Origin of the sequence: Legionella worsleiensis, assembly GCF_001467535.1 — a bacterium.
Taxonomy (GTDB): Bacteria; Pseudomonadota; Gammaproteobacteria; order Legionellales; family Legionellaceae; genus Legionella; species Legionella worsleiensis.
In genome coordinates, this window is record NZ_LNZC01000011.1 from 57,672 (window position 1) to 98,853 (window position 41,182).

Consider the following 41,182-nt stretch of genomic DNA (forward strand, 5'->3'; position numbering starts at 1 on the left):
GCGACCCCTGCCTCCCGAAGGCAGTGCTCTACCAGACTGAGCTACACTCCGATGGTGTTCGATTAATAACTTCGTTCCAAAGCAAAATTGGCTAAATCAATTAGTGCGTTTTTGTATTTCGAATCGTCAAGAACAGACAAACAAGACAAAGCCTTGTCCACCTCCTCGGCTGCGACTTTTTTGGTATGGGCTATTGCATCGGTCTGTTCAATGGCTAGAAGAATATCAGGCAAATGTTCCAGACTGCCCATTTGCAAACTACGTTTTATTTGCTCTTGTTGCGTTGGTGTGCCGTGCTGTAATGCGTGAATCAAGGGAAGCGTTGCTTTACCATCGGCTAAGTCATCACCAATATTTTTACCCAGCGTGGCAACATCAGAACAATAATCCAGTGCATCATCAATCAGCTGAAAGGCATTACCCAGGTGTAATCCATAAGCGTAGAGACTGTTTTGTACTGCAACAGGTGCCTCACCTAAAATGGGCCCTATACACGCAGCAGCAGCAAACAGCAGGGCGGTTTTAGACTGAATCACATCAAAATAATCTTCCATGCTCAATGAGGGATTATGTCTATTAGCAAGTTGCTTCACCTCGCCACAGCTAATCTGGTGTGATGTGTTGGCAAAAAGATTTAAAACAGCAGAAATACCTACCTCGACCATTAACTGTACGGATTGGGTGAATAAATAATCACCAACCAGCACACTGGCTTTACTGCCCCAAATACTGTTTGCGGTTTGTCGTCCTCTTCTTAAGGTAGATTCATCAACTACATCATCATGTAGCAAAGTGGCTGTATGGAAAAATTCAACCATGGCGGCCAGAGAAATATGAGCTGTACCTTTATAGCCGCAAGCATTGCTGGCTAATAATACCAGTAGGGGGCGTAATCTCTTGCCACCACTTTCGACGATATGATGGGACAAATCATGAATTAAAACAATTTGTGATTGGATTTTATCTATAATCAGGTTATTAACCGCATCAAAATCTTCACTAACCAAGGCGCGTATACGGTCAATAGTCATTCTTTATCCCCTACCAATTAATCAATGAATCCTAAGGGGGGATATGGTAATTGTCAAGTGGAAGAGGGCTTGAGCAGGGTAAACGCATCTAAATTATGAACATAAATCTCCACCATTTTGCCTACGTCCTGCGCTTTATGCGCAGGATCCATGCGATCTTCGTGCAGGCAAAGATCTGGATTCTGCGCATAAAGCGCAGAACGTAGGCGTCTTGGTCTTAGATAATACGTTTAGATGCGTTTACCCTGAGGGCTTGAGCTGTTCTGTTCTAATTGGTCTCACTGGTCTTGTTTGTTGCATTGGGAACGCATTTTCTTATTCTGATACATGTTGTTGTCAGCCAGATTAAGTAAGCGTTCTGCATTAGTAGCCTCATCAGGGAAATTGGCCGTACCTATGCTGATAGAGCAAGTTAAATGATGATGTTTAATGCAAAAAGGTTGAGTAAATTCCTGATTGACCCGTTTGATTATGGTGTCGACTAGTGTTTCGTTTGATTTATAGCGGATAATAGCGGTAAATTCATCACCGCCCAAGCGAGCAATGAAGTCTTGTTCCCTAAAGCAATTTTTTAGTCTTTTACCTACCTGTAACAGTAAAATATCCCCTGTGTCATGACCGTATTTATCGTTAATTTTTTTAAATTCATCCAAATCCATAAAAAATAAAGTTACTGAGTCTTGAGTTGCAAGAGCTGCATCCAGAATATTTTGCAAATGGGTATTAAAATAGGGACGATTGGGTAAATTGGTCAAAGAATCATGATTTGAAAGGTAATGGAATTTTTGCTTATCAGAATGCAGTAAAAAATTTTGTTCTTTTAAAACAGTTTCATAGTGTTTATTTTCTTTTAATAAGTTATACAACACGGTACTGATGAGCAGGAAAATAAACACATGATTGCTCATTTCAACATAAGGCAGATATTCCGGGGGTATTTGGTATATGGGAGAGGTGAACTGATAAAGAAACATTGAGGCTATTGCAGCAGATAACATGCTGTAAAGAATTAAACCTTCCAATCCTAATGTTGTGGCCGCAAGTAGAGGTGGTAAGTAAAACCAGCCAAAATTAGAGCTTGATACCCCTCCTATAAACAGATTTCCGATAGTAATGACCAGTAGACACAAGATGTTTATGATGTGACTGCATAGTGTGATACTCCACTTTTTTTTCAACAACACCCAATTACCTGCAGTAATCAAACAGGCACAAAATAACAAACAGGCAATAGCCCAAAAGTGAAGGTATAGATTGAGTGCAGTGAAGTTGACGCCAATAATCAGGAGTTCAATGGTAATCGCAGTTAACAGGCGGTATTTCCTATCCTGCTCGCTGGGAAGAGGAAGTTTGGCTCTTTGCGTGTTCCTCCTCTTTTTATTTGAACCCATTGACAGACCTCAGATGAATTGTAGCAAATTATATCCTGTTAACTGTATTATAGAGCATTATTTGAACATAATGGAGAGGCGCAGGCTTAAGAACAAGCGGATTATTTCATTTATGATCCGCTTGGCATTCTGACTCAACCTGTTATACATTGAAACGAAAGTGCATCACATCGCCATCACATACGATGTATTCTTTGCCCTCAAGGCGTAATTTGCCCGCTTCTTTGGCTCCTTGTTCGCCTCGGCATTTAATGAATTCTTCATATGCAATAACCTCAGCTCGAATAAAGCCTTTTTCAAAATCGGTATGAATGACGCCAGCTGCCTGAGGGGCGGTAGCTCCCTTATGAACGGTCCATGCTCTGACTTCTTTTACTCCTGCGGTAAAATAAGTTTGTAGGCCTAACAGATCATATCCTGCTCTGATCACCTTATTCAATCCCGGTTCGGTTAATCCCAAATCAGCCATAAATTCTTTGCGATCACTGTCATCCAAATCGACAAGTTCGGCTTCCGTTGCAGCGCATAAAGCGACAATTTGCGCTTTTTCCTGAGCAGCAAGCTGTTGAACTTTTTCCAGCAACGGGTTGTTTTCGTAACCATTGTCGTCTACGTTGGCTATATAAAGAACCGGTTTTGCCGTCAGCAAAAACAGCCGGCGGGTAATGAGTTCTTCTTCACTATTGAGGCCTAAGGTTCTGACCGGATTTCCCTCATCAAGATGTGCTTTGATTTTTTCGAGGGTTTTCATTTCGAAAATGGCTTCTTTGTTGCCGCTTCTACTGTTTTTTCCTGCCTTGAGCATGGCTTTTTCTACCGTTTCCATATCGGCTAAAGCCAGTTCCGTGTTTATCACTTCTATGTCGTTAAGCGGATCAACTCGTCCTTCAACGTGAATGACATCTGAATGTTCAAAACAGCGGACTACGTGAGCAATTGCGTCTGTTTCACGAATATTGGCCAGAAATTGGTTGCCAAGTCCTTCACCACTGGAAGCTCCTTTAACCAGGCCAGCAATATCAACAAATTGCATGGTTGCCGGGATAGCCTGTTGCGGCTTGACAATTTCACTTAATGCATCCAAGCGAGGATCGGGTACCGTTACTATGCCTACATTAGGTTCTATAGTGCAAAATGGGTAGTTAGCTGCCTCTATACCGGCTTTGGTTAGCGCATTGAACAGAGTTGATTTTCCCACGTTAGGTAGTCCAACAATACCGCATTTAAATCCCATGTGTGTTTCCTCTTGGCTAATATTCTAAGTTAAAGCTGCAATCGTCAGCATTGAACGGTTTTCTTTAGAATTAAGTGTTTAACTGATTCATTGCTCTGGCTATATCTCCAGACAATACCAAAGGCATAACGCCTATGCCTCTATCTACAGCATCGTAAATTTGTTGCCTTTCATGAGCTGATGGCTTACCAAGTACAAATTGATGTACCAAATCTTTGTGGCCGGGATGACCAATGCCTATTCGTAATCGATGAAACTCACTGCTTCCTAACTGAGCAATAATATCTCTTAAACCATTGTGGCCGCCATGACCGCCACCTGTCTTTATTTTAATCCGGCCGGGAGGTAAATCCAGCTCGTCATGGACTACCATGATTTCATTGGGTTGTATTCGATAAAATTGGCTGACTGCTCTGGTTGGCAAACCGCTATGGTTCATAAAAGTTAACGGTAAGACCAGTTTACACTGATGATGATTAAGCTCCAGATCAGCAATTTCAGCCTGCATTTTTTTATCAGATTTGTAGGATGTGCTATGTCTTTGTGCCAGTGAAGTCACTAACCAACCACCTGCATTATGTCTCGTTTGCTCGTAGGCCGATCCCGGATTGCGCAAACCAATGATGAGTTTAATGGTCATATGGTGTTAATTCTCAGTGGGTGTAACGTATTAACCGTGTAGTTTGAAACGTGTTGTATCCAGGCGAACTTGCAGATAAGCAGTATGGATTTCAACCGATTATCTGCAAGACATTATCCCAGAGTAAAATTACTCTGCGCTTTTTTCATCATTTGTGGTCGGTACAGCAGAAGCAGGAACAGATGACTCTTCTTCAACTGCCGCAACTTTAGGTGCATGAATGCTTACAACAGGCGAATCATGACTGCCATCGGCCACATCAACAGTCAATTGAACCCCTTTGGGCAGGTGCAGATTTGACAAATGCACAACATCATTCATACCCACATCAGTCATATCGACTTCAATAAATTCTGGCAGATCTTTTGCCTGGCAACGAATTTCAACCTGAGTCATAGAGTGGTTGATGATGCCACCCGCTTTAACGCCAGCAGATTTTTGTTCGTTGGTAAAATGCAGAGGAACAAGTTTTACCAGAACGTCTTTGCCAGATACACGTTGTAAATCCATGTGCATTACAATAGGCTTGTAAGGATGGCGTTGCAATGCTTTCAAAATCACGTGCTCGACTTTACCGTCAACAGAAATATCAAAAACACTGGAGTAAATACTTTCGGTTTCCAAGGCTTTAACTACTTTATTATGCAGAAAGTGGATTGATTTTGGTTGTTTATCACCGCCATAAATTACAGCGGGAACTTTATTTTCAAGACGACGTAGGCGGCGGCTCGCACCTTTCCCCATATCCGTTCTTGATTCGGCTTCTAAAAGAATTGTTGACATTATATACTCCAATAAAATTAAGGGTCCCTATTTATTCCGCGACCAGAACAAATACCCGGATACCGTAAAATAACCAGTAAGCAAACCGGGAAAGGGTGAAGAAGTATACAATATTTTAAAATGAACTTGAAGTCATAGCCATAATTTAATAGAATGTGGCACTTTGTTGAAATTGTCATAGCCAATCAGGCGAGTTGGAGAAAGTTTATGTATGCGGTAATCAAGACAGGCGGTAAGCAATATACCGTAAAAGAAGGCGACGTTCTGAAAATTGAAATGCTGCCTGAAGATGTTGGCAATGAGATCAACTTTTCAGAAGTATTGATGTTGGCAGATGGCGACAATGTCATTTGCGGCACTCCATTTGTTGCCAAGGCAGTTGTGAAGGCAGAAGTTCTGGATCACGGTCGTCATAAAAAAGTAAAAATCATTAAGTTCCGTCGTCGTAAGCACCACATGAAGCAAATGGGGCATAGACAATATTATTCGCAAGTTAAAATTACTGCGATAAGCAAGTAAGAGGGGATAGCAATGGCTCATAAGAAAGCAGGTGGTAGTACTCGTAATGGCCGCGACTCGAATCCAAAGTTTCTTGGTGTAAAGCGTTTCGGTGGTCAATTTGTAAATGCGGGTGAAATAATTGTAAGACAGCGTGGTACTCGTTTCCATCCAGGAACTGGTGTTGGTTGTGGTCGTGATCATACCTTATACGCTTTGGTTTCCGGATTGGTACATTTTGCCGTTAAGGGTGAGAAAAATCGCAAGTACGTTACCATAGTTGCTGAACAGCAAGAAGAAGCTGCAAACTAGTTTATTAATGCCGGGTTTAATAAGTACATCCTTGATGTATAAACCGCATTTATAAACAACATTACAATAGCATGTTTTTCGTTGAAAATAGTCTCAAAAATACTCAGTAAACAAGATTATTTTCATGCAATTAATAACCCCGGTAACGGGGTTTTTTTTTAGGTTTAAGGTTAGTCATGAGATTCGTCGATGAAGCAATTATTAAGGTAGACGCCGGTAATGGTGGCAATGGTTGCGTCAGTTTCAGGCGTGAAAAATTTATTCCTCGTGGTGGTCCCGATGGTGGTGATGGCGGTGATGGCGGGAGTATTTATTTTGAGGCAAGCATTGATTTAAATACCCTGGTTGATTTTCGTTATATGCGTCATTATAAAGCTGAAAATGGCCAACAAGGTATGGGCAGTAACTGCAGTGGAAAAAAAGGCGCTGATCTGGTTATCAAAGTTCCTGTTGGCACTTTGGTTTATGATGTCGATACAGGAGAATTGCTGGGTGATATCAATAAACCGGGCGAACCAGTCCTTATTGCCCAGGGCGGATTTCATGGATTGGGTAATACACGCTATAAAAGCAGTGTGAATCGTTCTCCCAGACAGTCGAGTCCCGGAAGCCCTGGCGAGAGCCGGCATTTACGTCTGGAATTACGAGTTTTGGCTGATGTGGGTTTATTGGGTCTGCCTAACGCAGGGAAATCAACTTTAATTCGTGCGGTTTCCAGCTCAAAGGCAAAAGTCGCAGATTATCCTTTTACAACCTTGCATCCGGGTTTGGGCGTTGTGAGCGTCTCCTCGCATAAGAGCTTTGTCATGGCGGATATTCCTGGTCTTATTGAGGGAGCAGCAGCTGGTGCCGGGTTAGGTCATCGTTTTTTAAAACATTTGTCACGTACTTGTGTTTTATTGCATGTTATTGATGTCGCTCCGCTTGACGGCAGTGATCCGGTTGCTTCTGCTAAGGCCATTATCAATGAGTTGGGAGAGTACAATCCTGATCTGTTGAATAAACCTCGCTGGCTGGTACTCAATAAAATGGATATGTTGCCTGATGAGGCCAGCAGACAGGAACGAGTCGAGACCATTGTTAAAGGCCTCGACTGGAAAGGTAGAGTATTTGCTATTTCAGCAATCAGCGGCCAGGGCACGCAACAGCTGTGCTACTCACTGATGCAATTGATTGATGAGATGAAAGAGTCTGAAGCTTAACCATTCTGCGGCATAATAGACGACCAAAGAGCTGCGATAGGCTATTTGGTGCGTCTCTCCTCCTTCCTGAATTTGATTACTGTAATTAATAGTTAATTGGGTTGCGCCTTTAGGGGGCTGCTGTAACCAGTATTCCTCCAGACCTTTCAGATGAAAATGTAATTTTGTAGCTTTAAGATCATGAAAGTGAATCAAGTGCTGGGTACCCGGTTTCACTAATAGCGTTTGCAACAGACCCTGGGTTGCCTCATCTATAATGGTTATGGGTTCATTATTTTTAATGATCAACTCTCTTAAATTGTCCGAGGCTTTTCTGTCTACATCGGCAATAATATGAGGCGATAGAATGGGATCAACAATGGCTTTAACCTGTTCTACCCGATCACTGGTACATCTTACTTTAAATTCAATATAGGGTACATCGAGACGATAGCCCGTTTGGCAGTCAACAGATGCCAAAGCATTTTCCAGGGTTTGCGCAATTTCGCTTTCCGCTAATCCAAAAATTCGCCATTTAATAATGTGTTTTTTACTGCGTTGCATTTTTAGAAGGTTGGGAAGTGCGTGATTTGTGAACATTGGTAAACATTCACGAGGAGGGCCGGGGAGTAAGATAAAGATGCGGTTATTCCATTGGTAATAACACCCTACGGCACTTCCATTGGGATTAGGCAGTATTTGGGCTTGTGGTGGAAAAAGGCATTGTTGCAGATTGCCTTCATTGATGACGACTTGCGCCGCCTGTAAGCGATCTTTGATGTGCTGCAAGGCCTCTTCGTGCTGCACCAAATCATCACCTGTAAATCGTGCCAAAGCAAACCGAGTCAGATCGTCTGTGGTTGGCCCAAGTCCACCGATTAAAATAATGACTTCATGCTGTTGGGTTAAAAACTCCAGACAGCTGATAATGTCTTTTTCTTTATCACTACAGGTCATTTGCAATCCCAGTGATAATCCCTCAGAGCTAAGAATATGCGCAATATCACGGCTGTTGGTGTTAAGGGTATCACCGTGAACGAGTTCATCTCCCGTAGCTAAAATAGCAATAGTCATTTGATATTCCTGTAAAAAACGGATAAGCAGAATTCTATAGCAGAATTAAAAAAATAAGTACTTTTATTCTGAAGGGATACAGATGAACTTTAATCGACTTTTAGTTCATTTGATGATCATAGTGCTTGAACGGTGTTCTTTTATGGTTTAGTATCGCAATCTTTATTCCTTTTGAGCTTTGAAGCCATCATGCATTTACATCAATTTCTTTATTTATTTCTGGTTGATATAGCACAGTTAAACTGTGGACGTGATTACAGGTCTTATGTGGCTTCAGAACCAGGATATGGCGCTGCTCAATTAAATGCTTATATTACCGCCTTTAATGACAGTCGTGATGGAAAAATAACCCATCAGCTCTTAAAAAAAATTAATTTTGAGGCCATGGCATTTGACGAAACAGTGGGTAGGGGGGGATATAAAAAAAATTGTAATAACTTTTGTATTGCTCCTGAGTTGATGAGCGGACCAACACGTTCGTATGGTGTTCTAACTTATTCTGCCGATCTTAAAGGTATAGGCGAGTTCATTCGCTATTGGATATTGAATAATCCTGAGTCCATTCATTCCCTCAGTTTTGGCGGAAGAGCAGAGACAGATGCTGTTCCAATCTATATTATTAAGCATAGTGCAGAACAACCAGAAAAGCTATGCTGGATTAAATTGTATAATGGGAGAGAAACAAGACTTTTTCTGGATTTTGAATCATCAATGCACCAAGTGGGCTTGCTTTATAATGATTTTGCCTATCAAATGATTATAGACAGTGGTTTTAATATAGAAGACGGGGATTTGGCAGATACTGTTCATCATCAAATGGACAGGATTATCAATGAATTTGAAGCCGATATGCGCAATGCGGTGACAAACGAGGACAAATTAGTCTGCATAGTAAAGCATGTTCAGCATATTGCCCAGTTGCATCCTTTTACTGATGGAAATATCAGAACCTGTTCTATTTTATTGAACAAACTGCTCAGGGATTACGGTATGCCTTTGACTCTGTTGCTTGATCCCAATCGCCTGGATTGTTGCTCTGTTTCCAGTGTGGTACACATGGTCAAATTAGGCCAGATTTATTACCAACAATTACTCAACTGCGCTGAAGGAAATCTGATTTTCAAAACAGATGAACGGTTATCCAAATTAAAAGAAATTATATGTGCGCCACAGCGTCTTTTTGATATTCAAGACGAGCAGTTACTTGCCGATTTTATTCGTTTTGTGGTTAAAGGTGCTCCACTCATGCTTTCTGCTGCGGGAGATAACCCCCATCATCTGTTTTTTGAGTCAATCTCAGCAAATACTCGAGAGCTTGCTGAGCAATTGCGTGCCGTTATCAATGATAATCCCCAATTTGCACTGATACAACAAGCTTTCGATGAAGGTAAATCAGGTTTGGGTTTTCGTCGTGCCTGTGCTCTTGGGACTTATGAAATGGTTGAACGTATCCTGTCATTTAAGGATAAAATTGCATTAGACTTGAATGAGCCGTCTACTAATGGTAATACAGGACTTGATTGGTTGGCGTATAATAAAAATTGCGATGCTGAGGATAAAGCCCGTATTGAAACGCTTTTACTCAATCATGGCTGTCGAAAAAAAGCAGAGTCATACGCAATGTATTAGAGAATTAATGAGTCAGGCAATAAAAAAAACTGGTGCTGGTAAAAAGGATGATTTGTCGTCATGATACGAATAGTTAACCTGGGTGTATTGTTGCATCACCAGAGCAACAGGCTTTGCAGGATAACATTTTGGGTAGAATTGAAATGTAAATGAGTGAAGGAGAGGTTATGGGGTTTGAAAGTCGTTATGTGGCACATGTTCCCAATGCTCAGGGTATAGTCAGCTATTCAGCAGAAGAAAACAGAGTCTGGACTGCATTATTTGAACGACAAATGAAGTTATTACCTGGCAGAGCTTGTGATGAGTTTATCGCAGGATTGAATACTCTGGGAATTACCGCAAAGGAAATTCCTCAACTTCCAGAAGTAAGTAAAAAATTAAAAGAACAAACAGGGTGGCAGGTGGCTCCGGTGGCCGCTTTAATTTCCGCCCGCGAATTTTTTGAGCTTTTATCCAATAAATTCTTTCCCGCAGCCACGTTTATTCGTTGTGCAGAAGAATTGGATTATGTGCAGGAACCTGATATTTTTCATGAGTTATTTGGGCACTGTCCTATGCTAACTGATGCGGTTTACGCCGAGTTTATTCATGATTATGCGTGTAAGGTTTTAACCTTCCCCGAGGCAGACTGGCCCTTATTGCAACGAATGTTCTGGTTTACCGTAGAGTTTGGTTTGATTAATACGGCACAAGGTTTGAGAGCTTATGGCGGTGGAATATTATCGTCTATCAGTGAAACGGCTTATAGTGTGGAGAGCGATATTCCCTTGCGGGCATTGTTTGATCCTGTTGCTGTTTTTCGTATGCCTTACCGGATAGACAGGTTACAGCCGGTGTATTTTGTTATAAATGATTATGAGACTTTGTACCGGTTTGTTTCTTCCGATATAAGTCAATACATAGTTAAAGCACGACAGCTTGGAGAGTATCCTCCATTTTTTGATGTGGATCCTGATAATCCCAGCATCCATATCCTGGCGTGTTAGTGACAATATAAGTTGTCTTTTGGCTCATTGTACGGTGACTAACATGCGGCTTTAAGATGGCTAAATAGGCTGTTAATGGCCAATATACCCACGAGTTCCCTGTTTTTCATAGGCCACCCAAGTGAATAGGAGGCCTATGTATTGTAATGATAGAAGAGTCTTGCTAACATCGACCAACACACTTTGTTCATTGACTGGTGAGTCAAGGAGCATCATTTGATTAAAGTATTAATTGTTGATGACCATGCATTGGTTCGAATGGGTATTCGACGATTGCTTGAAGACATGTCGGATGTAGACGTAGTTGCCGATGCAGAGAGCGGTGAGCAAGCTTTGGCATTTGTCAAAACGCACAATCCTGATGTCGTTCTTTTAGATATGAAAATGCCTGGAATCGATGGTTGGGAAGTTACCCGTCGTTTAAAAAAATCAAATCCACATATCAAGGTGATTGCGGTTACCGCAATGTGCCCCGATCCCCTGCCTACCCGTGTGTTACAGTTAGGTGCTATGGGCTATTTGACCAAAGAGTCAGGCGCAGAAGAGATGGCTGCTGCAATTCGTAAAGTGGCTAAAGGCGAAAAATATCTTAGTGCCGAGATTGCTCAGAAGATGGCCATTAACAGTCTTCAGGATGCCCAGGGTTCTCCTTTTGATATGTTGTCGGAGCGGGAGATGCAAGTCATGCTCATGATTACCAGCGGTATGAATGTCCAGGATATTGCCGACAGGTTGTTTTTGAGCAGCAAAACGATAAACGGTTATCGTTATCGTATGTTTGAAAAACTAGGAATAAAAAACGATGTAGAGCTCACTTATTTAGCCATGAAACATCGCGTGATTGAACACCCTAATGACATCATTCAAGACGATTAATGTGATGAACTGCGATTCGTCGGGTTATAAACAGTCCTGATTCGTTCCAGAATAGATTATGATGCGATATAATTACCTCTTTGTTTGCAGTTTATGAATATTGGTCAAACTCCAGCTGAATTATCAGCCTTTCTTGCTAAATTACCCAGTGACCCGGGAATTTATCGCATGCTTGATGAAGCGGGTACTGTTTTATACGTGGGTAAGGCCGCCAATCTTAAAAAAAGAGTCAGCAGCTATTTTAACAAACACAACACCGGGGCAAAAACCCGCTCTCTGGTTAGCCAAATTGCCTCTATTGAACTGTCCGTAACCAGAACGGAAACAGAAGCATTGCTTTTGGAAAGCAATCTGATCAAAGCGTTAAGACCCAAGTACAACATATTGTTGCGTGATGATAAGTCTTATCCCTACATCCATATTTCAAAACACCCGGAATTTCCACGTATTGAAAGTTACAGGAGTAAAAAAAAACCGGTATCAGGTCATTTTTTTGGCCCCTACCCCAATAGTGCAGCGGTAAAAGATACCATTCTGACCATCCAAAAAGTATTCAAAATTCGCAATTGTCGGGACAGTTATTTTAATGCCCGTTCTCGCCCATGTTTGCAATATCAGATAAAACGCTGTACTGCTCCCTGCGTGGGGTATATTAGCCCTCAGGAGTATCGCCAATCCATAGACGATGCCATGCGTTTTTTACAGGGTAAATGTCAAATCATTTTGGATGAATTAACTGAGCGCATGCAAGGTGCTGTAGACGAACTTAATTTTGAAGCGGCAGCTGTATTTCGTGATCAGATTAAAAATTTACGTTTGGTTCAGGAGCAACAGGCTGTAGTTCAGCTTAAAGGCGATGCTGATGTTATTGCCATTGAGGTGCAACCAGGTTTTGCATGCATTCAATGCGTTACGATACGAGAGGGACAGGTGCTGGCCAGCCGCAGTTTTTTTCCTTCAGTTCCTATGAGCGGCCTGCAAGAGGAGTTGGATGGTGACGATTTGTGGCAGCAAACTTTTGCTGCGTTTGTTGCTTTTTATTATCTCGATTCCGGTGACAGAATACCTGCCCTGATTATTACTAATAAAGCGCTGCAGGACCATCATTCCCTGGAAGAAGCGCTTTCTGAACAGCGTGGCAAAGGATGCACCATCCAAATTAACCCTAGGGGTAGTAAGTCCCGATGGATGGATTTTGCTGTGAATAATTTGCGAATATCAACAGCAGAATACTTAAGTCAACACGCAACCACCCGAGCCAGATACCATGCCTTGGAGCAGTTGTTGTCTTTACAAAAGCCTATAAAGCGCATGGAATGCTTTGATATCAGTCACACGCAAGGAGAGGCGACTGTAGCCTCTTGCGTGGTTTTTGATGAGGATGGTCCATGCACTAAAGACTACCGAAGATTTAACATCGAAGGGATTACTCCTGGTGATGATTATGCTGCCATGGAGCAAGCCGTTACCCGCCGATTTAAACGCCTTATCGAGGCGCAATCTCTGCCTGATGTATTAATCATCGATGGAGGTAAGGGACAAGTTGCTGTAGTTAAGCGGGTGTTGGCCTCTTTACTGGTGAGTGGCGTGATTATTCTCGGTGTTGCCAAGGGGCCATCTCGGAAAGCCGGTTGGGAAAAATTGATTTTAGTCAATGAAGACCGGGAGTTTACTTTACCTGAAGATTCAAAGGCGCTGCATCTTTTGCAACACATCCGAGATGAGGCGCATCGTTTTGCAATTACTGCTCATCGTAAGAGAAGACAGAAAGCCCGCCTTGATTCGACCCTTGAGAGTATTGAGGGTGTCGGCGCCAAAAGAAGACAGGCTTTATTGCAGCGCTTTGGTGGCTTAAAGGAATTGTCTAAAGCATCCGTAGAAGAAATAAATAAAGTTCCGGGCATTAGCGCCCATTTGGCACAGCGAATTCATCAATATTTTCACGGTTAATCGGGGTGTTTGGGATATTCAGTTGACGTTTTTCTGTGGGTAATGGACTAAAGAAATTAAGCATGGTGCCTATGATGTGTCCAAATATCGTATCCGAATCAGTAAAGCGTTTTACCTGGCTTACGGGTTCATCTACTGAAATTAAAATTTTATCCACATACGTTTGGCAGTCATTAATGCCTGCCTCGTACCGTTGATAAAACCTGAAAAGGTTCCTTAAACTCAGTTCATACTGTTGGGATAATATTTTATGCATGGTCAGCATTCTGAGCAGTTGTTCACCTGTTGTTGTTCTGGATTCACGTTGAGAGATTTCGGTTATAGCATCGGAAGGCATTCCCAGTTCGATTAGTTTAGGTTTATCAAAAATATTATTGATGGTAAATTTAATAAAACTGTGATGTCCCAGAGAACCCTTAAATCTGGCGCTAAAAAATTCAGCCTCTATCCCCAGTATTTCATAGGTTTGTTGGGTCTGCAAAAATTGGCTAAATTGTTCCTGATTACCGAAAAAATAATCGTTGAGAATCTCTTGTTTTATTTCACTTAAGTAATCATGTTGCAGCGATTCAAAGAGCGATTCAAAAGATGTTGCGAGTTTTCGGACCGTATGTCGAATAAGCCGGGTTTCACTTTCTTTTAGCAGGGTATGAGGAACACGGCGACCCATGATAAATCCGACAAAAAAACCGGTGAAACCGCCCATGAAAAAACCCGTTGGTAATTGTAACTCGACGATATCCTTTAATACCAGGGTGATTGAGCCCACAATACCACCCAAAACTCCGGCAAAAAATCCAATGATGTATCCACCAAAATCCAGTAGCGCTTGCTTGGTTTTATACATGATGCCACTAGCGCCTATTTCTTTGATTAAGGCGTTGTAATGCGTCAAAATTTGTTTGACGTGCTCTAATCGCTTGTCTTGGGGAAGTTGGGTATTTTTTATCTGGTTTATATGGCTAATGATTAAGATTAATCGGCGTGCGACAGGTTCAAGCCTATCAGCAGGGCGATTGGATTGTGCCAGATTCACCAGGAGAGGTAATAAATAATATTTGCCTTCAAACTCCTGGCAGTTATCGATTAGTTGCTTTAATTCTTCATACGTTGCGATATGTAATGGCACGCAATCACTCCTTAACTAGCTTATGATTATATTTATTAATCTATTGTGAATTGACGTTCTTCTGTTTGACTTGTTGGAGCGTGGTGATCTGATTTTTTGTTTTGCTTAAAAAAACTAAGTCCTTGTTCGTGAATGGGCTTTAGTTTATTTTCAGTTGATGATGCAGCAGGCAAAGAAGAATCAGAATGTGGATTTGATTTTTTTTTGATTGTTATGGCTCTGTTGGTAGTCAGGCCAAATACAATCGCTTTCGTGCAGTTTTGCTTAAGAGTTTCGATGAGGTGTTGGGTATGGTTAGAAAAGAGGCCGGCATACACGGATTTCTTATTTGCCTTAATTGTGTTTAAAGCGGTTTTGAATTGATTGGTGTCGAAATGATCGTGCTTAAAACAGGCTGAAATCTGTTGTAACGCCTCTATTTTATTTAATTTTCTTTGCGAAAAAAACAGCCCCCAAAAACCCGTTGAACGGGATTGCAGTTGTTTGATATGTTCCTCTATAGACTTTTTAGCGGTGTCTAGTATTTCTGGCAATTCGTGTTGCAGTGTTCTTTTTTGATTTTGCAAAATTTCGCCACGTGTCTTTTGCAGTTGCGCTCCTGTTTCCAACCAGGAGGAATCATTTAATGTTCCATCCTCTGTACCTAAAAAAGTCATCATTCCCCAAAGGCTTGTGCTCATTGGAATAGAATTCAGTGATTGAAATGCTTTTTTTAAACCGTAATGGTTAAAAGAGTAGGGCTGAACTGTGTGATTAAAATCGTTGGAATGAAAGACATAGTTGTTGAAAAGAAATTTTGCTATTGCTATGGGGCCTGTAGTGCACACGACTATAGATTTTAAGTACAGAGTGCGTTCTTTTTTCATAAGATAATCCAACAATTGGCTGTCGGTTTTTTGGAGAGCTGCGTTGATTTCTTTGTATTCATTTCTAAAAAAGAACCATTTAAAAAATCCAATCTGGCTTTTTAATTCGTTTCTTAATCGGAGCAATACCGATTCACGTGTTTCCTGATCTGATATTTTGTTGAAGTTAATGAATTGCTCTGAATCGTTCATTATTTCATTGATGTATTGTCTTAATTGTCTTGAGGAGGGTTCTTTTCCTCCTGAAAATATGTTTTTAGAGCGAGCGATGTAGATGGACTCGGAGCGATTTTTCATAAAATTGATGAAATATTTATTCAAAAAGCTATTTTTACCAAATTCCTCTGCGGTTTTTTCTATAAAATCAGTGGTGTAATGTCTTAATACATCAATCATTCCTTGTTGAATTTTGTTGATGTCATTCTGAGCGGCCAGGGGATCTGCTATGGCAATATAATCATTGTTTGACAATATGATGTCTTTGTTTCTGATCCGTAAACTGCCAATATTTAATAATAGCGGTGCTTGAACATCCATTTTTTTGGGGAGTTTTGCTGTATCCACTGGAACATCAAAATCAGTATACGTTCCTCGGGTATAAACAGGTGACAGCCATCTTAGGATATCGCTGGCTAAAGCTGGGTTTCCCCCTTCATTGAAATGCGTAATTTCATCTCGATAAAGTTCATAAAGGGTATGTTCATGTTCAGAATTAAGGTTAGTGGCAAATTGATGCGCATCAACAGGAGTTATGCGGTGTTCGGCACAAAAGAGGTTTAAGCTGTTGATGGCCTGCTCATTGAGTAAGGACGAATCGTAAACCAGACTAATTGAATCAGCGGGATTATTTTCACGCATGGTAATTAAGCGCATCTGATTTTCTGTATTCATAAAATTGTCGGGTTTCATGCTGAGCCAGATTTTGACGTGTGCATGAGGATCGTATTGATAAATTTTGTGCGTAACATCCGTCATAATCAACATCCTCATTCTTATAATTAGGGTACATTTATTAAGTTTATTTAGTGTGCCTATACTACTTCAGCAACCTTAATGAATTATTAAATGAAAAAAAATGAGGCATCAGATAAGAATGGGATTTGTGCACTCATAGCCTGAAGTAAAATCAGGAGTAATACCATAATTTGCCGGGTAATACGAGAAATTGCCGGTGTAGTTTTTGGGTTATTAAAATGAGGTTATTTGTGGGTGGTTAACTTATTGTGGATGTATTTTTGCAGTTCTAATACATTGATGGGTTTAGAATAGTAATACCCTTGGGCGTACTGGCATCCTATGGATTGAAGTATCTCATGTTGCTGCCTGGTTTCAACCCCTTTCTGGATGCACTGCATATTAAGATCTTTGGCTAATTGAATAATTCCTTTAAGAAGCATGCGCATTTTTGGGGTCTTTGTAATTCCTGTTAACAGTTGTTGATCCAGCTTGAGGTAATCCAGGGGTAAAGACAACAGTTTAGGAATGGATACTTGGGGGCTGCCAAAATTATCAAGACAAATTTTGATGCCGTACTGGTGAATCTTTTTTAGTGATTTGGTTATTTTCATGAAATGAGGCGCAATAACACGCTCCGAAATATCCAGAATAATTTGATTGTTTGCACAATGGACTTGCTTTAAATTATCGTTGAGTGAATCGAGAAATCGTGCGTCGTTTAATTGAGCTAATGAAATGTTAAGTGATAAGGCTCCATCAAATCCTGCGGAACGAATAAAGTGGTAATCGTGTAATGATTGTTCGATAAGCCACTGACTGATGACGTGAATGCACCCGGTTTGCTCGGCAATTGGGATGAATTCACCCGGTAATATCACGCCTTCTTGTGGATGCTCCCAGCGTAATAAGGCTTCAAAACCAATGATTTTATTTGTGTGAATATTGACTTGTGGTTGGTACTCAATGAATAACTGGTTTTTAGCAACAGCTAATTTAAGTTCTTTTTTGATAATTGTATTACGTTGATCTTGAATAAAGTGCAAGGAGGGTGAAAAAACAGCATAACTGTTTTTACCTGTTTTTTTTGCTTGATACATGGCCAGATCAGCATTTTTTAGCAGATCGCTGGTCGTTTCTCCGCTATCAGGGTAAAGCGCAATTCCTATACTTGCCGAAATATTCATTTGATATTCGCCAAATTGAAAACTTCGAGATAAAACCGTAATGATTTTTTCTGCAATTAATTTTGTGCAACTCACTGTAGCCTCGGGTATTAATACGACAAACTCATCTCCTCCAATGCGGGCAATAAAATCTTCTTGCCTGATACAGCGCACCATGCGCTTTGTTGCAGCCTTTAACAGTCTGTCACCAATAGGATGTCCCAAAGTGTCATTTATTGTTTTGAAATTATCCAAATCAATGAGAAGTAATCCCAGGTGTTTTCCTTTAAGCTGATGATCGTATATTTTTTCTATGAGTTGTTCTTCAAAATATTGTCTGTTGGCTATTTGCGTTAATGCGTCGCAACGGGCTAAATTGAGCATGTTTTGTTCGGTGGATTTGAGCTGGGTAATATCAGTTCCGTAAATATTGATTTGCTTGAATTCAGCCATCCAGACGAGAGTAAACAAATAGATTTTAGCGTCTGCTGCAAGTTCAATGCGAAGCACTTGATTTGTTTCTCGAGCCCTTTCGGCTTCTCTAAGTAATTGTTCAGGAATACCGGAGTACAGCTCGTTCCATTGTTTTATTACGACCTTAGCTTGTTTGTTGGCAAAAATTACCTCCCCGGAAGGCAGTATTCGAATTACCGGATTGGGATCTTGTTGGGGAATACTGGCTAAAAACTGTAAGCGTCTTTGGTTTAATAATCGTTCAATTTCTAAATTAATTCTGCTTAGAAACAAGCGAAATAATGTGTCGTGAAGACGGTTCATGGCTAATTTTCTGATGGTCATGATACTGATAAGACCGACTACATCACCATGAGCGTTGATGATTGGGCCAGCCAGGTAGGAGTGCACATTCATTTTAGTGAGCAGTTTGTCTTGGGGAAATTGGTGTTGAATGTCATCAAAATGACAGATGTTTTTTTGGGAAATTACCTTATCGCATGGTGAGAAGTGCAGTGAGTAGCTGATGTTTTTCTCTTTTTTTCCTAATGCGAAGTAACTTACGGTATGGGCAATGCGTTGATTATCAATAAGGCATACTGATGCATAATCTGCGGAGAACGCTTCGCTGATTAACTGGAGAATGTCGTCAATAACGGCGTTTAATTCGCTGTGATTACTAATTTGTGCCAGGGACCACAAAGCCCATTCGATTATTTTTTCTTGTAACACATTGTTTAGCTTGGCAAAAACCAGCGGAATCCCATGTAATTCTGTTTTGTTTATCAGTACGTTATAAGCACGTATAGGCTTTTTGGCGAGGTACTCAATCCAGGTAAATTGTTGGGTGATTCCTTCTTTAGCGAGCTTAAATGATGAGCGTGCTTTGACCCATTGTTTTTTTTGCGAGTAGGTGTTGCCTTTGAAGTGGCTCCAGAGCATTTTGTTTGCAAGCTGATTGGTTTTTTTTCCAAACAGTTTGGCGGCTTTATCATTCATAGCAATGATTCTACCCTGCAAATCAAAAGCAATAATCATGTCTTGTGAGGATCCAATCAGTTGCTGAACAGACTGATTCAGTTCGGTGATTTTCATTATCTTGTTAGATGCTCTGGCGTCGTTTGGATTCTCTGGAGTACTCATAATTTGTTTTTTCAATCAATGCTACATTAAATATAGTCATTAATTATTATTTTGTATGCAGCTCTAAACTTTCTTGAGAAATGACCGAAAAGAAAATATGAAAAAAAAATAAGTCCAAAATAAATTTTTTTAATTTTAAGCACAAATCTTGCATGTAACTTTAATAAAAATAGGCATGAGGGGGCGGCACCATGAAAAAAATTATACTAACAGCGTTCATGATGTCTATGGCTGCTGGGATCAATGCTGCAAATTTTTACGGAACAGCATTGTGCGGATATCCTCAATATGAATGCATCAAAGTTGCTTCAGGAGAGAGTTGGGATAAATTATTCCCTGATCCCGTACAGCGTGACCTGGTACAAAGGATAAATCGCAGTTATAACTATCTATGGCCAGGAAGAGAAATTGCCGTACCCAAAAATCTCGCATACGTTACGATTTATGACGTCTCACCCTTTCCTTTAAAAATTGACGGTGAGAATGAAAAGCAAATTATCGTTGATCAGGAAAAACTTGCCTGGGGGGCCTATGATGCGCAAGGTCACTTGGTGTGGTGGGGGCCTATTTCTTCAGGACGAGATAAATGTTCTGATTCTAATAAATCATGCCGTACTTTAACCGGGATATTCAGAGTATTCAGTAAAGAGAGTGTGAAATGTACTTCCAATGTGTTCCCTATAGGAAAAGGCGGAGCCAAAATGCCTTATTGCATGTACTTCCACAAAGGATTCGCTCTGCACGGTTCTGACGATATTCCAGGACAAAGAGCCAGCCATGGGTGTGTGCGGATGTTTGTTCAGGATGCCAAATGGTTAAATGAGCACTTTGTGCAGTTATCCAGTGAACGAAATAATTTTATGGGGACAAAAGTTATTGTGCGTCCGTTAAACGACAGTGGGAAAAAATCATGAAAATAACAATACGCCAACGATCAATTTCAACTGCACTAATGCTTTTATCAGGAATGCTTTATTTGATGCCTGTTGAAGCGGCTACTTCCAAGAAAGACACTGCGTCTCAGGAAAAGGCTGAACAAAAAGACAATAATAAGTTTCCTACCGGATGCACTCCTGTTGGCTTTCAGCAAAGTTTAAAGGTTTTATCTCTCTACCCAGGAAAAGAAGGCGCATTGCAATCCATGTACTTCTTTTTTAATAAATTACCGCAAACGGTCAGTTTGTATCAAATGCGCGATAAAGAAAGTGAATACTCTACCCGGATGAATCATTCCATTAAAGCCAATTCCTGGGCTGTACTGGCGACAGGGGAGAGAGAAGTGAAATTTATTTGTACTTTAGGTGATGGCAAAGCTTCTTACGGCAAAATTCTGGACTGTGCGGATACGATTAAAGTATGCGAATATGTGAATGTAAAATTTGGTTTGAATAATAAAGGGAATTTCTGGATAGTTAACAGTAATTCAAGAAACGGGGCAGTCAGTGAAGTCGTACATTATGGCATTATACCTGGGGTATAAAAAATCATGAAAAGAGGGGAATCTTCATGAAATCACTAGTACCATGGATGTGTTTAGTTGTTGCATCAGCTACTCAAAATGCCTTTGCTGATGATGGGTTTAATGCTTATCGGTTGGGTGATTACAGTAAAGCCGCAGAGCCTTTAATAAGCAAAGCGGGTCAAGATGCCGTTGCGGACTACTATTTGGGTCGTTTGTACCTTTATGGCTATGGACAGTTAAAAAATAACGATCTGGCGATGCGTTACTTTACTAAATCGGCAGAGAAAGGTTATTTACCCGCAGTGCAGTTGATGGCGAAATACAGTTTATTCCAGCTTAAAAATCCAGAAGAGGCGGCGCGCTGGTTTAAACAGGCTGCATCTGCAGGGGATGTGCAGGCACAAATGTATATGGCTGCAGCTTATTTATTCGGATATGGTGTAAAGAAAAATACAGACGTGGCCACTCGTTATTATATCGATGCGGCAAAAAGTGGTAATCCAGTCGCGCAATACGCTCTTGCAGAACAGTTTATAGACAGTCGCCACTCCAGTAATAAAAAATTAGGACTGATTTGGTTGAGCAAATCAGCAAATGGCGATAATCCTAAAGCATTAACCAAACTTGGCAGCATTTATCTTGCAGGAAAGTTAGTGCCTCAAGACGTACCCAAGGCAATTGAACTACTAAATAAAGCGGCATCGCTAAATTTTGTTCCGGCCATGTTGGAATTGGGTAACGCTGCTCTGGAACAAAAAGAGTACGATCAGGCTTTAGCATGGTTTAATAAAGCCGCCAGTCAACACAATTCAGCCGCTTACTTACACTTGGCTCATGCCTATCTTCAGGAAAAAAGCCCTATTTACGATCCTAAAAATGGATTTTTGTGGACTTTGAAAGCAGCGCAAGATGGTTCGGTAGAAGCAAAAAAAGATTTGGTTGAGTTGTATACCAAGGGTATTGGCGTGGCTCCTGATGCAACACTTGCCAGGCAGTGGGCGGATAAAGCGGCTCAGGATGCAAAAAAGCCACAGGAACTCTCGCCACAGACTCAAATGGCTTTATGGTTAAGTAATGGTACTTTGAATAAGATGGAAAATACCTCTTATCAGATGGATGGAATATTCAGTGCCTGGAATAATAAAGCAGGATTAAGAAACAATACCTATAATCCCGCACCGCAATTTGAAGTGATTACTCGACAAGAGCTCTTTAAACCAAAATTTGCCTTGACCCAACCTAATGAAATTCCTATTAACACTTATTACGATGCCTTGATCAGTAAAACAGCCGAATACAAAGACAATGAATGGAGTTTTCCTATCTATCATTTGAACAGACAAATCGAGGCACTGGAAAGAGCTTACAGTCCTGTTGTAGCCAGGAATAATTTACCAGCACCTTATATCGATGCCAGTTATTACTCCGAAAGTGATACCATTAACGGTGATTTAATGGATATTTGGATGCAGGGTTGGCAAAAACAGGTGAATTACATGGCTGTTTTTAATCAGATGTATTCCAGAGCTATTTTAGGTGATGCGCAATCACAATTTGAAATAGGTCAAATGTTTCAGTACGGTATTGGTGTTGCTCAAAATGAACAGGCTGCAATGATTTTTTATCAAAATGCTACCGAACAACAACATTTAGGTGCTGAATACAATCTCGGTATTCTTTATCTGGAACACGCAAAAAATGCAGCCGATTATCAAATCGGATTGAACTGGTTAACGGATGCTGCTTTTAAAGGGAACAAGCGCTCTCAGTATGCCCTTTCCAGAATATTGGAAAAAGGAAAAACAGGAGAAGATGGGACTGTATACATTCAGCCTAATCACGAACAGGCCATATCCATGTTGTATTTGTCTGCTGCAAATAACTATGGACCGGCAGAATATCAATTGGCAGAGCATTTAGCTCGTGAGTTTAATGACGGTTTGAGTGTTGATGTTAAAAATCACAAAATTGCATTAATCCGGCAGTTGTATCAAGGAGCTGCAAAGAATCACGTGGCTCAGGCTTTGGTGCCATTAGCTTATTACAATGCTGTGGATGCTGACAAACAGAAGCAGATTGAAGCATTTAAAGTGGCTGAAACTCAAGCCGATGCAGGAGATGAAAAAGCGGCTCTGTTGTTAGGAATGCTTTATGACCGAGGAATTGGCACAAGTGCCGATCCTTCCAAAGCACTATACTGGTATCAGAGATCAGGTCAAAATCCTGTAAGTCAATTCATTATGGGAACCTATAGCACAGAAGGTAAAGGTATTGTGCAGGATAAAGAGAAAGGGTTGAGTTTATTAAAAGAATCGGCCCAGGCTCAATTTCCATATTCCTATTTCAACTTGGCGGTAATAAAACACCAATCGCAAGAAGAATTTTTGCCTGATTTAATGACCTCATATCGTTTGGGCAATAGTCATGCGGGAATCGTATTGGCGGATTATTATTTGGCAGCGAGTAACGATACTGACAGTATGAATCAAGCCAAAGAAATCTACACAAAATTGGCTGAGAAAGGCGATCAGTATGCTCAGTTGAAACTGGCCTATATTCTGGATAAAGGTCTTGGTTCTGCAGCAAATCCTGTGGCAGCCCAACGTTGGTATCAAGCGTCAGCAGAGCAAGGCAATCCTGAAGCTCAATTTCTTTTGGGACAATTTTATCAACTGGGAGCAATGGGACAACCTGATTACGCCCAAGCTAAATTATGGTATGCAAAGGCTGCGACCCGATTGTCTAAGGCTCAGGTTGCTTTAGGGTTCCTTTATGAAACCGTCGATGATAATTATGCTGAGGCATTGAAATCTTATGAAGCGGCTTCTCATCAAGGTGATCCTATAGGCGATTATAATTTGGCGTTATTGTATGAATACGGTAAAGGCATTCCCGTTGATTATCAAAAAGCCAAGGCGTTATTTACTGCCGCCGCAGCTAAAGGCGTTGACGAGGCAATGAATCAGCTGGGTGCCATGTATTTTTATGGCTTGGGAGAACCCAGAAATACGCAACAAGCCTTAGTCTGGTACAAAAAAGCAGCAGATCTGGGGAATGGAAATGCCCTTTATTCTCTTGGCCTGCTGTCTGAAACCGGCGTTGCGACAAAGCTTGATTTTCCTGATGCGTTAAAATACTACAAAGACGCATCGGATAAAGGCAATGAAAAGGCCATGCTGGCTTTGGCAAGAATGTACCATTACGGTCTTGGTGTCGCTAAAGATCCGAAAATGTCAGCCAGTATTTATGAAAAACTTGCCCAACGACAAAATGCCTATGCTCAGTATCAATTAGGAACTTACTATATGGAGGGTACGGCAGGTGAGCAATCTCCAGCAAAAGGCAGAAAACTGTTAGAGCAAGCCAGTGAGAATGGCAGTACGCAAGCTCGAAAAGTGTTACGCCGCCTGGATGCTCAAAATCAAGCCCGGGTTAGTTATGTGGAATCCATTCAACTGAACGATGTCCCTGTTTTGGAAGGGGCTCACGCTGACCTGATTTATCTTGATGCCTTAAACGAATGGAATAGAGGCGATGAGGTCTTATCACGGATGATTTTACAACGATTGGTGACCCAGTATCCTCATTTTGTTCCAGCAAAACGTACCTATGAGCAGCTTAATCAGACCCGATTGACCCGAACCGAAAGTTAAGTCTGGGCGTGGTCTATCATGTCTTTGAGCCCCCTTGAGGGGCTTTTTTATGGCCAATTGAAAGGTAATGTGCAACATCCCAGATAGAGTGCTGAGGGATGAAACACCGTAACATTTTAAGCTAAGGTGCCTTATCTGACTATTGCCTCCTGTGCTGTTTTTATTCACAATGCCATGGAACTGTTGTGCCTGTTTGCGTTTGTATGCCGGTTCAGCTAGTTTAGCGTTTCGCAGAAGGAATAAGTAATGAGGAGGGGCTATGCAGTATGCAGTAACTTTTTGTACTTTTGATGGTGAGGCTGGGGCAAATCCCTTGTGGCACAGTTGTCTACTGCTGTCGCAGATGGATGAAAAGACTCAACAACTGGAAGTAGTTGATACATGGGGTTTTTACGGTTTACCCAGTACTAGCCAAGATAATCCTATAATCAGTAAAATAAAAATAAAGCTGGGATTGAATATCGATTTCTTTGGCAATCACGGCATGTTACGCCACGAAGAAATTCGTTATCTGGATCTTGGTCGTGGCTTACATGGAACTACGTTTGAGTTAACAGCAGAACAATTTAATTATTTGCAGCAGAAATGCCTGGAAATGGCCGCACAACAAAACAGGGCTATTACAGAATATGTTGAATCGTTTGGTATTGCAAGAAAGTCACCGGAAGAAACACGAATTTATCCTTATGAACACTGCTCTCGAGAGATTTTTAACTGGGAAAAAAAACGAGCAGCGCAACACCAATACGAACCCAGATTAAAACCCTTTGAGGTGCGCTTTTCCTGGGGCTGGTCTGGTCTTGCTCTTACTGAATCAGATACGTGTAAAACCCAAAGCCTCTTATTGTTAAAACACGTATTGTCTGATGAGCAAATCAGTCGTTTGACCGAAGGGGGCAAACATCCTACTGTGCCCAGATACAGTGGTACCATGGAAGACATTATTTTGCACAGTACTGGCCCTTTAAAACAGCATGTCAAGCGCTCAGGAGAAACAGTATACTACCGTGATTCTGAGGTTCCAGGCGTTCGGTTGTATTGGACTGTACCGCCTCAGGACGTTGACGCTCTGTCATCGGAGACGCTTAAACTATTGAACATAGATAGGGAGTACTGTGCCAAAGTGAAATCAACTGTGAGGAAACTTCAGCGGCTGGAATGGTTGTTGCGCAATGCCAAAATTCCAGAGCCTTATCATCAACACCAAGATGCCTTAGTAAAACGGTTGGTAGCTTGTTATAAAGCATTTTCCAAAATTGAACCCCAAGATACCACTCCAGCCATTTCAGGTGTTCAGGGATTTTTCTACTCATTAGTTGCTCTGCCAAGAAGTCGAGCAGAACTGCGGTTACAAAAAAAAATCAGTGCAGCAGAACTGTTATTTAATAGTCTTTATATGGCCATAGTGGACAGAATCAATATTAATCTTGATTTACCCATTGAGCCTGTTATTGGATCCGATTTGGGGGAGGAGCGGGCTGGTGCGAGCAGTAGTGCAGAGTGCGATTCGGTGGCAGATGAAAATCCTCTGGAAGCGGTTGTTAATTATTTATCGGTGCATGAACAAATGGATTTGTGTCAGATTATTGGGCGTCATTATTGTGTAGATGATGAGCTTGAGGCTGCCTCATCTCAAGACCATCATGATGATTTTAATGTATGTGCGACGCAATAGCGTCACGTTATATTTGACTATGCTTGAGCTAAAGAAGATAACATAAAAAATTTTGGCCATTGTCAGATGGCCATATCTGGATAAATCCTGTTGTTGATTGAAAACAAAACATCGCAAGGGTAAACTGAAAACACTATAACAAATTAATAGGCAGGTTAGGGTGTTTTTGAGCTTATCGGAATTACAATCAGGAATTGAATTGGCACGAAACCAATTGATCACTGCAGCGGAATACTGGATTGAGACGCAACATGATGTCGGTCTAAATCCAATTAAAAGGGCTTGGTTAACTGCGGTGAAATCACCAAACAGAGAGGAAATGCAAAGGGCGTTACAAAAGGAAAATGTGCCTCTGCTCCGAACAGAGCAGTTTGTGGCAGGAGTCTCTTCCCCTGATTCCAGCACCTCTTCACTGACAACGCCTGGGGCAGAGTCGTTTGAGGATGGATATTACAGGAGCTATTATCAACCCGTTGACGCAGAGCCTGAGGCCTATTTGTTACGTTTAAGTCACTTAACTACTGTGTTTGAACTCTTGTTCCAATTGCACGATTATTTATCTTCCTCAGAATGTTTTGTTCCTTTGAGCGCTTTAGAATTGGCGCATGCCATGGGGATTAGTATGAACCAGGAATGGTGTCATGTTAAGTCTGGTAAAGGTACAGTACATCTCTATTCCTCACGCCTGGAAGTAGCAAGAGAGCAATTTTTGCGTGCAAATACTTTTTTAGAACACATGCTTGAGATGCATCAGATCCAAATAAACATCAGAGTAAGGCAATTTGCAGCGACATTAAGCTTTTTGGTATCTACGTTATGCGCTACCTATGCCCTGGAGCATGACTCTCGCCATTTTTTGGCACGATTATTCAGAACATATCATCCATGGCATAGTCTGTTGCACCAATTGTCTGTTTCTTTATTTGGAACTGACGCTGTGATGCATCCCGATAAAAATTCAATGGTGATTTGGGATGCAAAAACGGTTGAACTGGCTGGGCTGGTTAGGAACCACATGCAAACAGCACTGGATGCAAAAGCTAATGAATTTCATCGCCTGGTGCACGCTACTCAGTTACAACTCGATGAATTTACGCGCAAATTAGAGAACATGAGCAGTAATTTGGCTGTTTCTAAACGATTGGGGGCCATGCATCAGGTTGCTGTACATTTACCAACCGGGATTGGGGGATTTTATGGTTTTTTCAATCAATTAGAACGTTTGCCCTGTTTATCTCATCGCATGGGAGGTCTGGTCGATGTTAATACAGAGGAGGTGATTGATGCGAAAGGATTTAGAAGGACCGGGATAAGTTAAAATAAAAATCCGAACCGGCAACGCCGGTTCGGGTGTTTTCGAACTTAGAGCGACGGAAACACTGGATTAAGCAGCCATTGCCTTAACACGAGCAACCAGGCGGCTTTTAATACGGGCAGCTTTATTTTTGTGAATCAAGCCTTTGCTTGCGGCTTTATCTATAACGGGCTGTGCTTTGGTAAAAGCAGCACGAGCAGCTTCCAGATCACCAGCTTCCACCGCTTTGAGCACATTTTTGATGTATGTGCGGTACATGGAACGTGCACTGGCATTGTGTTGGCGCAGTTTTACGTTTTGACGGGCACGTTTAATTGCTGATTTAATATTTGCCACTTAGAAATCTCCACTCATTCAGATAATACAAAAGATGGTGATCATGCACAATGAGTTAGAATTTGTCAATATAGACTATGATGTAACTTTAATAAATAAGGTATATCATAGGAGAAATTCATCTTTTTATGTACAGCACAATGTCAGCGACGGATATAATGATACCTAAAAGACAAAGTTTACTGCGATCAACGACTCTGGTTTCTGTGATGACTTTCGTGTCGAGGATGGCAGGATTTGCACGAGATATGGTTCTTGCTCATTTTTTTGGTGCCCAGGCAGGAATGGATGCTTTTTTTGTCGCATTTCGCATTCCTAATTTCATGCGGCGTCTTTTTGCAGAGGGAGCTTTTGCTCAGGCTTTTGTACCCGTATTGGCGGAGTATCAAAAAACTCGTTCTCCTGAGGATGTGCGTGTATTTATAGCACGTATTTCAGGCTACTTAAGTGCGATTCTCAGTGTGGTTACTGTAGTTGGAATTATTGCTGCACCAGTAATTATTTTTTTATTTGCTCCCGGATTTATTCATGACGGCGTTCGTGCTGAATTGGCTACCGAAATGTTGCGCATTACCTTTCCTTTTTTGATGCTGGTCTCTCTAACTGCTATGGCCGGCGCAGTGCTGAATACTTATGGATATTTTGGCGTTCCGGCCTTCACTCCGGTGTTTTTAAACATTAGCATGATCCTTGCTGCTTTTTATCTGTGCCCTAACTTGCCTCAGCCTGTTGTTGGTCTGGCATGGGGGGTGCTTATTGCCGGGATTGTACAGTTGTTGTTTCAGATGCCTTTTTTATATCAACGGAATTTATTAATCAGGCCTCGAGTTGTGCGTGATGATCCAGGGGTTAATAAAGTACTCAAATTAATGATTCCGGCTTTGTTTGGTGTTTCAATTGCGCAACTAAACCTAATGGTAGACAGTATTTTTGCTTCTTTTCTTCAGGTAGGGAGTGTGTCATGGTTGTATTATACAGATAGACTCACTGATTTTCCCTTAGGCGTGTTTGGCGTTGCGATTGCTACGGTTATTCTCCCGCATTTATCACGTAAGCATGCAGAAAACAGTACCGTTCAGTATTCACGCGCACTGGATTGGGGGCTGCGTTCTATTTTACTGATTGGCATTCCTGCCGGTTTGGGCTTGGCATTATTTGCAATACCTTTGATTGCCAGTTGTTTTGGTTACGGTAAATTTAATGTAAATGACATCATGCAAACTCAAAAAAGCCTTTTTACTTTGGCACTGGGTATACCCGCCTTTATGATGGTTAAGGTTTTGGCATCGGGATTTTATGCACAACAAGACATTAAAACCCCAGTCAAGATTGGGGCGTTGTCCATGTTAGTCAATACCTTGTTGTGCGCTGTATTGGTTTGGCATTTTGCTCATGCTGGTTTAACTTTGGCTTCTGCTCTGGCCGGTTATGTGAATTGTGGGTTGTTGTTGTTCATTTTATTGAAAAGAAAAGTATTTCAACCTTCTCCGGGCTGGTTGAAATACAGCATCCAGTTGGTTATTGCAAATCTGGTAGTTGCTTTTTATTTGTACTTCATGTGTGGTGATGTAAATTATTGGATGGGTTTTACACCATTTTCCCGGTTGAGTTTATTATTAGCGCATGTGGTGCTAACTGTCCTGTTGTATGTGCTTGTTTTGGGTCTTTTAGGGCTTAGACCAAGTCATTTTCGTGGTCAAGTAAAGGAATAAGAATGATGCAAGCTGATTTATTTTATGAAACACAGAATGATAGAGCCATTCCTCTTTATCTCATTGCTCAAAATCAATGGGAAGAGGGCATGGAGCATTTGAGTTCGTTAGAACGTAACTGCTTCGCTTTGCGCCAGTTTAAAGGAAAATTGGGCGATTATTGTGTTGTGTTGAATACGGATGGGGTAGTGGAAAAAGCCTACATCGGTTCGGGAAGTGGCATGCAAGAGGCTGCTTTAGCGTCTGCAGCCCTATCCTTGCCCCCAGGATGTTATCAAGTACAAGAACCTCTGACTCAAAGAGCTGCTGTGAACTGGGGTTTGGCTCAATACCGTTTTACTGCATACAAAAAATACGACGTGCAGCCTCGCTTGTTATCTGTAAAAGAAGAGCAGTTAGCGGGGATATTGGCTTTGGTACAATCCATTTATCGAGTACGTGATTTAGTCAATACACCGGCTAATGATATGGGGCCTGTTCAATTATCTTCGGTACTTGAAGAGTTAGCTCAGCACCACCAGGCGCAATTTAAGCAATGGGTTGGTGATGAATTAATCAAGGATAATTTTCCAGCCATACATGCTGTAGGGCGAGCGTCTTCTTCTGCGCCTCGTTTGTTGTCTTTGACCTGGGGTAATGATGCACATCCACGAGTTACTCTGGTGGGTAAGGGAGTCTGTTTTGATAGCGGTGGTTTGGATATCAAGCCCTCAACAGGTATGCGCTTTATGAAAAAGGACATGGGCGGTGCTGCCCATGTTATTGGGCTTGCTCAATGGATCATGTTACAAAAATTGCCTGTTCGATTACAGGTTTTAATTCCTGCTGTTGAAAACTCCATAGGCCCGGATGCCTTTCGCCCAGGCGATATCCTGACTATGCGTAACGGATTGACTGTTGAAATTGATAATACCGATGCAGAAGGTCGTTTGGTTTTGGCTGATGCTCTGGTTAAAGCATGTGAGGACAATCCTGATTTAATTATTGATTTTGCCACCTTAACAGGAGCTGCACGGGTTGCTGTGGGAACTGAGATAGCCGCTTTGTTTACCAACAATGATCAGTTGGCAGCTGACCTTACTGCTGCTGCCCACAAAACGCTTGATCCGGTATGGCGTTTGCCGTTATTTCCTGCTTATGATGAATTACTCAATTCAAATGTTGCCGATTTAGCCAATTCAAGCTCATCTCCCTATGCAGGAGCTGTAGTTGCCGCATTGTTTTTGCAGCGCTTTATCACAAAAACCGTACCTTGGGCGCATTTTGATGTGATGGCTTGGAATACCAGTTCCAAACCAGGTAAACCTGAAGGGGGAGAAGCCATGGGGCTTTGTGCTGTAGCGGAATATTTAGTGCAGTTATACGGTCAAAATTAACAAAGGAGATTTTTATGTTCATCACGTTTCGTTGTGATGCTTATGAGGACATCACCTATTTTAATGACGTAGCAAAACGATTGCTCACCTTAATGGGGCACAGTGGAACCGTTCCCGGAGCGCTTACCTCTGGCGAGGTGTCTGAAGCGTTACGTAATTTGCAGCAAGGCCTAGGTATAGAGCAAAGTAAGAGTAATTCCCGACGACAGGATGATGACGAAGATCACGAACCTGAAATTGGTCTGGCAAAACGTGCCGTTCCTTTACTAAGCCTGTTGAAAGCTGCTGAAAAGAATAATGTTGCTGTGCTGTGGGGTGCTGCAAAATCACCGCATTTGTAGTTGGCGCAAAGGCAACACTCTGTTTTCCTGCCCCGTTTGAGCGCTGCGCTGAACGGGGGCAGGATTTATCAAGAATAATGCTTAAAAACTTGAGGTGCTTTTCAAGAATCAATTTTATGGGTGTGTAATTCGTAATTTCTCGAACGGTATTCTTTATAATGCTGTCTACTGATTTCTTTTTCACTGTCTTTGTTGCTAACCAGCTCCATTATCCGTTTAAATTTTCCATGAAAGAGAGGTACTGTGCTCGCCATATTTAACAAGATATCGTTAAATCCTCTGGGTTCTTTATCATAGCCAATCTGGATAGGTGGGGGAGGCTCTGGGCCTTCGCCTTGCAAATTATGAGGGATAAAACTGTCATCACGAAAAGTCCATAAAAGTTCATCAAGATGTTCCGCTTCCTGTTGGTTATTGCAACAGACAAAAACACGATGCCCCTTCATGTAGGCTTTTTCTAACAAACGGCATGCGACCAACCATTTTGCTTCAGGCTGGTCACTGGCTAATAAATAAAAATCAATGCGAATTGGCGACATGACGAATCAACTGTGTAAGTAGGGGGACAGGTCTGCCCGTAGCATTGCGTTTTTTTCCAGATATCCATGCAGTTCCCGCAATATCCAAATGTGCCCATCGGTATTTTTTGGTAAAGCGAGACAAAAAACACGCAGCGGTGATGCTGCCAGCAGTTCGGTCGAAACCGGCATTAATCATATCGGCTAAAGGACTGTCCAATGCGTCTTGATAGGCTTCATCCAAAGGCATGCGCCATACTTTGTCCTGGCTTTCAAGAGCGGCCTGTTCGAGTAATTTAGCCAATTTATCATCTTCGGTCATGAAACCGGTTGCAACAGAACCCAGAGCCACTATCATGGCACCTGTAAGCGTTGCGATGTCGAGGACAAATTCAGGATTATACCGTTCGGCATAGGTTAGTGCGTCTGCCATGACAAGACGACCTTCAGCGTCGGTATTGATGATCTCAACGGTTTGCCCTGACATACTGGTTACAATATCTCCGGATTTGACCGCAGCACCGCTTACCATATTTTCTGCACTGGCGATAAGGCCAATGACATTAACCGGCAGTTTTAAGAGGGCGCATGCTTTTATGGTGCCCAGCACGCTGGCAGCGCCAGACATATCATATTTCATTTCATCCATGGCATTGGCGGGCTTGATAGAAAGTCCACCTGAGTCAAAAGTAATTCCTTTACCTACCAAAATAATGGGCGCCGCATCCCCCGCTCCCTTGTATTGAATATCGATAAGCCGTGGCGGTTCGCTACTTCCCTGGGATACCGCAAGAAGAAGCCCCATTCCCATGCTGCGCATCTCATCAGGACCCATGACCTTACAGTTTATCGAATCATAGTGCTTGGCTAATTCAAGAGCCTGCTCGCCTAGATAAGTTGGTGTGCAAATATTGGCGGGCATATTGGCCAGATGCCGGGTCATTTCAACGCCAGCGATTACGGCTTTGCCTAATTCCAAAGCCTTTTCACTTGCTCCGGGTAAGTAAAAACGAATTGATTCCAGTTTGTGGAATTTGGGATTATTCTTTTTAAAATCGAGAAGCTGATAACGGATGTTGTCTATCTGCACCACCATCTGTTCCAATTGCCATTCTGCAGAATGGTTGCTTAATTGAGGCAGGCAAAGCAGCGCCGAAGTGATGCGTTTTTTAATTAATTCATCCGATAGTTCTGCAATGCGTTTTTGCAGCACTGATGCTTTGAATTCATTTTTTTTGCCGAATTGAATAACCAAAAGGCTGTGCCCCGCCAAATCCGATTGCCAGACGGCACCGCCTGGTTCTGTTGCTTTTTGGCTAAGTCTGGTTATTATTCCATCGTGTTCTTTATCCAGCTTGATTGCATAATCCGGCAGTTCTGCGTCAGAAAAAATACCCAAAACAAGACATTCACTGGCATTGAGTGCGGGTTTTTGGGTGAGTCCGTAATTCATAATATGCTCCAGTTACCCCTTAAAGACATTTAGTTTACCTAATCTGTTCGAGCAATGAAACCAACATTTTATTGTGATTTTCGTACAAATAGCCCTTCTTGAATTTTCATCCTCTTCGGTCTTTATGGTATCCTGAACATCCAGGCCGTATCCGCCATCCTCATGATAGGGGTATTGAGTGATAATTTTTCGCTATTTAACCAAAGAAGTTTTTTTAACCCTGATTGCCTTAACTGCAATTTTAACCCTCATTTTTATGAGCAATCAGTTCGTTCAATATTTGAATCGTGCTGCTTCAGGAACTATTCCTGGCGTGATCATCATGAAGCTCATGATGCTGGAGATGCCTAATCTTATGGGATTACTTTTGCCATTAGGATTTTATATTGCATTACTTTTGGCCTATGGGCGATTGTATGCAGAAAGCGAGATGACGGTAATGGTTGCGTGTGGTTATGGACCAAACCAGCTGTTGAAACACAGTTTCATTATGGCAACTGCTGTAGCCGTTGTTGTGGCTGGGATTATGATTTGGGCAAGTCCCCTGATCGCTACAGAACGAGCCAAACTGTTGAAATCAACGGGATTAAAAACACTAATCCAAACCATCATGCCAGGACGATTTCATGGTGTGAATGGCGGTCAGCAAGTGTTTTATGTGCAATCCATGAATAGAGAACATACTAAAGCCGAACAAGTCTTTCTGGCTAAAACTTCGGTTCAGAATAACCGAATTCAATGGGATATTCTTTGGGCTGATAAGGCTTTTGCCGAGATGGACCCTGCTACAGGGGAAGAATACCTTGTATTACAACATGGCAAAGAATATCAGGGGATTCCAGGGCATGCCGATTATCAGGTTGCCCAATTTGCTGAGTATAAATCTCGGTTACCACAACCCGTTGTTCACATTAACCAGGATATTCGTACTGCTAAAACGTTTAGTTTGTTGCCCTTTAATAATCCTGATTTGGACAAAGCGGCAGAACTGCAATGGCGATTATCCATCCCTATAATGGTTTTAACTTTAACGTTAGTGGCTGTGCCCTTAAGTCGAGTCAGCCCTCGAACCGGTAAATACGCCAAACTCTTACCTGCCATCGTCGTTTATATTTTGTATGCCAATTTTATGTTTGTCGCACGTGACGCAATAGCATCGGGCAAAATTCCTTTGTGGATAGGTATGAGCTGGATTCATCTGGCCGTGGCTTTACTGGGGCTTTTTTTAATCTGGCGTAATCGGGTGAAATTGGCATAAGTATGAAAATAATTGATCGTTATATTGCAAAGACAGTTCTTTCGGCCATAGGTTTGGTCACGTTGATGCTGGCCGGCTTGCAGGTATTTATCCTGTTTGTGAATCAGCTTGATGAGTTGGGACGGGTTGATTATGGGATTGTGCAGGCTGCGGTTTTTGTTTTTTTGCAAATGCCTTATCAAGTGTATCTTTTTTTCCCTATGGCCAGTTTACTGGGTTGCCTTATTGGTTTAGGGCTAATGGCCAGCCATAGTGAGCTGGTTGTCATGCGTGCTGCTGGAGTATCTATTGGACAAATAACTGCAGCAGTATTAAAAGCATCCATAGTTGTGGTGATTTTGGTTACTCTTTTGGGAGAAATCTTAACACCAATCATGTCTCATTATGCTAATGATTATAAAATGGCGGCATTAAGTGGAGGACAATCCTTAAGAACGCCAAGAGGAATATGGTTGCGTTACGGCTCTGATTTTATATCAATTTCTTCCGTTGAACCCGGTAATGTCTTAAAAGATGTATATCAATTTCGTTTCGATGAACATCATAACTTGTTGTTTGCCCGAGAGATGAGAGAAGTACGTTACGACAACCACTTTTGGATGGCTTATGATGTGAATCAAACGGAATTTGCATCGGATCACACCACTGCACGTCGTCTGGTTTCGCTGCCTTGGGATGCGCCTGTTAAACCGCAAATACTAAAAATTACGGGCTCTAATCCTGACGAAATGACCTTGCATGAATTAAATCGTTATTTGCGTGAACAAAAACGCAATCAGCAAAATGCGCAAAATTATAAAGTCGCTTTTTTGCAACGCATTATTCAACCGGTAACCACTATGGTTATGATGTTATTGGCAATTCCTTTTATCTTCGGTCCTTTGCGGTCTTCCACTATGGGTTCAAAATTATTGGTAGGAGCTACTGTTGGATTTGCCTTTCATATTTTGAATCAATTTTTTGGACCAGTAAGTCTGGTATTCCAATGGCCAGCTGAAATCGCCGCATTAGGGCCTACAGCCATTTTTGCCTTAATTGGATTTTATTTGATGAGACGGGTGAAATAATGGCCGTATTCAGGCATGTGATTGAATTGCTCGTGAATCCTTTTTTTCTGTGTCTGTTGGTGTTGGGAACTAGCGTTTATTGGTTGTGGTTTCGCTCATGTTCTGGACGGGTTCGTAGCGCGTTACTTGGGGTATTTTTGGTACTGCTATTCATGAGTACAGGCTGGTTGCCAAGGTACCTGACCTTTCGTTTAGAGTCTCACTACGCCGCAGTCCATCAGGTAGATACGGCTGTAAGATGGGTTGTCGTTTTAAGTGGTGGACAATCTGTAGTTTCCGGGTTACCGCCTAATGATTTACTGTCTTCTGCCAGTATGAAACGCTTAGTTGAAGGAATCAGGTTGCTGCGATTATTGCCCAAAGCACGGTTGGTTTTGTCTGGCGGCGGCTCGGCAGGCGAACAACCTGAGGCATTGCTTTTAGCAGAGTTGGCTCAATGGTTTTCAGTGCCCGATGACAAGATAGTACTGGAAACACGCTCCATTAATACAGCAGATCAAGCAAGGGAGCTGGTGGCTTTGGTTAAGCAAGAACCCTTTTATCTGGTGACTTCTGCCGTTCACATGCCTCGTGCTATGGCTTTGTGTCAAAAACAAGGGCTCCACCCAATTGCAGCCCCTACTGATTTTACTTTTTTTTGGAGTACCGACAGTTGGTCTAAACTGGTGATACCTAATGTCTATAATCTGGCTTATTGTTCCATTGCCTTGCATGAGATATTGGGTGGCTTATGGGCTTTTGTGGTCAGGGAACGATAAGCTGCTTCCCTGATCTGACTGTATTCAACGAGTCACCTTAAACGGAGCAGCTTGCGACGGACTCAGATGCGTCATCACTTAATTGAGTAAGTGAACCATCAAATCCTGATTCAAAATCCACACTGCGTTGTATGTATCGGGCAAACATTCCACAGCTACTGGCCAATCCCTGGTCTTCTGGAGACACATGTCTAAGGCCTATATGTTTTATTGGTGATTTATCTATTGCCCCTCGGAGTTTTGTAAATAATTCAGGGGGTAACGTGTTCAATAAATTATTATGGAGAAACAACTCGCTCAAGTGAGGAAGGGCAATCAAATTTAGAATGTATTGAAATATCTCCTCATTGAGGCAACATAAATACAAAGAAGTCTTGTTAAGACTGAGTGATGTGAGGGATTTATTTTGTTCTACTGCCTCATAAAAAGCGGACCAATTGTGTTTATCCCATTGATCAAGGCGAGTATCATCCAAAATCAGTTGATATGATTTTCTCACTTTGTTCAGGAACAGGGTCATTTCCTCCTCTTTCATACGCCCTAATTCACTTTTTTCAAAAGTGATTTCAGGGGAAAAAACTCTAATACAGAAGAGCAGGATAATTTTTTTATCAGTTGGCAGTTGACTGATGGCATCCAGGGTGGCGGTCAACCGTATTGGCTGAAGCGGTTTTTCTGTGGTTTGATGATAGAATGTCGCAATAATTTTTGCTGCATGCCAGTCCTTTAAGGACAAAAATTCAATAGGCTCAGGCAGTGCATATTCATAACATAGTGCAGTTAAAGCCTGTAGAAAATTGGAGCGGGTAAACTGATGTTTACTTAAGCACATTTTTTGTGCCATGAGAACAGATTGTTGGCCGGATTCTTTTAACATAAGCGAGTGAGGGGACTGGTATCCCATGTAATACAAAACCAGATCGTTTAACGTGGTTTGTTTTTCTATCCCCTGCGTTTCTGAATAGGATAATAATGCTTTGATAATGTCGTCGCATTGTTTCAAACTGAATTTACTGAAATTGTCAGGCATAATTCTCTCCTTGAGCGCTAATGCTTTAAATCATTTAAAATGGTTTACAGAGGGACTAAATCCTGTTCAGACTATATGGATCCGTCATTAATATCAATTAGCAATGTTGAGAAAAAATTCTGGGGTGCTTAAACGGACTGACCCGCCGCCCACCCGGAAGACCAAGCCCATTGAAAATTGTATCCTCCTAACCAGCCAGTGACATCTACTGCTTCTCCAATAAAATAAAGCCCTGGAATTTCATTGGCTTCCATAGTTTTTGAGGATAGGGCATGGCAGTCTACGCCACCTATAGTGACCTCAGCCGTGCGATATCCTTCAGTTCCATTAGGTTTGACACTCCAGTAGTGCACTTGCTGAGCTATAGTCTCCAAATCACGGTTGGCTATTTCAGACAGTTTTTTTTGCGCCAGCGTTTTAGGAATTAACACCTCAATAACTCTTTTGGGTAAATAATGGGATAGCACGGAGTTTATTTGTTTTTGGGGGGATTGAACTCGTGCTTCTTTTAATAATGTCAACAGTTCATGCTCTGGCAAGAGATTAATTTGGATTGTTTCGCCAGGATGCCAGTAGGATGACAGTTGGAGCATAGCAGGGCCGCTTAATCCCCTATGAGTAAATAATATGGATTCACGAAATTGATTGCGTTCATTAGTTGCCAGGCTATCAACACCAATTCCTGATAATACGGATAAGCGTTCTTTGTCTTGCACATCCAGAGTAAATGGTACAAGACCTGCACGAGTAGGCCAAACTTTGATAGCGAACTGCTCTGCAACCTTGTAGGCAAATGGGCTGGCTCCCATCGTTGGGATAGAAAGACCACCAGTGGCGATTACCAGCGATTGGCACTGCACAACTCCTCTGCTGGTATGTACCGAAAATACTCGATCACCGACTTTACGAATTTTTTCAATGGATGTATTCAGGTGGATCTCTGCCTTGGCCTGTGCACATTCAGCCAGTAACATGTCTACTATGTCTTTGGATTTATTGTCGCAAAATAATTGCCCCAGGTTTTTTTCATGGAATGGGATGTGATGTTTTTTTACCAGATTGATAAAATCCCACTGGGTATAACGGGATAGTGCTGATTTGAAAAAATGGGGGTTATGCGATAAATATTTGTCAGGCTCTATATAGTAATTGGTGAAGTTGCAGCGTCCCCCGCCTGACATTAAGATTTTTTTTCCTGCTTTATTGGCATGATCTAAAACCATAACACGACGGGTGCGTTTACCAGTCTCAATAGCACACATCAAGCCCGCAGCTCCGGCACCAATAATAAGAACATCTATCTCTTGCATTTGGAATAACGCTCTTTATAAATCACAAAGTGGATTCTATAGCCAAATTTAACGCATAATGTACCATTATTTGTTTTATGAAACCATGGTTTGATGAGTTTACCTAAGCACTCTTTGGTCTTGATGAAATGGATTGTATCTGAACATAGCCTGTTTTTTTATGTTTTTGTTGTTCTTTATGATCAAATAAGTTACAATTAGACCATTTTGAATAATTCAATTTACCCCAAAAAGCTGAGGATAATTCTGATGATAATAGATGATGTACGTAAAACGATGATAGAAAAAAACAATGATCTTTCAGATACTTCGATACATACCGGTGAAATCAATACTGTTGCAGAAGTGGATCAGTGGATAGAATTATTATCAACAGAATCTTTAAAAATAAATGGAATACGTATTACTCTGAACCCAATAGTTGCTGATTACTTTATTACAAAATTCATTGGAATGGAAAACAAACCTCAGCTGAAACGATTAGAGTTACCGAAGATTAAGTTGCTTCATTTTGTTTGGCAAAATTTCTTTGCAGGATTAAATGCTTTTACAGAACTTGAGTTTCTTGGTCTTGAACACAGTAATTTTGATTACGAGTTGGATCTTGATTATTTAGGCGCTTATTTAAAAGATAATCCATCATTAAGACAAATTGATTTAATTTGCGAACAGACTATTCTAAAACCAATAGTTGTTCATCCATCAGGGTTATCCATGCAAGTGCCTCCCGATCCGATCTTTAAATCGGGCAAACACGCCAAAAAATTATGTGATTATTTGCAAACTAATAAACATTTAATGGAGTTCAAATATGGCGCTATTTTCGATAGTATATCGAAGACAATTTTAAGCCCTGAAATACAACAAATACTCGATGCCAACGGTCAAGCCATTCAACGTTCTCACGCTATTATGAATGCAGTGCATAGCTTAAAAAATGAATATCATTTGAATGGAATAATTAACCGTTTTCAAGTCTATTTGCAACAGAGCATTAAAAACTTAAAAGACAACCATCAAGCAATAGAGCTTGGATCCAACGGTCAGCCTGTTTGTTTGAATCTAATGTTTGTGCCCTTAAAGGAGATTTGTAATCTTTTTGAATTGGCAAAAGAATGCAAAGAATTTAATGAGTCTGCTTTGAAAGACAAATTGCATAATCAGATTAAGTATTTCGGAACGCAACACGCTTTGCTTTCTAAGCTTTATAAATTACGTGGTCTTGAATCCGAAGCCAGTGATCATGACAAAGTTGTATTACAGAGTTTGCGGCAAGATATTCTTAATTCTTGGAATAAGGCTGTGGCCATTGAGGACAGTTCGTTGCGAAATAAAGAAATGGAAGTTGTAATTAAGAACATGATAGCCGGATGCCAGACAGCAAAATCAAAGGTTAACGATAAGACCAGTAGCGCATTAATTAAAAATATAATATTGATTCTAGGTTCTCTATTAACTTTAGGTATTGCATTAGGGATTTATGCCGCAGTGACCAAAGAATCAAGAGCAGCACGAGGGAGCTTTTTCTATAAAGACGTGGAAATAAGTAGCCCCGCTATTACAGAGGTGGAAAATAAACTTAAGGATTTCGCTGAGGATTCTGAAAAGTATTATGCTGACCTCTTAGCTCATTAAACCGCAACAGCCAGTAATCGTAGCCTGTATTAGACGTAGTCGTAATACAGGTTTCACCCCATCAAATAATTCCCTTTTTATATCAATTTGATAAAATCATCTCGTCCAACTTAGGTAAGCATTGCATGGTACGATACCGCAGAGAGTACACACCTGGCGCCACCTATTTTTTTACATTAACTTTACTAGACAGACAATCTGATTATCTTACCCTAATTAAAAACGGAATAATCGATGAGGATTGAGGGCACAAAGATGAGATCTCCTGTATTACGACGTTGTCTAATACAGGCTACAATTACTTTTTAAAAGCCTGTAGCCTGTATTAGACAACGTCGTAATACAGGTTTCACCCCATCAAATAATTCCCTTTCTATATCAATTTGATAAAATCATCTCATCCAACTTCGGTAAGCATTTCATGGTACGATACCGCAGAGATTACACACCTGGCGCCACCTATTTTTTTACATTAACTTTACTAGACAGACAATCTGATTATCTTACCCTAATTAAAAACGGAGTAATCGATGAGGGTTGAGGGCACAAAGATGAGATCTCCTGTATTACGACTTTGTCTAATACAGGCTACAATTACTTTTTAAAAGCCTGTAGCCTGTATTAGACGCAGTCGTAATACAGGTTTCACCCCATTAAATAATTCCCTTTTTATTTCAATTTGATAAAATGATCTCGTCCAACTTAAGGAAGCATTGCATGGTACGATACCGTAGAGATTACACATCTGGCGCCACCTATTTTTTTACATTAACTTTACTAGACAGACAATCTGATTATCTTACCAGGCATATTGACCATTTAGGTACTGCCTTTCGCAGGGTTAGAGCAAAAACGCATTTCATGACTCATGCTCTTGTTGTTTTGCCGGAGCATCTTCATTGCATATGGCAATTACCCGTTGATGACACAGAGTATTCAAAACGAATAAGATTAATAAAAACCTATTTTACGCAAGCGTTAATAGCG

34 protein-coding genes and 1 tRNA gene (1 of these 35 running past the window's edge) are annotated in these 41,182 nt (G+C 41.3%); 20 read left to right on the top strand and 15 right to left on the bottom strand.

The annotated features are described in order from the left end of the window. The 6 genes from Lwor_RS05520 to Lwor_RS05545 all read right to left on the bottom strand — a co-directional run. Positions 1–51, bottom strand: a tRNA-Pro gene (locus Lwor_RS05520); it reaches 26 nt to the left of the window's first position. An 11-nt stretch (positions 52–62) separates the two neighbouring features. Next, positions 63–1,031, bottom strand: coding sequence for a polyprenyl synthetase family protein (locus Lwor_RS05525; RefSeq protein ID WP_058492905.1), 969 nt, complete (start codon positions 1,029–1,031; stop codon positions 63–65). Positions 1,032–1,309: 278 nt separating this feature from the next. After that, positions 1,310–2,422 (bottom strand): GGDEF domain-containing protein, encoded by a 1,113-nt coding sequence (locus tag Lwor_RS13310; RefSeq protein WP_065235841.1) that lies wholly within the window; start codon positions 2,420–2,422, stop codon positions 1,310–1,312. 142 nt (positions 2,423–2,564) lie between these two features. After that, positions 2,565–3,656: a redox-regulated ATPase YchF gene (gene ychF, locus Lwor_RS05535; protein WP_058492906.1), complete on the bottom strand. Its 1,092-nt coding sequence runs from the start codon at positions 3,654–3,656 to the stop codon at positions 2,565–2,567. 70 nt (positions 3,657–3,726) lie between these two features. Then, positions 3,727–4,296, bottom strand: a complete 570-nt coding sequence (gene pth, locus Lwor_RS05540; RefSeq protein ID WP_058492907.1) for an aminoacyl-tRNA hydrolase — start codon at positions 4,294–4,296, stop codon at positions 3,727–3,729. 129 nt (positions 4,297–4,425) lie between these two features. Beyond that, entirely contained in the window at positions 4,426–5,079 is a 654-nt protein-coding gene (locus Lwor_RS05545) for a 50S ribosomal protein L25/general stress protein Ctc (protein WP_058492908.1), read from the bottom strand. A 207-nt stretch (positions 5,080–5,286) separates the two neighbouring features. Here Lwor_RS05545 and rplU point away from each other — a divergent pair, with 207 nt between their 5' ends. The 3 genes from rplU to cgtA all read left to right on the top strand — a co-directional run bounded on the left by rplU (position 5,287) and on the right by cgtA (position 7,091). Continuing rightward, entirely contained in the window at positions 5,287–5,598 is a 312-nt protein-coding gene (gene rplU / locus Lwor_RS05550) for a 50S ribosomal protein L21 (RefSeq protein ID WP_058492965.1), read from the top strand. A 12-nt stretch (positions 5,599–5,610) separates the two neighbouring features. Continuing rightward, a complete protein-coding gene (gene rpmA / locus Lwor_RS05555; protein WP_058492909.1) occupies positions 5,611–5,889 on the top strand; it encodes a 50S ribosomal protein L27 in 279 nt (92 codons plus the stop codon). 176 nt (positions 5,890–6,065) lie between these two features. Further along, positions 6,066–7,091, top strand: coding sequence for an Obg family GTPase CgtA (gene cgtA, locus Lwor_RS05560; protein ID WP_058492910.1), 1,026 nt, complete (start codon positions 6,066–6,068; stop codon positions 7,089–7,091). Here cgtA and Lwor_RS05565 read toward each other — a convergent pair. Further along, a complete protein-coding gene (locus tag Lwor_RS05565; RefSeq protein WP_058492911.1) occupies positions 7,047–8,144 on the bottom strand; it encodes a competence/damage-inducible protein A in 1,098 nt (365 codons plus the stop codon). The genes cgtA and Lwor_RS05565 overlap by 45 nt on opposite strands. Before the next feature lie 189 nt (positions 8,145–8,333). On the opposite strand from Lwor_RS05565, the gene Lwor_RS05570 reads away from it, so the two are divergent. The 4 genes from Lwor_RS05570 (at position 8,334) to uvrC (ending at position 13,585) form a co-directional block, all read left to right on the top strand. Beyond that, the gene (locus Lwor_RS05570) at positions 8,334–9,773 is read left to right on the top strand and encodes a Fic family protein (protein ID WP_115090945.1); all 1,440 of its coding nucleotides are present in this window, start codon (positions 8,334–8,336) and stop codon (positions 9,771–9,773) included. Between the two features lie 167 nt (positions 9,774–9,940). After that, a complete protein-coding gene (gene phhA, locus Lwor_RS05575; RefSeq protein ID WP_058492913.1) occupies positions 9,941–10,759 on the top strand; it encodes a phenylalanine 4-monooxygenase in 819 nt (272 codons plus the stop codon). A 216-nt stretch (positions 10,760–10,975) separates the two neighbouring features. After that, entirely contained in the window at positions 10,976–11,635 is a 660-nt protein-coding gene (gene letA, locus Lwor_RS05580; RefSeq protein WP_058492914.1) for a two-component system response regulator LetA, read from the top strand. 93 nt (positions 11,636–11,728) lie between these two features. Next, complete coding sequence (uvrC, locus tag Lwor_RS05585) at positions 11,729–13,585, top strand: excinuclease ABC subunit UvrC (protein ID WP_058492915.1); 1,857 nt, start codon at positions 11,729–11,731, stop codon at positions 13,583–13,585. On the opposite strand, the gene Lwor_RS05590 is transcribed toward uvrC, so the two are convergent. From Lwor_RS05590 to Lwor_RS05600, 3 genes are all read right to left on the bottom strand, one after another. Continuing rightward, positions 13,539–14,714, bottom strand: coding sequence for a hypothetical protein (locus Lwor_RS05590; protein WP_058492916.1), 1,176 nt, complete (start codon positions 14,712–14,714; stop codon positions 13,539–13,541). The two genes, uvrC and Lwor_RS05590, sit on opposite strands and share 47 nt — an antisense overlap. 35 nt (positions 14,715–14,749) lie before the next feature. Further along, positions 14,750–16,555, bottom strand: a complete 1,806-nt coding sequence (locus tag Lwor_RS05595) for a glycosyltransferase family 88 protein (RefSeq protein WP_065235842.1) — start codon at positions 16,553–16,555, stop codon at positions 14,750–14,752. Positions 16,556–16,779: 224 nt separating this feature from the next. Beyond that, complete coding sequence (locus Lwor_RS05600) at positions 16,780–19,296, bottom strand: sensor domain-containing phosphodiesterase (protein WP_058492917.1); 2,517 nt, start codon at positions 19,294–19,296, stop codon at positions 16,780–16,782. Positions 19,297–19,487: 191 nt separating this feature from the next. Here Lwor_RS05600 and Lwor_RS05605 point away from each other — a divergent pair, with 191 nt between their 5' ends. From Lwor_RS05605 to Lwor_RS05625, 5 genes are all read left to right on the top strand, one after another. Continuing rightward, the gene (locus Lwor_RS05605) at positions 19,488–20,210 is read left to right on the top strand and encodes a L,D-transpeptidase (RefSeq protein WP_058492918.1); all 723 of its coding nucleotides are present in this window, start codon (positions 19,488–19,490) and stop codon (positions 20,208–20,210) included. Positions 20,211–20,212: 2 nt separating this feature from the next. Further along, positions 20,213–20,776 (top strand): endopeptidase IV, encoded by a 564-nt coding sequence (locus tag Lwor_RS05610; protein WP_415582891.1) that lies wholly within the window; start codon positions 20,213–20,215, stop codon positions 20,774–20,776. Positions 20,777–20,802: 26 nt separating this feature from the next. Next, positions 20,803–24,411, top strand: coding sequence for a tetratricopeptide repeat protein (locus tag Lwor_RS05615; protein ID WP_058492920.1), 3,609 nt, complete (start codon positions 20,803–20,805; stop codon positions 24,409–24,411). Between the two features lie 259 nt (positions 24,412–24,670). Then, the gene (locus tag Lwor_RS05620) at positions 24,671–26,086 is read left to right on the top strand and encodes a hypothetical protein (protein WP_058492921.1); all 1,416 of its coding nucleotides are present in this window, start codon (positions 24,671–24,673) and stop codon (positions 26,084–26,086) included. A gap of 160 nt (positions 26,087–26,246) precedes the next feature. Further along, positions 26,247–27,404 carry a hypothetical protein gene (locus Lwor_RS05625; protein ID WP_058492922.1) on the top strand — a complete coding sequence of 386 codons (1,158 nt, stop codon included), beginning with the start codon at positions 26,247–26,249 and terminating at the stop codon, positions 27,402–27,404. Between the two features lie 66 nt (positions 27,405–27,470). Here Lwor_RS05625 and rpsT read toward each other — a convergent pair whose 3' ends face one another. After that, positions 27,471–27,737 carry a 30S ribosomal protein S20 gene (rpsT, locus tag Lwor_RS05630; RefSeq protein WP_058492923.1) on the bottom strand — a complete coding sequence of 89 codons (267 nt, stop codon included), beginning with the start codon at positions 27,735–27,737 and terminating at the stop codon, positions 27,471–27,473. A gap of 140 nt (positions 27,738–27,877) precedes the next feature. Here rpsT and murJ point away from each other — a divergent pair, with 140 nt between their 5' ends. From murJ to Lwor_RS05645, 3 genes are read left to right on the top strand one after another with little or no spacing between them, the layout of a single operon-like run. Next, positions 27,878–29,449, top strand: coding sequence for a murein biosynthesis integral membrane protein MurJ (murJ, locus tag Lwor_RS05635; RefSeq protein ID WP_058492924.1), 1,572 nt, complete (start codon positions 27,878–27,880; stop codon positions 29,447–29,449). Between the two features lie 5 nt (positions 29,450–29,454). Next, entirely contained in the window at positions 29,455–30,825 is a 1,371-nt protein-coding gene (locus tag Lwor_RS05640; RefSeq protein WP_058492966.1) for a leucyl aminopeptidase family protein, read from the top strand. A 14-nt stretch (positions 30,826–30,839) separates the two neighbouring features. After that, entirely contained in the window at positions 30,840–31,166 is a 327-nt protein-coding gene (locus Lwor_RS05645) for a DUF1840 domain-containing protein (RefSeq protein WP_058492925.1), read from the top strand. A gap of 101 nt (positions 31,167–31,267) precedes the next feature. On the opposite strand, the gene Lwor_RS05650 is transcribed toward Lwor_RS05645, so the two are convergent. Both Lwor_RS05650 and Lwor_RS05655 read right to left on the bottom strand, forming a co-directional pair. Next, complete coding sequence (locus Lwor_RS05650; RefSeq protein ID WP_058492926.1) at positions 31,268–31,705, bottom strand: DNA polymerase III subunit chi; 438 nt, start codon at positions 31,703–31,705, stop codon at positions 31,268–31,270. Beyond that, complete coding sequence (locus tag Lwor_RS05655) at positions 31,686–33,137, bottom strand: leucyl aminopeptidase (protein WP_058492927.1); 1,452 nt, start codon at positions 33,135–33,137, stop codon at positions 31,686–31,688. Before Lwor_RS05655 ends, Lwor_RS05650 begins: the two co-directional genes overlap by 20 nt. 178 nt (positions 33,138–33,315) lie before the next feature. On the opposite strand from Lwor_RS05655, the gene lptF reads away from it, so the two are divergent. From lptF to Lwor_RS05670, 3 genes are read left to right on the top strand one after another with little or no spacing between them, the layout of a single operon-like run. Next, on the top strand, positions 33,316–34,395 hold the full coding sequence (gene lptF, locus Lwor_RS05660) for an LPS export ABC transporter permease LptF (RefSeq protein WP_058492928.1): 1,080 nt from the start codon (positions 33,316–33,318) through the stop codon (positions 34,393–34,395). Next, complete coding sequence (gene lptG, locus Lwor_RS05665) at positions 34,392–35,462, top strand: LPS export ABC transporter permease LptG (RefSeq protein ID WP_058492929.1); 1,071 nt, start codon at positions 34,392–34,394, stop codon at positions 35,460–35,462. Before lptF ends, lptG begins: the two co-directional genes overlap by 4 nt. After that, a complete protein-coding gene (locus Lwor_RS05670) occupies positions 35,462–36,220 on the top strand; it encodes a YdcF family protein (protein ID WP_058492930.1) in 759 nt (252 codons plus the stop codon). The genes lptG and Lwor_RS05670 overlap by 1 nt, the downstream gene beginning before the upstream one ends. Positions 36,221–36,257: 37 nt before the next feature. Here Lwor_RS05670 and Lwor_RS05675 read toward each other — a convergent pair whose 3' ends face one another. Then, on the bottom strand, positions 36,258–37,250 hold the full coding sequence (locus Lwor_RS05675) for a leucine-rich repeat domain-containing protein (RefSeq protein WP_058492931.1): 993 nt from the start codon (positions 37,248–37,250) through the stop codon (positions 36,258–36,260). A 128-nt stretch (positions 37,251–37,378) separates the two neighbouring features. Continuing rightward, positions 37,379–38,560, bottom strand: coding sequence for a BaiN/RdsA family NAD(P)/FAD-dependent oxidoreductase (locus Lwor_RS05680; RefSeq protein ID WP_058492932.1), 1,182 nt, complete (start codon positions 38,558–38,560; stop codon positions 37,379–37,381). A gap of 249 nt (positions 38,561–38,809) precedes the next feature. Here Lwor_RS05680 and Lwor_RS05685 point away from each other — a divergent pair, with 249 nt between their 5' ends. Together Lwor_RS05685 and Lwor_RS13945 are read left to right on the top strand one after the other, a co-directional pair. Next, positions 38,810–40,195: a hypothetical protein gene (locus Lwor_RS05685; RefSeq protein WP_058492933.1), complete on the top strand. Its 1,386-nt coding sequence runs from the start codon at positions 38,810–38,812 to the stop codon at positions 40,193–40,195. A 717-nt stretch (positions 40,196–40,912) separates the two neighbouring features. Beyond that, on the top strand, positions 40,913–41,182 hold a 270-nt coding region (locus tag Lwor_RS13945), incomplete at its 3' end, for an REP-associated tyrosine transposase (RefSeq protein ID WP_193786613.1).

Bases quoted from the DNA above. Each gene is read 5' to 3' on its own strand.
- Lwor_RS05525 (WP_058492905.1), bottom strand. From the start codon at position 1,031: ATGACTATTGACCGTATACGCGCCTTGGTTAGTGAAGATTTTGATGCG.
- Lwor_RS13310 (WP_065235841.1), bottom strand. From the start codon at position 2,422: ATGGGTTCAAATAAAAAGAGGAGGAACACGCAAAGAGCCAAACTTCCT.
- ychF (WP_058492906.1), bottom strand. From the start codon at position 3,656: ATGGGATTTAAATGCGGTATTGTTGGACTACCTAACGTGGGAAAATCA.
- pth (WP_058492907.1), bottom strand. From the start codon at position 4,296: ATGACCATTAAACTCATCATTGGTTTGCGCAATCCGGGATCGGCCTAC.
- Lwor_RS05545 (WP_058492908.1), bottom strand. From the start codon at position 5,079: ATGTCAACAATTCTTTTAGAAGCCGAATCAAGAACGGATATGGGGAAA.
- rplU (WP_058492965.1), top strand. From the start codon at position 5,287: ATGTATGCGGTAATCAAGACAGGCGGTAAGCAATATACCGTAAAAGAA.
- rpmA (WP_058492909.1), top strand. From the start codon at position 5,611: ATGGCTCATAAGAAAGCAGGTGGTAGTACTCGTAATGGCCGCGACTCG.
- cgtA (WP_058492910.1), top strand. From the start codon at position 6,066: ATGAGATTCGTCGATGAAGCAATTATTAAGGTAGACGCCGGTAATGGT.
- Lwor_RS05565 (WP_058492911.1), bottom strand. From the start codon at position 8,144: ATGACTATTGCTATTTTAGCTACGGGAGATGAACTCGTTCACGGTGAT.
- Lwor_RS05570 (WP_115090945.1), top strand. From the start codon at position 8,334: ATGCATTTACATCAATTTCTTTATTTATTTCTGGTTGATATAGCACAG.
- phhA (WP_058492913.1), top strand. From the start codon at position 9,941: ATGGGGTTTGAAAGTCGTTATGTGGCACATGTTCCCAATGCTCAGGGT.
- uvrC (WP_058492915.1), top strand. From the start codon at position 11,729: ATGAATATTGGTCAAACTCCAGCTGAATTATCAGCCTTTCTTGCTAAA.
- Lwor_RS05595 (WP_065235842.1), bottom strand. From the start codon at position 16,555: ATGACGGATGTTACGCACAAAATTTATCAATACGATCCTCATGCACAC.
- Lwor_RS05600 (WP_058492917.1), bottom strand. From the start codon at position 19,296: ATGAGTACTCCAGAGAATCCAAACGACGCCAGAGCATCTAACAAGATA.
- Lwor_RS05605 (WP_058492918.1), top strand. From the start codon at position 19,488: ATGAAAAAAATTATACTAACAGCGTTCATGATGTCTATGGCTGCTGGG.
- Lwor_RS05615 (WP_058492920.1), top strand. From the start codon at position 20,803: ATGAAATCACTAGTACCATGGATGTGTTTAGTTGTTGCATCAGCTACT.
- Lwor_RS05620 (WP_058492921.1), top strand. From the start codon at position 24,671: ATGCAGTATGCAGTAACTTTTTGTACTTTTGATGGTGAGGCTGGGGCA.
- murJ (WP_058492924.1), top strand. From the start codon at position 27,878: ATGTCAGCGACGGATATAATGATACCTAAAAGACAAAGTTTACTGCGA.
- Lwor_RS05640 (WP_058492966.1), top strand. From the start codon at position 29,455: ATGCAAGCTGATTTATTTTATGAAACACAGAATGATAGAGCCATTCCT.
- Lwor_RS05645 (WP_058492925.1), top strand. From the start codon at position 30,840: ATGTTCATCACGTTTCGTTGTGATGCTTATGAGGACATCACCTATTTT.
- Lwor_RS05650 (WP_058492926.1), bottom strand. From the start codon at position 31,705: ATGTCGCCAATTCGCATTGATTTTTATTTATTAGCCAGTGACCAGCCT.
- Lwor_RS05655 (WP_058492927.1), bottom strand. From the start codon at position 33,137: ATGAATTACGGACTCACCCAAAAACCCGCACTCAATGCCAGTGAATGT.
- Lwor_RS05670 (WP_058492930.1), top strand. From the start codon at position 35,462: ATGGCCGTATTCAGGCATGTGATTGAATTGCTCGTGAATCCTTTTTTT.
- Lwor_RS05675 (WP_058492931.1), bottom strand. From the start codon at position 37,250: ATGCCTGACAATTTCAGTAAATTCAGTTTGAAACAATGCGACGACATT.
- Lwor_RS05680 (WP_058492932.1), bottom strand. From the start codon at position 38,560: ATGCAAGAGATAGATGTTCTTATTATTGGTGCCGGAGCTGCGGGCTTG.
- Lwor_RS05685 (WP_058492933.1), top strand. From the start codon at position 38,810: ATGATAATAGATGATGTACGTAAAACGATGATAGAAAAAAACAATGAT.